This is a genomic window from Halobacillus trueperi (genome assembly GCF_003386945.1).
Classification (GTDB): Bacteria; Bacillota; Bacilli; order Bacillales; family Halobacillaceae; genus Halobacillus; species Halobacillus aidingensis.
Genome location: NZ_QUAE01000002.1, coordinates 113,763 through 171,433 on the forward strand (window position 1 = coordinate 113,763; position 57,671 = coordinate 171,433).

The following is a 57,671-nucleotide window of genomic DNA, read 5'->3' on the forward strand; positions in this document are numbered from 1 at the left end:
ATCATAGGTCAGGATGGTGATATCCGGATGAAAAGCGGATGTCTGGGTTCCTTCCAAATAAAAAGATGCCTGATGGTGGTAATGATTGATGATTTTCGCTTTTGCCCGCTGCGCCGCCTGTAATAGTTTTTCATTCAGTTCTGTAATTGACTGCTTCATATAGAGGACATTGTACATCGCGACCGCTGCCTGAGGGGTCTGCACCGAATACTCAAATTTTAAGTCGCGCTGCATCAGACTGAGCGGGGGCGGTGTCCGCTCTCCTCCGACCTTTTCAATAAAGGCTTCGTTCAGTTCCATTTCCTGTGCTAAGTAGCTGACCATCAGGTTGGCATTTAAACCTCCGAACGGTTCACCGGCGTGCGTTTCTTTTCCGTAACATAAAAAGCCCGGCAGCGTCTTTCCAATGGAACCTGTGTATAAATAATAAGCAGGATCGCCGGGATATTTGCTGAACATCGGTTCGCCATTCAGAGCCGCTTTATATTCAAGGTCCTCCTTATCCCGAATCTCGGCAAGGGCTGGAAGAGCAGCCAGCATACCTTCCGAGTTCACTTCTTCATCAGGGACAGCGACTAAAAGTAAATTCCCGTCAAATTCCCCTGCCATCGCTTTTTCCAAAAGAGATAAGTGGACGGTAAGACCTGCTTTCATATCCATCGTTCCTCGCCCGAAGAGCCAATTCCCTGACTCCAGATCTCGGGCTGCTTCTTTCGGCAGATCTTCTACATTCTTATGTAGCTCTTGAGTGAGCTCACGCGGATAGAAAGCAAGATTCTGATAGGAACCGTAATCTTCAATCCCCACAACATCGACGTGGGAAATCAATACGAGCGTCTCCTTGGCCTCGTCTTTTTTTACTAAAGCTGTCAGTAATTGACGCCCATCGTCCAGCGGATGCAAGTTGAGGTGGCCCGGCCGTTTTTTATAATAATCGCGATCTTCCAAAATATAATATAAGTATTCGATGATTGCGATTTCTTCATTACTGTTCGTTATGCTGGGATATTCTACCAAAGAACATAAGAGATCGGTCAACTGCTCTTTCGTCTGCCAAACTGTCATGGGGTCACACTCCTTATTGACTTTTGCTGGATTATCAAACACAATCAAACTCATAAGCTACTTGGAAGAGGTGAACGTCACGATGAAAACCCTTATTTACGCTCATCGAGGAGCGAGTAAGCTCGCTCCGGAAAATACGATGCCTGCTTTTGAACTGGCGCGTGCAGCCGGAGCTGACGGAATCGAGACCGATGTGCAGCTTACCAAAGACCAAATCCCCGTCCTCATCCATGATGAAAATCTGAGACGCACCACCAACGGCACAGGGTTCGTACAAGACTATACATATGCTCAGTTGCGTCTGCTTGATGCAGGAAGCTGGTTTTCTCCTAAATTTTCTGACACTTATATTGTAACACTGGACGAGTTTCTTCGCTGGTTTCGAGACCAGCCTATGTTCTTAAATGTCGAACTGAAAACGAACGTCATTGCCTACAAAAACATCGAACGGATTGTCTATGAATCTCTAAAGAGATACCACGTTCTTGAGCGGACGGTTATTTCCAGCTTCAATGTCGATTCTCTCAAACGCATGAAAGAAATCAACCCCTCAATTCAGACGGCATTTTTGACATCGACGAAAATGCGGAACCTCCCTCAATACGCGAAATCCGAAGGGTGTGATGCCTTGCATGTGAAACACCGCCTGCTGGATAAAAAGCTCGTGAAACGCTGCCACAAACAAAATCTTGAACTCCGCATTTATACGGTCAACCGCCCTTCCATGATGAAAAAGTGTTACAGCCTGGGTGTAAACGGAATTTTCACAGATGTTCCTCATCAGGCCATCGAGTATCGTGATCTTTTTCGAAAACGGAAAAATCGATAATATGTTTTGGGTATTTGTTGGACTCATGCTTGTATGGACCATCATGCTCACGGACTTCCTTTTGGGGATTAGAAAAATTCCAAAGCTCGAACATACCGTTCCTTCTCAAACGTCCGAGCTCATCTCTGTGATCATCGCAGCTAAAGACGAAGAAGACTCTATTCACGAAACGTTGCACACCCTTGCGAACCAGAAAAACGTGGAAATTGAAATCATCGCTGTGAACGACCGCTCCAATGATCGAACGGGTGAAATCATCGATGAAGCAGCTGCCCTGCACTCTTCCATTCGAACCGTTCATATCAATCACCTGCCAGAAGGATGGCTTGGGAAAAATCATGCTCTGAAAAAAGGCGCCGAGCTTGCCGCTGGCGCTTATTTGCTTTTTACAGACGCAGACATTCAATTTGAAGAACAGACTCTCGCTAAGGCGTTGACACTCATGAAAGCAGAAGAACTCGATCACCTTACAGCAGCACCAGATCTGAAAGCCCGATCCTTTGCGTTACGCGGCTTAATTTCCTACTTCTTGTTTGGTTTCGGTTATTTAAAACGCCCATGGACAGCCAACCAGAAGAAGCCTAGAGGTGGGATGGGGATTGGAGCTTTCCAAATGATGAATAAATCCTGTTATCAAAAGATCGGGGGCCATGAGGCGGTGCGCTTTCGCCCTGATGATGATCTTGCCCTCGGGCAGAAGATTAAGGCGGCTGGATTCAGTCAAAAACTCGTAACAGCCAAGCAACTTCTTTCTGTCGAATGGTATCCTGACTTCAAGTCCGCTCTTCAGGGTTTTGAAAAAAATGCTTTTGCTGGATTGAATTATTCCATTTCCCTCTCCTTGTTTGCACTTCTCGGTGTCCTAATTTCGCAAGTGCTTCCGTTCATTTTCGTCTTCTTCGGTAGTCCTTCCGTTCAAATCATTAGCGCAATCAACATCCTTTTGTTATTTTGTTTATATGGTTTAACCACCCGTTCTTTCACGAACTATCCATGGTGGATGATTTTCGGTCTGCCGATTTTCGCTCTTTTGTTTGTTTTCATGCTTGCTAGAGCGCTTATCCTGACATGGATACGTGGAGGAATTGAATGGCGTGGCAACCAGTATTCGATCAAAGAATTGAAACAATTTTTCCGTAACTCGGAGGAGGATCATCGTTGAAACATAAATTATTTGAACCTTATACAGTAAAAGACGTCACGTTAAAAAACCGTATCGTCATGTCTCCGATGTGTATGTATTCATCGGACAATCAGGACGGCTATGCTCAGCCCTTTCACCTTACCCATTACGAAAGCCGCTCGGCTGGACAAGTCGGACTGATCATTACAGAAGCGACCGCCGTTTTACCTGAAGGTCGTATTTCACATGAAGACCTTGGCATTTGGAGCGATGAACACATCGAAGGATTACAAAAAATCAATGAAGGTATTCACCGCCACGGGGCTAAAGCTGGCATTCAACTGGCCCATGCCGGGCGTAAAGCCAACTTACGGGATGAAATTTTCGCCCCGAGTGCTGAAGCTTTCAGTGCATCCATGAAGGTGCCGACAGAAATGACGAATGAAGACATCCAACGTACAGTGGAAGCTTTCCGCGAGGGGACTCGCCGATCTAAAGAAGCCGGTTTTGATGTGATTGAACTTCACGCAGCCCACGGGTATTTGATCAACCAATTCCTCTCCCCTCTTACGAACAAGCGGGACGATGAATATGGAGGCACCCGTGAAAACCGTTACCGCTTCCTGCGTGAAGCGATCGAGGCCGTTAAGCATGAATGGAATGGACCATTGTTCGTCAGAATCTCCGGAGAAGAATATCATGAAGATGGAAACACGATGGACGACTTTATATACTTTGCCCGTGAGATGAAGTCTCAAGGTGTAGATCTCATTGACGTCAGCTCAGGTGGTGTCGTACCTGCTGCGATCGATCCTTACCCGGGATACCAGGTCACGTACTCCGAACAAATCAAACAAGGCGCCGGTATCGACACGGGGGCTGTCGGTTTGATCACAAGTGGAAATCAAGCGGAAGAAATTTTGCAAAATGAACGGGCCGACTTGATTTTCCTGGCCCGGGCTCTCTTGAGAAACCCTTACTGGCCAAAAGAAGCAGCTGATGAACTCGGCTACTCATTAGAAGGGCCAAGACAATACACACGTGCTTGGTAAACACCATTGAACTGCCGGAAACGCATCCGGCAGTTTTTTTATGGCTTTTCAAGTGTGTTCTCCCCCTTCTGGTGGTATCATGATAAGTGTAGGAGAGTGTTGGCAATGGAACTATTTTTTTTAGGTACGGGATCTGGTGTCCCATCAAAAGAAAGAAATGTCTCCTCCCTTGTCCTCCGCCTTCTTGAAGAGCGTGGAACGACATGGGTCTTTGACTGTGGAGAAGGCACACAACAGCAAATATTGAATACAAACATACGTCCGCGACGAATTGAAGTGATTTTTATCACCCACCTTCATGGGGATCACATATACGGACTGCCCGGATTATTGAGCAGCCGTTCTTTCCAAGGTGGTGAAACCCCTGTAACCGTTTACGGGCCGCGCGGTTTAAAAGATTACATTGATATCAGTCTCGAATTGAGCGGAACTCACCTTCGCTATCCCCTTTACATTGAAGAAGTGGAAGAAGGAGAGCTTTTCGAAGACGAACAGTTCATCGTTGAAGCCGTCAAACTTGAACATGGACTTGAAAGCTATGGCTATATCCTTAAGGAAAAAGATCAACTTGGTGAACTACAGCCAGAAAAACTAAAGGCGCTGGGGGTCAAACCTGGACCTATCTATCAAAAGATTAAAAACCAACCACGGACGGTCCTGGAAGATGGAAGAGTTATTCGTAGGGAAGACGTCATTGGACCTGCTAAAAAGGGAAGAAAAGTCGCTATTTTGGGAGACACACGTTACCTTCCTCACCTTGAAGAGGTTTTGAAAGACAGCGATGTTCTCGTCCACGAAGCGACATTTGCTGGCGATGAAGAAAAGATGGCTTATGATTATTTTCATTCCACCGTCAAACAAGCCGCCACCCTTGCCGAAAAAGCGAATGTTGGCGAATTGATTCTTAATCATGTTTCTTCCAGGTACCAGGGTGATTCGGTGGAGGAGCTTCTGGAGGAAGCACAGAATATATTCCCGAACACCACCATCGCATACGATTTTTATCAACACCCCATTAAACGAATTTAACTAAGGAGGAGCTGTATGCACCCAACGGTGAAGCTACAAAAATCATGGTTCAAAGAGGGACATACGAAGAGCTATGCTTTCCGTAAAGAACAGCTTTTAAAAATGAAGAAGATGCTGACGACCTTTGAAAAACCGATCCTCAATGCTTTGAAATTCGATATGAATAAATCGGAATACGAAGCGTACGCATCAGAAATCGCTTTTTTGAAAAGTGAAATCGATCACCATGTGAAACAGTTAAAAACATGGATGCAGCCAACTAAAGTGAAGACACCACTCACCCATACAGGCTCAAAAAACTTCATTCGAAAAGAGCCCTATGGCACTGTACTGGTGATCGCTCCGTGGAACTACCCCGTCCAACTCGCCCTCGCTCCGGTGATCGGTGCGATTGCGGCAGGAAATACGGTCATCATTAAACCATCTGAACTTACACCGACGGTTTCGTGGGTACTGAAAAAAATGATTGAACAATACTTCCCCCCTCACTTTATTGCCGTGATTGAAGGCGATAAAGAGGTGACACAGAAGCTGCTTGAACAACCGCTTGATTATATTTTCTTCACCGGGAGCGTTCCGGTCGGAAAAATCATTATGGAAAAAGCGAGCAAACAGCTCATCCCTGTGACGCTGGAACTTGGTGGGAAAAGCCCGACGATCGTTCACAAAGATGCAAATATCGATCTTGCCGCCAAACGCATCGTCTGGGGCAAATTCACCAATGCAGGACAAACGTGTATTGCGCCTGATTACCTTTATGTCCACCATGAAGTAAAAGCGGATTTGATCCGTGCCATGAAGAAGTACATTCAGCAGTTTTACGGAGAGAATCCTTTGGACAATGAAGAGTACACCAAAATCGTAAACCAAACGCACTTTGAACGAGTATCTGCTTACCTCGATTCCGGAACGGTCGTCGTCGGTGGTTCTTTGGATGAATCCAAACACAAAATCGCGCCTACCATTCTCGATCAGGTGTCCTGGGAAGATCAAGTCATGAAAGATGAAATTTTCGGGCCTGTGCTGCCAGTCTTGACTTACCATGCACTCGATGAAGCCATTGATAAAATCAACAGCCGTCCAAAGCCTCTTGCCCTGTATTACTTTGGAGAAAACGAAGTCGAACAGCAGCGCATCCTCAACTCGATTTCTTTCGGCGGCGGATGCATCAACGATACCCTTTACCATATCATCAATCCACACCTTCCATTTGGCGGTGTCGGTGAGAGTGGCATGGGCAGCTACCATGGCAAGCGAAGCTTTGATACCTTCACGCACGAGAAAAGCATTACAAAACAAACGACCCGTTTCGATCAGAACTTCCGCTATCCCGGATCCCAGCTCGGCATGGCCGTGCTGAAAAAATTCTTCGGATAGTAAAAAGCGAGCATTGCGCTCGCTTTTTTCACGCGTTCCAGACTTCTTGCGCGCGTTCCAGACTTCTTGCGCGCGTTCCAGACTTCTTGCGCGCGTTCCAGACTTCTTGCGCGCGTTCCAGACTTCTTGCGCGCGTTCCAGACTTCTTGCGCGCGTTCCAGACTTCTTGCGCGCGTTCCAGACTTCTTGCGCGCGAAAAAGGACAGCGGCCGGGCCGCTGTCCTTTTTCTCTAGTCTTGTTGCTTTTTCAATGCTTCCTGTAACGATACATTCTTCAACTTTCGTTTAGATAGCCCGAGAGAGAGCCAATACGTAAGCATGATAACAATGAACCCAATCACGACCATCCACCACGCAACATCTGTCGGCATAAGAAAACCGGTCTCTTGAACGAGTGTGTTCATCGTTTGCTGCAAGCTCAAACTCGCGAGCGGGATTGAAACAAAGTAAGCGATCAGTACGATAGGGGTATACACACTCAAGACAAGTTTAGAGACTTCCTTGTCATGATAGCCCATCACTTTAAACAACGAAATCGAAGGTGAATTTTCCTCAACAATCAAGTTGGTGAGCAAAGTAAGAACAATCACTCCAATTAATACAGCAAACACGGCCATTCCGGCCACAGAAGCTCTAGTTGCGCCTGTCGTCGATTCAAAGCTGTCTATCGCCTTCTGCTTATCTTCTACCATATAAACATTTTCGCTATTTTCCGGAGACTTGTTTTGCCAGGTCCCTGTATAGGCTTCATCAGGGAAACCAAGGAAATCGTTCAATTTCTCGCGAGGAAGATACAGGTTATTCCCAATATACAGGTCGGCTACTGCAGCGACCTCCACCTGCATCGTATCCGAGTTCAAAGAGTTTTCGAGGTTAATTTCATCCCCTTCCCCTATCCCAAGTACGGCAGCTAGAGGAGCACTGATAATCGCTCCTTCTGAAAACTCGGATTGCAGACTTTCCCCTTCCGCACTCAATTGAATAAATTCGTTCTCTTTTTCCATACCGTATGCCGTAATTTTCACGTCTTCATCCACGACACCAAGTTCGTTCATTGTAAAAGGGCTTTGTTCTTCCTCCGTTTCTTCTGTCATCAACGATTGATAGTGGACAGCATAGTCGTATTTCAAAATTTCCTTATACGTCGTTTCTACGAGCTGGTCCATGCTATTAAACGTAATCAATCCAAACAATAATAAAACGGTAGAGAACATTACCCCGATAAAAATATAGACACTTCTCGCTTTGTTTCTCACCAATAACCTCAACCGGAACCTGCGAATAAAACCTCCTTTTTGCAAAAGTGGAAGTTTTTCAAGCCAGGATTTTTTCCCACTGGAGACCTCTTTAGGCCTCAGTAGTGTCAGTGGTTCTGTTCGTAACGTCCGACTGATGACGAAGGTCGTGAGTAAGATCAAAAGCAATAAAGGAAGGACAAATCCTATAACAAGAACAAAAGGATCCCAGTCAAACATGGAGAGGGCCGGTAAGTTAAAGTAGTTTGCATAAAGGTTCGAGAGCGGTACAGAAAGACCTGCACCCGCAGTTAAGCCACCGACGGTTCCTCCCAATCCAATGACCCAGGCATACCCTAAATAATGACGGACCAATTCTTTCTTACGGTAACCAAGGGCCATGAGCGTGCCGATTTCTTTTCTCTGCATTTCCATCCGTCGCTTCATGAGCATCAATACCATGGCAATCGAGAGGGCAAGAATGAACAGTGGTAATGTCGTGGTCATACCTTTGGCGCCTTCGATTTCTGTTTCCACAAAACCGATGCGAGGGTTATCGTCTGAATGGACGAATTGCAAAAGAGCAGTATCTTCACTTACCGCTTCCCTAAACCCATTAGGAACATCTCCATCTCCTGTCCATCCTAGAATTTCCGTCTGTCCATTTGGCCCGGAAAAACTTGTTCGGGAAACGACCGCGATCCCAAATTTTTCAGCATCCGCTAACAAATCTGTCATTTGCTCGATCATATAAATATAATCAGGTAAATAGACGAAGCCTGTAATTTCAAACTCACCATCACCGGTTGTAATGGTATCGCCCAGCTGATACTGATGTTTCTCCGCATACACTTTGGATACAGCCAGTTCTTGATCGCCTGTTGGTGCTTTCCCTTCAGCGATATAAGGGATATTAACAGATTCCGTAGTCGTAAACACACGTAACGTTGAATCATCCACCTCAAAATCAGCATACTTACGTTTCTCTAAAGTCACATTGTACTCATCTTCCCATAAAGAGAGCTGTTCATCTGTAACACTCCCACCAGCTACAAAATGAAAGCTTTCCTGTTTATAGTCCTCCGAAAATGTTTCATTTCTTGATTCCAGTGTCGTGATGGCCATGGATAAGGATACATAAAGCATAACAGCAAGTAAAAGAAGAACGGCCACCCCGGCATATTGAAATTTCTTTTCTTTCAAAGTCCTGTACACAGATTTCTTTAAAATCATGACCATGTCACCTTCTCTGGTTGAACAGGATTTTCGTTTTCATAGGAATCAACAATTTCACCGCTTTTCATTCGGATAACAGAATGAGCCATCTCACCGATTCCCTGGTTATGGGTGATAATTAAAACCGTCGTTCCGTACTGCTCATTGACGAACTTCAACAACTTCAAGATATTTTTCCCTGTCTCTTCATCGAGGGCACCTGTCGGTTCATCACAAAGTAAAATCTGCGGGTTCTTAATCAGTGCTCTCGCAATCGCGACACGCTGCTGTTCACCCCCGCTCAGTTGAGAAGGGAATTTATTTTTCTTATCCCACATTCCTACTTTTTCTAACGTATCTTTCATATCAAGCGGCTGCTGGCTCAATTCCCGCCCCACTTCAACATTTTCTTCGACGGTCAGTGTTGGAATTAAATTATACTGTTGAAAAATGAACCCTACGAAATTCCGTCGGTAATCCGTAAGTTGGCGATCCTTCAATTGATCAAGAACCGTGTCTCCTACTTTGATTGATCCTGAATCGTAACGGTCGATTCCCCCAATAACATTGAGCAGCGTGGATTTCCCTGACCCTGAAGGGCCAAGAATCGTTACGATTTTTTTATCTGGTACTTCTAATGACGCCTGGCGCAGCGCCTGAACTGTCACTTCTCCGCTCTGATACGCTTTATTGACTTGATTTGCGAAGATTGCCATATCATCATCTCCAATTAAAAGTTTTGTAATAAAATACATCATTTATTTCATTTTTAGTGTACCTCAATAAAAAGAGAAGTCAATAACTTTTTGAAATATTTATATGTATATATTTCATTATTTATCATCCTGTTCACTATTTTTATTGCAGATAATGGCTTGTGGAAGACTCGATTTCGAGACTTTTCGGGGTTCGTTTGTCGTGTTGAGCGTCAGGGGTGGCTGGGAAGCTACTCGCTTTCCTGTGGGGGAGTGGCAAGCTTCCTCGGACTTCGTCCTGCGGGATCTCGCCTATCTCCTTTCTCCCACGGGAGTCTCGCAGCTTCCCAACCACCCTTTTCCATGAAGGTGAGAAACGAACTCCTTTACTGTGGGAGGGTGCCTTCCACTATCCTGGTGTTATAAGCATAAAGCGCTCTATAACAAGCTTTTCGTATGCAGAATAGCGTCCTTAGGAGTTCATTCTCCTCCAATTACCATGGGCATAAAAGCTACTTATTCCGGAAGTGGTTTCAAGATACTTTTATGGCAAAAGGGCGGAGGGGAATGGCGAGACTCCTACCTTAAGTGTGCAGGCGCCTCGATCAGCGGCGTATGGACTGGACTGAGCTGGCGGAGATAAAGGAAACACGAAGAACGGAGTGATTCGATGTTGACTTATCGTACAGAAGCGAGGGAAGTCTCACTAGCCGCTAGGCGCCGGAACCGGATAACTAAGAGGAAAAAAGTGCTTGGTGAGACCCCGCAGAGCGAAGCTTGAGGAGGCTCACCGCGCTCCCGCGGAAAGCGAGCCATTCCCCGCAGCCCCCATCCACTCAACAAATGTCTCGAAACTGAGTCTTCCACAAACGGGAGCTTTAACGAAAGAAAACCCAGGCAAGCGCAAGGCTTTGCCTGGGTTCTCTATTAGAAAGATGGAAGGTTGTCCAAGTTGTTGGATTGAATGCCATCTGGTTCACTGCGCAGATGGTCTTCTCCATCTTTGCCTCGAATGAGGTTCACGTGTTCCAGTTCACCACTGTGCGCCATTTCATGTGCTCGCTTATAATCGATCACTTGTCCTGACGACAGTTGCATTTCAACAATGCTACCTTGCCCGTTTTTTCTAACGGCGACAATTCGTTCTGGCATCATTCTCAACCTCCTCAAGAATTATTTTGTCCAAGAACCCAGATAATATGATCATCATTCCTGTGGAGATTATTGTATGTTTTAATAAAAAAGACAGCCAAAGAGGCTGCCTTTTCATCTTACATATCGTGAGAAGATTTTTGTTTTTGACGCGAATGCTGCCTGTTTTTCACTTTATGAGATCCTTGAGCCGGTTCCCCGTATGCTTGTTTCGGCCCTAGTGGTAAGTTCGGTTGTTCTTGCTGTTTTGGTCCCATGCGTCTACCCATCAAAATCCGCCTCCTTGATTATCTGCGTTTACGAGCTGCTTCAGGCCCCTCCAACGCGGTCGCACCCGGATAACTTAGGCGCTGATCACGGTCGGACTCCACTCTGCCGGATTTTTTCAACTTTTTCTCTTGTCGATCTCTACCCATTCTAGAACGCCTCCCTTCTCTTTTAGTATGGAAAAGAAAAGGGAGGCTATGCCTGGGAATCATTTTTTGAAATCGTCGAGAAAATCCTTTTGAAAGCTCGTATTCACCTGAGGGTTCGTAGGATTACTGAGGTTACGGAAAGGGTTTTTGCCGTATTTCTCAGTCAGATCATCAATCGTTTGATACAATTTTTCCTTGCTGGCATATTGTTCAAAATTAAAGAGATCAAGTTGTTGACTGACTTCTGATTTCTCCGCCAGGTCGCTCGCGGTAACGCCTAGCAGACGAACAGGCTGCTGATTCCAGTGGTCATCGAATAATTGCATCGCCACTTGAAAAAGATCTTCAGACGAATGGATGAATTCCTGCAGCTGCCGACTACGAGTCACTGTTTTACGATCATGATAACGAATCGTCAACTGCACATTTCTCGCAAGAACCTTTTTATTTTTCATCCGACCTTCCACTTTATTGGAAAGTCTGCGAATGACCGTTTGTACCTCCGTGTCATCCGTCGTATCCTGGGGAAGCGTTGTTGATGTGCCGATACTTTTAAATTCATGAACAGCCTCAGGGTCAACAGGCCGATCATCCATTCCATTCGCTCTATTTTTTAGTCGCTCTCCATTGATTCCAAGAACACCCTTCAACTCAAGGACAGGGTGTTTGGCTAAATCCCCAATGGTTTCTATGCCGACTTTCCTTAATTTCTCTGCTGTTTTCGACCCGACTCCGTACATTTCTTCTATCGGTAAAGGCCATAATTTTGTTTCAAGATCTCTTTTCCGTAAGATCGTGATTCCCATAGGCTTTTTCATATCAGAAGCCATTTTTGCCAAAAATTTATTTGGAGCTACCCCGATACTGCATGGAAGATCGAGTTCTTCATTAATCCGCTGCTGGATACGTTCGGCTATTTCTGGAGGAGAACCTTGGTCCGCGCAGTCGGTAATATCCATATAACCCTCGTCTATGGAAACCGGCTGAACGAGCGGCGTCACATCAGCTAGAATTTTGAACATCTCTTTGGACGCTGTACGGTACCGTTCAAACGTCGGTCCCATGACAATGAGTTCAGGGCACAACCGTCTAGCCTCTCCTAAAGGCATCGTCGTTTTAACCCCGTACTTGCGGGCTTCATAACTGCTTGTGACAATAATCCCGCGTCTTTCTTCAGGGTTTCCTGCGATGGCAAGCGGCTTTCCTTTTAATGATGGATCAAAGGCTGCTTCCACAGACGCATAGAAACTGTTCATATCGACATGAAAAATGACGCGTCCTTTTTTTGGATACCATTTGGACTGCATAACGTTCTTCCTCCATTGGAACATTTGTTCTCTATTATATCATGATATGCCTCGTTATTGTTCATCTACGCTTCATTTATTGTTTGTCTAATACATAAAACTCATAATCATGTTATTGAACTAACTGGCAGGATTGTGGAAGACTCAGTTTTGAGATGTTTTCGGGGTTCGTTGCCATGTTGAGCGTCAGGAGTGGCTTGGAAGCAACTCGCTTTCCTGTGGGGGAGCGCCGAGCTTCCTCGGACTTCGTCCTGCGGGATCTCGCCTATCTCCTTTCTCCCACGGGAGTCTCGCAGCTTCCCAACCACCCCATTCCATGGATGTGAGAAACGAACCCACATACACAGTAGGAGCATCTTCCAAAACAACAGCTTTCTAGTTGAAAAGGGTTCTAAAGCAAGCTTCAGAATACATGTGTCCAGTTTCAAGAGTGAATCCATTAACTTTTATAAACCTCGAAAGCTGCTTATTTTGGGAGTAGTTTCGAGACACTTATATGGTAAAGGGGCGGAGGGAAACGGTGAGACTCCTATGGGACGTGTGGGACAGGTGAGACCCCGCAGAGCGAAGCTCGAGGAGGCTCACCGCCCGCCCCATGGAAAGCGAACCTTTTCCCGCAGCCCCTAAACGCACACAAAAGTCTCGAAACTGAGTCTTCAAGAAAAGGGAGCTTATGTGGAAGACTGTAATTTAGATCATAAAAAAAGACTCCCTGAAAATTCAGGGAGTCTTGGCTTGTTATTGTGCGACTTCTTCCACGATCGCTGTTACGAACTCTGTGATTTTCTCAAGTTCGCTTACTGGCATGCGCTCGTTGGTTGTATGAATCTCTTCGTAACCTACACTCAAGTTGACTGTAGGTACGCCGTGGCCTGCGATGACGTTGGCATCACTTCCACCGCCACTTGTCAGCAGTTCACTTTCGCGGCCGATGCGTTTCGCAGCAGAACGTGCGACTTCAACGACCTGGTCTCCGGCTTGCTGTTTGTAGCCAGGGTACATGACTTCCACATCGAGTTCGACTTCGCCACCCATTTCCTCCGCTGTTTCTTGGAACGCTCGCTTCATCTTCTCCACTTGCGCTTCCATTTTTTCAGGGTCTAAGGAACGGGCTTCGGCTAGGACTTCTACGTGGTCACAAACGATATTCGTTTTTTGACCACCTTCGAAGCGTCCGATGTTCGCTGTCGTTTCGTCATCGATACGTCCAAGCGGCATTTTAGCAATCGCGCGGGAAGCCAGTGTGATTGCCGAAATTCCTTTTTCAGGGGCAACTCCTGCATGAGCTGTCTTCCCTTTGACGATCGCATTGATTTTTGCCTGGGTAGGAGCAGCTACAATAATATTTCCGACTTGACCATCACTATCGAGTGCATACCCGTATTTCGCTTTGAGCATGGAAGCATCAAGAGCTTTCGCGCCGACAAGGCCGCTTTCTTCTCCTACGGTGATGACGAACTGCAGGTCTCCATGCTCGATATTTTGTTCCTGAAGAGAACGGATCGCTTCAAGAATGGCAGCGACGCCTGCTTTGTCATCCGCTCCAAGGATTGTCGTACCATCTGTTACGATATACCCGTCTTCTACAGAAGGTTTAACGCCGTTCCCTGGGACCACTGTATCCATGTGGGAAGTGAAATAAATCGGCTCTGCGTCCTTTTTAGAACCTTCTAAATTGCAGATCAGGTTGTTTGCCCCGTGACCAGTAATCGAGGCAGCATCATCTTCAAGCACTTCCAAACCTAAGTCCTCGAATTTCTTTTTTAATACTTTAGCGATCTCAGCTTCCTGCGTTGTTTCTGAGTCGATTTGTACCAACTCGAAGAACTCTTCCAGCAAGCGTTCTTTGTTAATGGCTACCATATATGTCTTCCTCCTTCATATGTAAACACATTCCTCTTAGTACGTTAGCGGAACTGGAGGACGGTGTCAATTATAGAGGGATGTTGCCGTGCTTTTTATACGGGCGTTCTTCGTGTTTATTCTTCAGCATATCCAGAGCTTTGATCAGTGTTGACCGTGTTTCTCTTGGATCAATGACATCATCGATCATCCCGAGTCCTGCGGCTACGTATGGATTTGCGAATCGTTCTCTGTATTCATTGATTTTATTTTGCCGCGTTTCTTCTGGTGTATCACTTTCTCTGATTTCTTTGGCAAAAATGATATTTGCCGCGCCTTCAGGACCCATCACGGCAATTTCCGCATTTGGCCAGGCATAGACGAGATCGGCCCCGATCGATTTACTGTTCAAAGCGACATAGGCTCCACCATAAGCCTTTCTCGTAATGACCGTCAGTTTCGGAACGGTGGCTTCGGAATATGCGTATAAAATTTTGGCTCCGTGGCGGATGATTCCCCCATGTTCCTGTTTGATGCCCGGGAAGAATCCGGTCACATCTTCAAATGTAATGAGAGGGATATTAAAAGAATCACACGTACGAATGAAACGGGCAGCTTTATCACTAGAGTCGATATCAAGGCCACCAGCCATATATTTCGGCTGATTACAAACAAGTCCCACGGTCTTCCCTTGCAGACGCGCAAATCCGACGACGATATTTTTAGCAAAGTCCTTATGAATTTCGAAAAAGGAGTCCTCATCAACGAACTCATCGATAACGATCCGTACATCATAAGGACGGATCGGATCGAAAGGAATTTTATCCGTAATGTCAGCTCTGAAGTCATCATCAAACTCCACTTCAACTTCAGGGGTTAGTTCTTCATTGTTTTGCGGCAGGTAACTAACAAGATCCCGGACCGCATCCAGAGCAGAAGCTTCATCAGAGGTTTTCAAGTGAGCATTCCCGCTCAAGGAATTATGAACACCAGCGCCACCAAGGTCCTCTGCAGAAATTTGCTCACCAGTCACTGTTTCAATGACTTTCGGGCCGGTAATAAACATTTGCGATGTTTTTTCTACCATGATGACGAAATCAGTGATTGCTGGAGAATAGACAGCTCCGCCGGCGCAAGGACCCATAATGACCGATATTTGCGGAATGACCCCAGAATAAATGGAGTTGCGGTAAAAGACTTGTCCATACCCATCCAAGGAAGATACACCTTCCTGGATGCGTGCCCCTCCAGAATCGTTCAAGCCAATAAAAGGGGTTCCATTTTTCGCAGCAAGATCCATGACAGCGGCAATCTTTTTCGCATGCATTTCCCCTAAGGCTCCACCGTAAACCGTGAAGTCCTGAGCGAACAAATACACATCACGCCCATGAATTTTACCAAAACCTGTCACGACCCCTTCACCCGGCGCTGACTTGCCGTCCATCCCAAAGGCATCATGACGATGTTCAATAAATGGATTCAGCTCAATGAAAGACTCCTCATCCAACAGGTGTTCGATGCGTTCCCTCGCTGTCCATTTCCCTTTATCATGCTGCTTGTCAATCCGTTCATCTCCGCCTCCTAATTCAACTTGGCGGCGCTTATCATATAATTCATTGATTTTATCAAAAATGTCCATCGTTATTCCTCCTCTCCATGCTGACATAGTTCAAACAGGACACCATTCGCTGCTTTCGGATGCAAAAAGGCGATCCGGCTGTCATGAGCGCCTCGTTTCGGCTGTTCATGTATAAGACGTACGCCTTGTTCTTTATACTGCTCCAAACGTTTTGTGAGATCGTCCACTTCCAATGCGATATGGTGGACACCTTCTCCTTTTTTCGTCAAAAACGATTGGATCGGGGAGTCATCACTCAGAGGCTCTAATAACTCGAACATCGTTTCACCGATTTTAAGAAAAGCCACGCGGACTTGTTCTGATTCCACGACTTCTACAGCTTCAAGCTCTAAGTGAAGGTTATGCTGGTAAAATGGTAAGGCTGCATCAATGCTTTCCACAGCGATTCCGATATGGGCGATGCGTTTCGGTGCTTCTATCGTTTCCTTATTAAGAAGCTGCTTGATATATACAGCGATTGCATCTGTCGGTGACCCGCTGGTAAAGATTTTGTTGACCCCTTTTTCCTCAAGAAAAGGAATATCTTCTGCAGGTATGACACCGCCCCCGACGACTGGAATATCCGATGCTCCCTGCTCTTCCAGTGCTTGGACCACTTTAGGAAACAATGATTTGTGAGCACCGGAAAGAGAGGAAAGTCCGACGACATCCACGTCTTCCTGAATGGCCGCTCTGGCAATTTGCACAGCCGACTGCCGCAGGCCTGTATAGATGACTTCCATTCCATGGTCTCTGAGTGCCTGAGCGATAATTAAAGCTCCTCTGTCATGTCCATCTAACCCTGGTTTCGCTATAAGTACACGTATTGGTTTCATCCTCATCATCCCTTCCTACATTCCGGTATATTCTCCAAATTCCTCTCTTAAAACGTTCGCGATTTCCCCGACTGTGGCATAAACTTTAACCGCCGCCACAATATGAGGCATGACATTCTCCGTTCCTTGCGCCGCTTCCCTAAGATTCTTAAGGCACTGGTCGACAGATTCCTGATCGCGGGAAGATCTCACTTCCTGTGTTTTCTGGATTTGTGCTTGTTCGAGCGCTTCATCCACGCGTAACAAGTCTGCATGTATCTCTTCTTCAAGTTTGTATTCATTCATGCCGACGACGATGTCCTCATTCGATTCGATTCGTTTTTGAGCATCATAAGCAGCTTTATGAATTTCCCGCTGCATATACCCTTCCTCAACGGCCTGGACCGCTCCTCCGAATTCTTTGATGCGATCCAAGTAAGCATTGGCTTCTTTTTCGATCTGATCTGTAAGCGACTCTACGTAGTAAGAACCAGCCAGTGGATCGATTGTGTCCGCCACGCCACTTTCATTGGCTATGATCTGCTGAGTACGTAAAGCAATGCGTGCCGAATCTTCGGTAGGCAGAGCCAGAGCTTCATCACGGGAATTGGTATGCAGGCTTTGCGTTCCTCCCATGACAGCAGCAAGTGCTTGTAATGTGACACGCACAATATTGTTATCCGGCTGCTGAGCCGTCAGCGTACTTCCGCCTGTTTGTGTATGGAAACGGAGCTTCCAGCTTTTCGGGTTTTCTGCTCCATAATGTTCTTTCATGATTTTTGCCCACATGCGGCGAGCTGCCCGGAACTTGGCTGCTTCCTCAAAAAATTGATTGTGAGCATTGAAGAAGAAGGCAAGCCTTGGCGCAAACTGGTCGACTTCGAGTCCAGCTTCAATCGCCGCATCTACATAAGCCATGCCGTTCGCAATCGTAAAGGCGACTTCCTGCACAGCCGTAGAACCTGCTTCCCGGATGTGATAGCCGGAGATGCTGATGGTATTGAATTTCGGTAAATGTTCCTGACAGTACCCGAAAATATCTGTGATCAGCCTCATGGAAGGTTTCGGTGGATAGATATACGTACCTCGAGCGATATATTCTTTCAAAATGTCATTTTGAATCGTCCCTGTCAGTTTTTCAGGAGCCACTCCCTGTTTTTCTCCAACAGCGATGTACATCGCAAGCAGAATACTGGCCGGTGCGTTAATCGTCATTGATGTACTAACTTTATCGAGTGGAATCTGATCGAATAACTGCTCCATGTCCTTCAACGAATCAATGGCGACACCGACTTTCCCTACTTCCCCATCTGCCATCGGATCATCAGAGTCATAACCGATTTGTGTCGGCAGATCGAAAGCGACCGATAAACCGGTCTGCCCTTGTTTCAATAAATAGCGGAATCTTTCATTCGTTTCTTCCGCCGATCCGAATCCTGCATATTGACGCATCGTCCAATAGCGGCTTCGATACATGGTCGGCTGAATCCCTCTTGTATAAGGATATTGGCCTGGAAAGCCGATCTCCTCTATGTAGTCCTCATCCATCTGTTCCGGCGTGTATAATCGTTCGACCGGAATTTCGGAACTTGTATGAAACGCTTTTTTCCGTTCCGGAAAACGCTCCGTCGTTTTTTCTACATCTTTTTCCCATTTTTGCTTCGGGTGTTGGTCACTTGATGATGTGTTCATAAGAAAGGCCTCCTTATTCAGTCCATTCACACTACTAGCATACCAGAAATGAAGCGCTTACCTATCTAAAAATTACTATCATTCACAATTTTATTGTAAATGATTTCACGCCCTTGTCCAATTTCTCTTTTTTAGGTAGAATGTCAGTAGGATTGACTGAGAAGGAGGTTACACACCTTGGCTACAAAAAAACGTTCAAAACGCGAACGCCGTATGAAAGTCGTGATCTATGTCATGATTCTGTCTATGCTTCTATCTAGTGCATTGGCTGGCGCGAGTTTCTTCTTATAATAAATGAATGAAAAAAGCCGAAGAGATGGAACTTCCATCTCTTCGGCTTTCTTAGTTTCTAGAGTTGTTTCTGTAATTGGTTTTCTTCCCAGAAGCGATATAAATCAGGCATTTCCTTTTTACTATCTACAATCAAAACATCCGCCTCAGCAGGAACCATGTCAAATAGAGCCTCGACATCTTTGTTATTCATCCGGATACAACCAGCCGAGACTGATTTACCTATGGAATCCGGCTGATTGGTTCCATGAATGCCATAAATCCTACCGTCTGTCCCTCTGGCATCAAAACCGATCCACCTGCTCCCAAGTGGGTTCTTTGGATCACCGCCCGGAATATCTTTTTTACGATAGTACGGATCTTTGGCTTTCACTTTAACATTGAACTGCCCCTCCGGCGTCAAGTCCTTCGTCTTCCCTATGGCCGCAGGTGCCTTGAAGAGAACTTTGTCGCTTTGGTAGAGCACAACCTCATGGGTCGCTTTGTTTACAATAATAACGGGCTCAGCCGGTGTGTGAGGAGGAAGTAAAGGGTTTAATAAACTGAAAAGTAAAAGGAAGCTGTACAACTTAATCATCCTCTTTTACTAAGAGTTTCCCCTCACGTTCTCCCCCTATACATCACTCTTTTTGAACGATCGCTTAATGATCAGATAGTCCTCTATTTCATTTAATAAGTGGAAAAGGCTCGCTCTTACTTCGAACTCTTCCCGCGTTTCCGGCAGTCGGTCTTCCCGGAAGTCCTCTTTCATCTCTTTTAACATCCTCAAATAGATGACAGCTGTATTCCCGGGATGAACAGCATCGGCTAAATCATCGAAGAACTCAGCCATGCGAATGCCGTGGATGTCTGAAGACGATATACGGCTTACAAGAGGAAGCATACGCTCCAAGAGTTCAAACTGTTTGGTCCGCATATGAAAATAGTGATAAAAATGATTGTGGGAACGCAACAAATGATTTTCTACGTCTCGATAAGAGAGAGATTTGGCTTTTTCCAGAAGATTAGCGGTCTCCGTTAACTCCTTACCTGTCCAATCATTATCTCCATTCCGTAGAAATTGAGCAATTTCTCTCAAAATAATGGAAAAGTTGCTTTCCACCTGCTTTCGATACTGATTCAACTTCTTCTCCAGACTAGGCATATATAAATTCAGCAGTAAGGCTGTTCCAATCCCCACTGTTATTAACACCACTTCATTCCATATAATACTCCAGCCGATATCCCCTGAACCGTAGAGGTGAAGGATGATGACTGAGCTGGTTACGATTCCAGGTGTGATTTTAAACCACACCGTCGCAGGAATAAAGGCAAATAACATCAGTCCGATCGAAATGGGGTTGTATCCCAATAACTCAAAAAAAGCGAATGAAAATCCCATCGCTAATAAACAAGCGGAAAAGCGATGCCACGCACTTAAAAATGAGCGTTTTCTCGTAATTTGGATACAGAGAATGGTCAAGATCCCTGCTGATGCGAAATTCTCCAGCTGAAGCATCTGAGCAATCCATATGGCAAATGGTGTTCCCAATGCTGTTTTAATTGTCCGATATCCTATTTTCAATGCTGTGTTCACCTCCGTTCTTTCTTTATAACACTGACCTAAGAAAATCAAGCGTTTCATTATGTAAGGACCGTGCGTTACGTAAAAAAGGATCTTTGCTTTAAAAACAAAGATCCTGGGCTTATTGTATTCTTATACTTCTTCGCAATACTCTTCAAAACTGCGTTGAAGTTTTCCGATAACTTCCATCGGCTCAAATCCTTCAATGTCGTGACGCTCAACCATCGTCTGGATTTTACCGTCCTTCAAAAGTGCAAAAGATGGAGAGGAAGGCGGGTATCCTTCAAAATATTCGCGAGCACGATCTGTCGCTTCACGATCCTGCCCAGCAAAAACAGTAACAAGTTGATTTGGGCGCTTATCGTAGTGAATCGCATGAGCAGCCGCAGGACGGGCAATACCGCCTGCACAACCACATACAGAGTTGATCATCACAAGGGTTGTACCTTCTTTATTTAGTGCCTGATCGACTTCTTCAGGTGTCGTCAGTTCCGTATATCCTGCTTGTGTAATTTCTTCACGTGCTTTTGAAACAACGTCGTTCATAAAAATATTAAAATCCATTTAACATGGCCCCTTTATAGAAATGCTATGAACATTTTACCAAGATATCTGACATCTTTCAATTGAATTGTCTAATCGTTGATTTCGAGATGCTTGAAAAAGCATAGGAACGTTTGGGAAGGGATCGCTTTCCAAACGCCCCTTACCATATAGGATTCTCGAAATCGCAAAAGTCTTCTATCCATAAGAGTAGTTCCACAGACATTATACCTTCTATAAAAGTTTCGGAACTAATCACCTATGAGAGAAAAAGCCTTGATGAAGAAGATGATAAAAAGCTGTCCTCCATGATAGGGGACAGCTTCTTTGCATTAGTATACAGATGTGTTGTCTTCTGACATTTTCTCTAAGATCTCTTTCACGCGAGCAAGGAAGTTACCGGCCACTAGACCGTCAAGAACCCTGTGGTCTAAGGATAGACATAGGTTGACCATGTCACGCGCTCCGAACATGCCATTCTGATAAACCGGCTTTTTCACAATGGATTCTACTTGTAAAATAGCAGCCTGAGGATGGTTGATGACACCCATGGACTGTACGGAACCAAAAGAGCCTGTGTTATTGACGGTGAAGGTACCGCCTTCCATATCTTTCGATGTCAGCTTGCCTTGACGTGCTTTGTTGGCAAGATCTGTAATGTCTTTTGCGATTCCTTTAATGCTCTTTTCATCAGCATCTTTGATAACAGGAACGAACAATTGGTCGTCTTTAGCCACGGCGATGTTCAAGTTGATGGCTTTGCGCTGAATGATCTTATCTCCTGCCCACATACTGTTCAACTGCGGATATTCTTTCAATGCTTGAGCGACAGCTTTTACAAAGAATGCGAAATAGGTCAGGCTGAAGCCTTCCTGCTGTTTGAACTGGTTTTTCTTAGCATTACGAAGTTCAACCAAATTCGTGACATCTACTTCAACCATCATCCATGCATGTGGAATCTCTGTCTTAGACTTCACCATGTTCGCTGCAATGGCTTTACGGACACCTGTGACAGGAATCTCGATGTCTCCTTCACCGGCTTGTACATTCGGCGTCTGTGGCGAAGAGCCTGGCGTTGGAGCAGCTTTCTGCTCTGCTTGTGCAGGCTGCTCCGCAGGTGCTTCTGCTTTTTCTTCTCCAACTTTTGGAATATCTCCGCTCGCAATGATTTTCTCAATATCTTTACGTGTAATTCTTCCACCGCGACCGGAACCATCGACTTGATTCAAATCAATATCATGTTCCTGTGCAAGCGTCATGACCGCTGGAGAATACCGCTTTTTATTGCCTTTGTCCTGTTTTTTCTCAGGCTTCGTGGAAGCTGCAGATGGTTTTTCTTCAGCGACCGGCGTTTCCTGTGCAGGCGCTTGTTTATTTTCTTCTGATGAAGGCTCTTCGGCAGACCCTGCTCCCTCTACTTCGATGTAGCACATGAGTTCACCGACTTCAATGGTATCTCCTTCAGATGCGACGAGCTCTTTGATCACGCCGGAAAAAGAAGATGGGACTTCTGCGTTCACTTTATCTGTCATGACTTCTGCAATGGGATCATATTTATTCACCTGATCTCCAGGCTGGACAAGCCATGTACTGATCGTTCCTTCTGTGACACTTTCACCAAGCTGAGGCATATTGATTTTTTCTAAACCCACAGGAAATCTCCTCCTTCAATTAAAATTCCGCGAGATCTCTCATCGCTTTTTCTACTTTATCTGGATTCATCATGAAGTGCTTCTCCATCGTCGGAGCATAAGGCATCGAAGGGATGTCTGGACCTGCGAGTCGCTGAACGGGAGCATCCAGGTCGAACAGGCAATTCTCACTGATAATTGCGGACACCTCTGAGATGATTCCACCTTCTTTATTGTCCTCAGTTACAAGCAGGACTTTACCCGTTTTGGATGCAGCTTCGATGATTCCTTCTTTATCCAGAGGATACACTGTACGCAAATCGAGAATATGTGCATCAATGCCCTCTTCAGCCAACTTCTCTGCTGCTTGCAAGGCAAAATGGACGCATAGGCCGTAGGTAATAACCGTAATGTCCGAACCTTCGCGCTTTACGTCTGCTTTACCGATGGGAAGGGTATAATCCTCATCCGGCACTTCGCCTTTAATGAGACGGTAGGCACGTTTATGTTCAAAGAAAAGGACCGGATCATTGTCACGGATCGACGCTTTTAACAAACCTTTAACATCATAAGGCGTCGATGGCATCACAATTTTCAATCCGGGCTGATTCGCGAAAACCGCTTCAACGGACTGGGAATGGTAAAGGGCTCCGTGGACACCGCCGCCATAAGGGGCGCGGATTGTAATCGGAGCACTCCAGTCGTTATTGGAACGGTATCGGATTTTAGCGGCTTCTGAAATAATCTGGTTGACCGCCGGCATGATAAAGTCAGCGAACTGCATCTCAGCTACTGGACGCATGCCATACATAGCTGCACCGATTCCAACACCAGCGATTGCGGATTCAGCTAGTGGTGTATCAAGAACTCTGTCTTCACCAAATTCATCATAAAGACCGTCAGTCGCGCGGAATACGCCTCCACGTTTTCCAACATCTTCACCAAGGACGAACACTTTTTCATCCCGCTTCATTTCTTCTTTCAAAGCTTGAGTGACGGCTTGAATATAAGATATAACTGCCATTATTGCTCCCCCTCCTTACTCTTCGTACACATATTTCATTGCTGATTCCGCTTCCGCATAAGCCGCATTCTCGGCATAGTCAGTCGCTTCATTGACGATTTCACTGATTTCGTCATTCATTTCCTTTTCCTTCTCATCTGTCAGAACACCTGTGTCACGCAAATACTGAGCGAAAGTGACGATCGAATCCTTTTTCTTCGCTTCATCCACTTCTTCTCGCTCCCGGTACGTACGGTCATCATCATCACTGGAGTGGGGAGTGAGGCGGTAGGATACAGTCTCAATCAGTGTTGGTCCTTCTCCTTTACGCCCACGATCCGCTGCCTCTTTCACCGCTTCATAAACAGCTAACGGATCATTACCGTCCACTGTGAAACCAGGCATGCCATAACCGATAGCACGGTCAGAAACTTTTTCACAGGCCAACTGTTTCGATACTGGAACAGAAATGGCATATTTATTGTTTTCGACCATAAAAATAACGGGAAGTTTGTGTACACCTGCAAAGTTCGCACCTTCGTGGAAATCTCCCTGGTTGGAAGAACCTTCACCGAATGTTACGAGAGAAACAAAGTCTTTCTTCTCCATCTTCCCAGCCAGAGCGATTCCCACTGCATGTGGCACTTGTGTAGTAACGGGTGAAGAACCGGTAACAATTCGGTTTTTCTTTTGACCGAAGTGACCCGGCATTTGGCGTCCGCCCGAGTTTGGATCTTCTGCTTTAGCAAAACCGGAGAGCATTAAGTCCTGAGCGGTCATGCCGAATGACAGAACGACACCCATATCACGGTAGTAAGGCAGAGCATAATCTTTTTCTCGATCAAGAGCATAGGAAGCCCCTACTTGGGCAGCTTCCTGACCTTGACAGGAGATGACGAATGGGATTTTACCTGCGCGGTTTAGCAACCACATTCGTTCATCGATTCTTCTTGCTAACAACATCGTGCGAAACATGTCCAACACTTGATCATCACTTAAGCCTAAAGCTTTATGGCGATTTTCAGCCATGAGGATCCCTCCTTCAGTTTTATCCATGGATTTGGTTGCCGTCGACGGCCATAGCCGCTTCCCCGATCGCTTCCGAGAGCGTTGGGTGTGGGTGAATCGTTTCAGCGATTTCCCATGGGGTCGCATCAAGAACTTGAGCCAGAGCTGCTTCTGAAATCATGTCCGTTACATGTGGCCCGATCATATGCACGCCTAATAGATCATCGCTTTCTTTATCTGCTACGATCTTAACGAAACCATCTGTTTCTCCATGAACGAGTGCTTTCCCGATCGCTTGGAATGGGAACTTGCCTACTTTCACATCAAACCCTTTTTCTTTTGCCGCTTTTTCCGTCAAACCGACACTTGAAACTTCAGGATTGGAGTATATACAGGATGGCACTTGATCCTGGTTCATCGGATGTGGATTTTGGTCAGCCATATGTTCAACAGCGATCATCCCTTCATGAGAAGCTACGTGGGCCAGCTGCATGCCTCCGATAACATCACCGATTGCGTAAATGTGGCTTTCCTTCGTCTGATAAACATCATTCGTTTGAATAATCCCGTTTTCGACTTGAATATCTGTGTTTTCAAGACCGATATTGTCGACGTTCGCTGATCTACCGACAGAAACCAACATGCGTTCCGCTTCGTAAGTAACCGTCTCGCCGTTCACTTCTGCATCAACTTTTACACCACTTTCTTTCTCGATCGTATCAGGAAGAACCTTGGCGCTCGTAACAATATCGACGCCTTTCTTTTTCATCTGCTTCAACATTTCCCTGGAAATATCTTCGTCTTCTGTAGGAAGAATGTGTGGCAAATATTCAAGAACCGTCACTTTCACACCGAAGTCTGCAAGCATAGATGCCCATTCGATTCCAATGACCCCTCCACCGACGATGATGATCGATTCTGGTAGTTCTTCCATATGAAGAGCTTCATCAGAACTCATGACAACTTCACCATCGATTTCAAGTCCCGGCAATGATTTAGGACGGGAACCTGTCGCCACTAACACATTTTTAGGGATCAACATTTCGTTTTCTTCCCCATTGTTCATCTCCACAGAAATCGTTCCAGCTGTCGGTGAAAAAATGGAAGGACCTAAAATCCGGCCAAAACCTTCAAAGACATCGATTTTCCCTTTTTTCATCAATCCTTGAACACCTTTATGTAGTGTGTCTACAATCGATTGTTTCCGTTCTTGGACTTTCGTGAAATTCAAGGTTGGGTTTTCTGTTGAAATACCATACCGATCGGCTTCTTTCGTCTGTTTAAATACTTCAGCACTTCGAAGCAAAGCTTTCGAAGGGATGCACCCTCTGTGTAAGCATGTCCCACCAAGTTCTCTTTTTTCTACAATCGCTGTTTTCAGGCCTAATTTTGAAGCTCGGATGGCGGCCACGTAACCGCCTGTGCCACCTCCGAGAATGACCAAATCGTATTCTTGTGCCACCTTGGACTCTCCTTCCTATTCTTGAAAGTTAGGATATTGTTTTGGAACTTCTTCTTTATTGAGGACACGTAACGTCCCCTCATTCAATGCTTCCAGCTCATTTTCACCAGGATAGACGAGGACATCTGCAATCCAATGGACACGTTTTGAAATTTCTTCTACGAACGCTTTTCCATAAGCAAGACCACCTGTGAGCGCAATCGCATCCACTTTGCCTTCCATCACGGCACTCATACTTCCGATTTCTTTGGCAATTTGGTAAGCCATAGCTTCAAAGACAACTTTTGCTTTTCGGTCACCATTAGCAACCATCTCTTCGACTTCACGGGCATCGTTTGTATCCAAGTAAGCCATAAGGCCCCCTTGCCCTACCAACTTCTTCATCACTTCATCGCGATAATATTGGCCGGAGAAGCATAAGGAAACAAGGTCACCAGCAGGAACGGTACCTGCCCGCTCTGGTGAAAACGGTCCGTCTCCATGTAAACCATTGTTGACGTCAATGACTCGGCCGCCAACGTGGGCACCCACTGTAATTCCACCGCCCATATGAGTGACGATCAAGCGGGCATCCTTATAGGACAGATGGAGATCTGCTGCCGCTCTTCTCGCGACAGCTTTCTGATTCAAGGCATGGAAAATACTTTTTCTTGGTATTTCAGGTACACCAGAAACACGGGCTAATTCATGGAGTTCGTCCACCACGACCGGGTCGACGATATAAGCACCAATGTTCAACCCTTGAGCAATTTCATTGGCAATGATCCCACCAAGATTTGACGCATGTTCTCCATTGTATCCATTTTTCAAATCTTCAAGCATTGCCTCATTAACCTCATATGTCCCACCTTCGATTGGACGCAGCAATCCGCCTCTCCCGCACACGGCACTCAATTTGCTGATGTTGATGCCTTCACGGTCAAGCTCGTCGAGAATGACACGTTTACGGAATTCATATTGATCAATGATTCGCTTGTATGAACTGATTTCCTCCGCCGTATGACGGATGGTTTTTTCAAAAACGACTTCCTGATCATCAAAGACTCCGATCTTCGTAGATGTGGAGCCTGGGTTGATGACCAGAATACGATGTGTTTGCAATTACGAAACCCCCGTTAACCGTTCTGTCTTCTGCTTAAGATGTGTTGACCATTTTGAAGGAACTGACTGCGGGACCTGCGCATACGTTCAATCCGTTCTTCTGCCATACGGTCTGCAGCTACATATGTTGGAATATTATCACGGCGTGAAATTTCAAATACGCGTGATACGTTGTCATAAATCGTTTCTACGCGCTTCATCGCACGATCTTTATTATATCCGTGAAGCTCATCTGCTACGTTGATGACGCCTCCAGCATTGATTACATAGTCCGGCGTATAGACAATGCCTTTTTCATGGAGAATATCGCCATGTTTCGTTTCTTTCAACTGGTTATTCGCCGCACCAGCAACGACTTTCGCTTTTAGTTGAGGAATTGTTTCATCATTAATCGTTGCACCAAGAGCACAAGGAGCGTAAATGTCACAATCCACACTGTAGATATCGTCAGGATCAACCGCTTTTGCACCAAATTCTTCTACGGCACGCTGAACCGCTTCTTTGTTGATATCTGTAACAACAAGATTGGCTCCTTCTTCGTGAAGATGACGACAAAGGGTAAAGGCCACATTCCCGACCCCCTGGACAGCTACCGTCTTCCCTTCTAAGGAATCCGTGCCGAATCCTTCTTTCGCCGCCGCTTTCATACCACGGTACACTCCGTATGCAGTCACTGGTGACGGGTTTCCTGAAGAGCCGAATGCAGGGGAGATTCCTGTCACATAATCCGTTTCCTCATGGATCAGATCCATGTCCTGAACGGTTGTGCCTACATCTTCTGCAGTAATGTAGCGACCATTCAGACCTTGGATATAACGACCGAAAGCACGGAACATCTCTTCATTTTTATCTTTTTTAGGGTCACCGATGATAACCGTTTTTCCTCCACCAAGGTTGAGGCCGGCTGCAGCATTTTTGTATGTCATTCCTTTTGCCAGACGCAGGGCATCTTCCACTGCATCGTCTTCAGAAGCGTATGTCCACATACGTGTGCCTCCGAGAGCAGGTCCAAGCGTTGTATCATGAATGGCGATGATTGCCTTTAGACCTGATTGTTCATCTTGACAGAATAACAATTGCTCGTAATCATATTCTTGCATATAGCTGAAAATTTTCATTGTGAATCCTCCTATTGTTGACTGGCTCGTAAAGCTAAAGCCAGTGAATAAATTTTACTTTGAGCATCATCCGCTCGAGAAGTCAATACGATCGGAGCTTTAGCGCCGCTGATCACGCCCGCCACTTTTCCATTGGCGAAATATATGAATGACTTGTACAAGGCATTGGCCACTTCAATGGATGGCACAACAAGTATGTCCGCCTGCCCCGCTACTTCTGATACAATTCCTTTTTGTTCTGCTGCTTTTGGATCAACCGCATTGTCAAAGGCAAGAGGACCATCCACGATACAGCCCTTCAGTTGCCCGCGCCTGTTCATTTGCGTAAGCATCGCAGCATCTTGAGTGGCTGTCATGGAAGGGTTCACTACTTCTACTGCTGCCAGCGGAGCTACCTTCGGGTTCTTCCAGCCTGCCCGTGTAGCTACTTCCACGGCATTATTGATGATTTGAGCTTTTTCCTCCAGACTTGGCGCAATATTCATCGCTGCGTCTGTGAGGTAAATCAGTTTATCCCTGCCTGGAATTTCAAACAAAGCCACGTGGGACAGTACCGAACCTTTCCTGAGCCCGTATTCTTTATCCAGGACTGCTTTCAATAAAGATTTTGTATCGATATGGCCTTTCATGACAACATGAGCTTCACCGGAGTGGACGGCTTTCACAGCGACTTGTGCACTATCCTTTTCACTTGCATGAATCACTTCAATGCCTTCCTGTGATAAATCCAACCCAACAGCTTTTGACTTGTTTTCAATCTCTGTTTGATCTCCTACAAGAAAGAAATCAGCCAGGTTGGATGCCCGGGCCATTTTAACTGCTTTCAATACTTCATCATCTGCCGCTTGAGCAACAGAGACCGTTTTCAGTGAACGACGGTCAATTTGATCGACTAGTTCATCTAACTTTTTCATGCGTCACCTCTTCCCCTCTTCTATACATGCAATATTCATGCCAACTTCTATAAACACCAGAATAGGTTCACCTGGAGGTTTGCACCTCTGCAAAAGTCTGCACTATGAAAAATTTTGCATGCTGTTTTTGTCTAGTTGATATTTTTCTAATTTATAATATAAATTCCGAATGGAGATACCTAAAGCTTTGGCTGTCTTCGTTTTATTAAAATCATGAGACCGGTAAGCGTCGGCAAGCAAACTCTTTTCATATTCATCTACAGCCTGCTGCAAGGTTTCTCCCAGCCATGGCGCATTTTCAGTAGGTCGGCCTGATTCCGTCGTCGCCTTTTTCAGCCGAGGAAGGTGCTCCACCTTTATCGTATCTTCCATATTCTCCATATAAATCATCGCTCGGCCGATAATGTTTTCTAACTCTCTTACATTTCCCGGCCAATCATATTCTTTCAACATACGAAAAGCCTCCTCATCGACTGAGGTTACATGCCTTCCATAGTCTTCATTCAGCTTTTGAATCAAATGGTCGGTCAAAAGCTGGACATCTTCGATTCTTTCACGAAGGGGAGGAATGTAAATCGGAAGCCGGTTCAGACGATAATAAAGATCTTCACGGAAATTCTTGTTCATAATCGCTTTCTCCAAATTGACATTGGTGGCAGCAATTACGCGGACATCCACATGGACAGGCTTCGTACCTCCGACCCTGATGATTTCATTCTCTTGTAGCACCCGCAGCAATTTTGCCTGCATCGGCAATGTCAGTTCACCGATTTCATCAAGAAAAATACTTCCGTGGTTTGCTTCTTCAAACAGCCCTTTCTTACCGCCTCGTTTCGCTCCTGAAAAAGCACCATCTTCGTATCCAAACAATTCGCTTTCCAGTAAGGATTCAGCTATGGCCGCACAATTGACACGGATAAACTTATTATGGCGCCGCTTGCTCTCGTTATGAATCGCATGGGCGAAAAGTTCTTTCCCGGTTCCCGATTCCCCTCTCAACAAGACGGAAGCAGGCGTGCGCGCACCGACTTTCGCTTGTTCCAGAGCCAAGGTCATTTCCTGGGAATCTCCGATGATATCATCAAACGTGTACTTCGCTTCCAAGCTGCGAATGATTTGTCTCGCTCTTTTAAGTTCACTCGTCAACGCTTGAATTTCCGAAACGTCATGAAGGACCCCGACACTCCCCTTCAACTTTCCATCCACGATAACAGGGGCGACATTAACGAGGACATCTTTTTTCGAAGGTCCTACCTTCATACGCACCCCCCGGACAGGCCTTCTTGTGCGAAGGACTTTCATGTGCATACTTTCTCCTTCAGATATATCGACCGTTGCGGGCTTTCCAACGATTTCTTCTTCAGAGAGTCCGGTAATCCTCGTATATGCAGGATTAATCATTAAACCGCTTCCATTTTCATCGACAACCGAAATCGCCTCATCCGAAGAATGAATGATGGCCTCAAGCATCGTTTTCACTTCTTTAAGATCTGTGATTTCCTCAGCAAGATTGACTACTTCCGTAATATCTTTGAAAACAGCAAAAGCACCGATCACCCTTTGATTTTGCCCGATCATCGGAATTCTTGTGGTCACCACTTTCTTCCCGTTTCCTAAGGCAAGCTTCTGATTCACTTCTTCTTCGCGGGAGGCGAGGACTTGAGGAAGCCTCGAATCCGGAATGATTTCATTTATGGGTTCTCCAATCATAGATGACCGCCCCATACCTACAATGCGCTCCGCACTTCGGTTGATAAATGAAACTTTCCCTTCCTCATCTATAACAATCATCCCATCATGAATACTGTTCAAAATCAGGTGCTGATTTTCCGTCTGCTGTTTCAATTTTTGCACAAGCGATTCCTTTTCTTCCAATAATTCTGCGGTCACATAAGCTACCGAGCCTGGAATGACAACCGTCGAGCGTTTTCTGGTTTCACGGATTTCATTAAACACATGTTCTTCCCCTGTGGCTTCGATCACGATATCAATTTCTCTATGTATCCAATCCTGCCAGCGGCGGTCTGTAGAAATCCCGTAACTCTCAGCAAGCGCTATCCCCGGGGCATTTGGGTCGATGTCCGTAACCGCAATCACTAACATACGGTCCATTTTCTTCAACAATTTCAACAGGGCAGTTCCACCTTTCCCTGCTCCGACAATCAACACACGTTTCATTTCACCACACCCTGCAACTTTTTGCGTAACTTTATCGTACCCTAATCTGCATGTTTTAGCAAGTACGTCTATAGTTCCAACCTGCCCTGCCATTTGATATACTTATTCATGGATTGAATTAAAGGAGTTACGAGTATGCGATTAATTGCTTTACTTTTATTAGTCACCCCCGGTGTGATCGCCGTTTATGGAATAAAATTGATTCGAGATGCTCTTTTCGGAGAATTTCACACCATCTTTTTTCACATTGCCATCCAGGGGCTTGTTGGCATTCTATTTGTAGTTGGAGGATTGGCCTTCATTGGTGGCTTTATCCTCCACAGGGACAGAAAGCGCAACTTGACCAAAGGACGGTTCAAACAAAAGGATTAGGCCATAGGTGAAAACAACAACTATGATGAAGGAGTTTTGCTCTGTGACAGAGTTTGAAATGTTTAGAAAGCAATATCCTTTCGATTTGCTTTCTGAGGAAGAGTTTGAAGAAGTGTTTGGTAAAGCCATGGTCAGAGAATTTTCAAAAAACGAATTCATCATCCATGAAGACCAGGAAGATGATACGATCGATATCCACTTCATGGTCTCCGGGCTTGCTAAAAACATCATGCACCGGTCGAACGGCCGGCAATTATCGGTAAGGTTCTATTACCCCGGAGACCTGGTAGGTGTGATGATCCTCCTCACAAGTGGTGAAATGCGCTTTTCTGTTCAGGCTTTAGAACCAATCAAAACCATTTGTTTTGAACGTGAATCCTTCTTGAAAGTGATGTCAAACAACAATCACTTTTCGAAAGTCGTGATGGATGGCATCAGCCACTTGATGAAAAGCTTATACGATGAAGTAAAATATAAGAGCTCTACGACAGATGAACAGGATGATCGTGAACTTTACAAAAAACGTGCAGACGCTTATATGGAACCGCCTACGTTCATACACCCTGAAGCCTCGATCGAAAAAGCTGCCCGTATGTTGCAACAGCAAAAGATTGAAGCTCTGATTGTAAGCGATGATCAGCAATCTATGCTCGGAATGATTGGATATGGGGAAATACTGAGAGCTTACTTTGAGAACGATCACAAAAATCCAGTCAAAGCATATATGGCTGAAGAGGCCTATGAAATTAATGAGCAGGAATTTATCTATGATGCTTTGAGTTACTTGAAGCACCATCCTACAGAAATCATCCCTGTTCTTCATAAGGACAAGGTCGTCGGAATTTTAAGACAGTCCTCGTTTTTCACAATTAAAAATTCCGTTTACTTCGACCTGACTTATAAAATTTCAAATGCTATTACTATTGAAGAAATCAAACCGTTGTCACCGATTCATAATGAACGCTTCCAAAAATTCGTGGCGAGCTTGATTAAAGATCATATGTTCGCTTATGACATCGCGGAATTGATGACGAACTACAACGATCGTATTCACAAACAAGTCGTGCAAATTGCCGAAGACGAAATGATCCGTGAAGGGTATGGAGCTCCACCGATCAATTACTGTTTCCTGGTCATGGGCAGTGAAGGACGGAAAGAACAGGCCTTTTCCACCGACCAGGATAATGCCATCATCCTTGCCGATTATGACAACAGTAAGCATAAAGCGAAAATCGAAAAATATTTCGAAATCTTCACCAATAAAATCAATGATATGTTGAACGAATGTGGTTTTCCTTACTGTACAGGCGGCATTATGGCCAAGGAACCGAAATGGCGTCAGCAGATGAGCGATTGGCATGGGAGTATCGATCAGTGGATCAACAAAATGGATGCAGAAGAAATCCGGGATTTCACCATTTTCATGGACTTCCGTCCGATTACTGGCGATTATTCCCTTGCTTATGATCTAAAGAAATATGTAACAAAACGTGTTCAGAAATCATTGAATCTGCATCAGTTGCTTATGAAAGATACACTTCGGTTCCGTGTCCCTGTCCAGCCATTCGGAAGAATTTCAGGAATCGGAAAAAAACGAACGCTCAACTTGAAAAAGTCAGCGATTATGCAAATTGTCAATGCGATCCGTATTTACAGTATGAAATATGGAATCGAAGAGATTAATACCGTAAATAGGCTTGAAGCACTAGCTGAACAAGAACGTTTCCACCCCCGGGATGTGGAAAACGCGAAAACAGCCTTACACCGTCTCATGTTGTTTCGGTTGAAAGCCAACCTTCAACAGTTGGATGACGAAGAACCATTAAGCAATGATTTAAAACTTGGACCTATGAAAAAAGAGGAACGTCGATCACTTAGAGAAGCGCTCATTATCGCCAAACGCCTTCAGCAGGTGCTGGAATTGAGCTATAACCGAAATCGGGTGGTCTAATGCTTCCAGTTGACTTACAAATTATTAAGTATTTGCTTTTTGAGAAACCGATGTACTATTTCAAGATTAAACCTTATTTGAAATGGCACACATACCATGAATTAGAAAAGCAGCTGACCATTTTCAATAAGAAGGAAAGTTTTCACCAGAAGCAATTAAAGGACTTGGACTTTACCATCTTTGACCTTGAGACAACCGGATTCTTACCAGAGATCGGACATGAGATCATATCCATAGGTGCAATAAGGCTCCAAGGTCTGCATGCCTGCCGAATGGAGAAGTTCCATCAGGTGATCCGACCCATTCGCCCTGTCAACAAACAGACGCTGCGTTTAACAGGATTATCCCGGGACCGCCTCAATAATGCCAGCCCTTTCATTGAAGGTTTTCAAAATTTCATGGATTTCAGTGAAGGATCTGTTCTTGTAGCCCACCCCGCAAAATTTGATATGCGGTTCTTAAAGGCCATGTTAAAAAGGTGGAAGCTTCCTGATTATGAACCACACGTGATCGACTCTCAGCTTATGGCGCAGTGGCTCCTGCCGAATGTAAGGCACCAGCTTGACCCTTTGCTAAAGTATGTAGGCATTGATAAAAGGGAACGACACCACGCATTGAATGATGCCATTATGACGGCAGAGCTATTTCGATATTTGCTTTCAAAAACGATTGACTATGACGTTCACACATTAGAACAATTGAATGAAGTGTTATCTCAACAGAAAAAAACGAAGCAGTGAGGATCACTGCTTCGTTTTTCTGTCTTTTCACAAACGCTTCCGATTGCGGGATACTCAGTTTCGAGACTTTTTTGATTAGCTGGGGGCTACGGGGAATGGCTCGCTTTCCGCGGGAGCGCGGTAAGCGAGCCATTCCCCGTAGCCCCTTTGCCATATACGTATCTCGAAACAACTTCTGGAATAAGTTGTTTTACTCACAAGGAAAGTGGAGCAATTTGAGCTTCCAGCCTGCTATTCTGGAAGAAAAAGCTTGCTATAGAGCGCTTTATTACTATAGTCCTGGAATTGTGAAAAACACTCACCCTCGGCAAAGGGGTTCGTTTTACACATACATCGAATGGGGTGGTTGGGAAGCTGCGAGACTCCCGTGGGAGAAGGAGATAGGCGAGATCCCGCAGGACGGAGTCCGAGGAAGCTCGGCGCTCCCCCACTGGAAAGCGAGTAGCTTCCCAACCACCCCTGACGCACAACACGGCATACGAACCCTCAAACATGTGGAAATCGAGTCTTACACAATCCTGCCATATACTATAATAATTTCCCTCACCATTAAAAGTTAATAGGGCTATTCGAAGAACGTTCGATACAGAGATTGGACGGCTTTGCCTAAACCTGCGGACTTGACACCGAACATCATTGAAACTTCAGATGACCCCTGGTTAATCATTTCAATATTGACCTCTGCCTCGCGGAAAGCTGCTGCTGCGCGGCTGGCGATACCGATCGTCTGGTTCATTCCTTCCCCTACGATCATAATCATGGCCATTTCCCTTTCGATCAAGACCGTATCCACTTCTAACTCTTCTTTAATCCGCCTCACGACCTTTTCCTCTTTTTCAGGTGGAAGATGATGTTCACGAATGACAACGGACATGTCATCGATTCCAGACGGAGCATGTTCGAAGGATACTTCTTCATCTTCTAAAATTTGAAGTAACCTACGACCGAAGCCGATCTCACGGTTCATTAAGTATTTACTCACATATAAGTTCAAAAATCCGTCATCACTTGCAATACCAACAACGTGACTTTCCCTTTCAGGTAGATCAGCCACAATCATCGTACCAGGTGCCGCAGGATTGTTGGTATTTTTGATGCATACAGGAATCTTTTCTTTAAATGCAGGAATAAGAGCTTCGTCATGAAAGACTGAAAAACCTGCATAGGAAAGCTCACGCATCTCACGATATGTTAAGGAGGTCAACTGTTTGGGTTGATCTACGTACATGGGATTAACGCAATAGACGGAATCGACATCGGTGAAGTTTTCATACAAATCCGCCTTTAATCCTGCCGCAACAATCGACCCGGTAATATCTGATCCTCCACGGGAGAATGTTACTAATTCACCTTCAGGCGTATAGCCAAAAAATCCAGGAATAACAAGGATTTCATTACGATGTCTCAAGCTATACAATTTCTCAAAACTTTCTTCTAAAACCAATGCTCCACCAGGTTGGTCTCGCACGAGAATTCCCGCCTCTTTTGGATTTACATAAGATGCATCAGACCCTGCCTTCTGCAAATAAGCACTTAAAATATGAGCAGAGCCATCTTCTCCACAAGCTTTCAAGGCATCAAGAGCATGCTCAGATCCATCTTTCACCAATTCGATCGCTTCATCGATTTTATCTCTTACTTGTTCCGCAACATGTAAGGAGAGATCGAGCTCTTCTGTCATCGATTGAAAGCGATCGATAATTTTTTTATAAACGGACTCATCCATTTGGTGCATTTGAATGGATGTCCCTAGAGCAATGAGGAGATCCGTCACTTTTTCATCTTCGCTATGACGTTTTCCTGGAGCGGACACGACAACTACGCGTCGGTCTTCATCTAAATCAATAATGTTTTTCACTTTTTTTAATTGTCCGGCATCTGCAAGAGAACTGCCTCCGAATTTTACGACTTTCATTTATACAACACCCCATTAGTGAACGAAAGTAATTAATAATTAAGAATTGTATCACAAAAGAGGTGTACAATTGAACAAATTTTAGAAAAAAAAAAAACGAACAGCGAAATTTGACGGAAACATGGGAATTTTTACATTTATTCTATAAATTTGTTACATCTTTTGGCATTTTCAGATATGATGGATGATAAGAGGAAGGGTGGTTCTATGGTTTTAAAAAGGGATGGATTTGGTGGATCCAGGTATTATCCCGAAAATAGTGAATTATCCATACTATGTACATACGAGGATCAAGGAAACACCTTTGTAATCATTCAATACCTGGACCTCCCTTTCAGTTACCGGTTGATCAACAGAGACGGATTATTTTTATTAGAGGAAGAGCTCTCTAATTTTTTGTACAACCAAATTGATGAAATTGACGAAGGCATATATGAAGATATTAACCTTGCCAAAGAAATTACTGAATTGATGACAACATAAAAATAAAAGCACGAAAGATGTTTTTACATCTCTCGTGCTTTTTCTTTTAACTAGCTTTATGTTCTAAACGCAAGCGGTCCGCCACCATGGCGATGAACTCACTGTTTGTCGGTTTTGCTTTCGTGTTGGAGATCGTGTATCCAAACAGGGAGGAAATGGCATCGATATTTCCTCGATTCCAGGCGACTTCAATCGCATGCCTGATGGCACGCTCCACTCGGGATGCCGTCGTGTTATATTTTGTTGCAATATCAGGATAAAGGACTTTTGTAATCGAGCCTAGAAGTTCAAGATCATGGTAGACCATCGTAATGGCTTCCCTTAAGTACTGATAACCTTTAATGTGTGCAGGTACTCCCACTTCATGGATAATGTGAGTAATACTTGTATCAAGATCAGGTTTTCTCGATTTGGTTGATGTGTAACTGTTCCCTAATGCACGATTGATCGGGTCACCCGCATGTTTAATTTGACGTACTTGCTCACCAAGATGGTCGAGGTCGAATGGTTTCATCATAAAGTAAGCTGCCCCAAGTTCAACCGCTTTCTTCGTGACTTCTTCCTGACCGAACGCCGTCAGCATAATGACTTCCGGATGCTTGTCCATGTCTTTCAATTTGTTCAAGACAGCAAGACCGTCTAAATGCGGCATGATGATATCCAGAATCAACACATCTGGTTTCTTCTCCTCAACCATTTGAAGACAATCTTTTCCATTATAAGACGTACCAACGACATCGATATCTGATGCATCCTCAAAATATTCCTCAAGTAGCTTTACAAGCTCACGGTTATCATCAGCCAAACAGACTCGAATCTTTTCCATTTATTTTTCCTCCTTACAAAATAGTCCTTCTTTTTTCCGTAATACACATATTCGACACCCAGGAATTTAACCCTCTTTTATTATAACAAAAAAATTTCAATATTTGAGATTATCTTGAAAATGCTTTAAAATACTCACGCATTCGCACAAATTCGACATTCACTTGTATCATTTGTCGAAATTTGTCGATTAAATAGTAATGGATTACATAAAAAAAAGAAGAGCCGTAGGAAGGCTCTTCTAACTTGCTTTTTGTTTCTTGATATTATCTTCGTATAATTCTATTCCGGCCTCTTGTAGCATCCATTCAATGTGTACACCATACCCGCTTGTCGGGTCATTGACGAACACATGAGTGACTGCACCAATGATTTTTCCATTTTGAATGATTGGGCTTCCACTCATTCCCTGAACAATACCACCTGTTTTATCAAGTAGTTCAGGGTCTGTGATTTTGACAATCATTCCTTTTGTTACCGCCGATTTTTTCGGCATGTTACTGACGATTTCTACATCAAAGGTCTGCATTTCTTCACCATCTAACACAGTCATGATCTGTGCAGGTCCTTCTTCGACTTCTTCTGCAAATCCGACAGGGACTCCTTTAGGATACGTCTCATTCTTCATATCCCCATCCAATTCCCCAAAAATGCCGAATGGTGTGTTTTTGGTAATCGTTCCTAAACGATCATCTCGTAAAGAAAATTTTGCTTTTTTCTCTCCAGGAATTCCCTGGCTTCCTTTTTCAATAGATGTTACGTGGGAACGAACAATCGTCCCTTCATGAATTTCGATTGGTTTCTTCGTATCCATATCGGAAATCACATGGCCAAGTGCGCCATATTTCTTTGTTTCTGGATCATAAAACGTCATCGTCCCAATACCAGCAGCTGAATCACGGATATAGAGACCAATTTGATATTCCTTCTCCTGGGCGTTAAAAACAGGGGTTAATGAGGTGGAAATTATCTCTTTCCCTCGCTTGATCTTTAGTTCAATGGGTTTCTCCGCTTCGCCGGACTCTTTGACGATGGAGGACAGCTTTTCCATACTATTGAGTTCTTGACCATTGCCTTCAAGGAGAATGTCACCAACGAGGACATCCGCTTCCTCCCCCGGTGATTTCTTCGTCTCCCTTTCACCATTGACTAAATGGTGTCCGACGACTAGAACTCCTTTTGTATGCAATTCGACCCCCACCGACTGGCCGCCAGGAATCAAACGGATGTCACGCATTTGAGTGACATCTGTTTTCTTGAGCGGAACTCCGGCGAACTCATAAAAAACTTGGTGATCATCAGTGGATGAAAAAGCAGTCAACGCTTCTGTATCTTCAAAATCAGAAAAGACTTCTGAATCATTGGATGCACTGATTTTTACATCGGTAGGGATGGACAGATAATCATGAACAGGGGCTATCAAAGGTAAAATGAGCATGAACAGCAGGAGAACGGAACCACATATATATTTAAATGTCTGTTGATCTTTCACGGGTTCACACTCCTTATCACTCCAGTACCAACTAAATGGCTTACTTATAATGTGGTCTTCCACAGGGATTTTTAAACGAGCATAATCACAGTAATTATAGTACCCTTTCCCTTGTGTAGAAACATTCTCCAACGTATATGTAAAGATTGGAATATAGAATGGAATTTTGAGGAGACTATAGGATAAATAAAAAAAGCGTATGGATGTAACATCCATACGCTTATCCTTTGTTCATTCAACGTTTCTTATGTTTATCAGCCATGAGAAGCAGTTCACGCGCATGTTCAACCGTTGTTTCTGTTAGTTCTGCGCCTGTAATCATTCTGGATATTTCATCTGCTTTCTCATCATATGTCAATTCTTTTGCTGCTGTATGAGTTCGATCATTATCCACTCTTTTTTCAATTCTCACGTGAGTATCGGCCATAGCAGCTACTTGTGGGAGGTGTGAGATACACAAGACTTGTGACCCTTCCGATATTCCGTAGATTTTTTCAGCAATCGCTTGAGCTACTCGACCGCTGACGCCCGTATCTACCTCGTCGAAAATCACACTCGTAACGCCTTGGTGTCGTGAAAAGATGCGCTTCAAAGCGAGCATAATCCGCGACATTTCTCCTCCCGATGCAACTTTATGTAATTCTTTTAGTGGTTCTCCTGGATTTGTGGTAATTAGGAATTTAACGATGTCTATACCATTTGGGAGCAATTGTACGGGGTGCCCGTCAAGTTCAGGATCGGATTCCCGTCCTTCTTTCAAGTTGATATCGACAGCAAAAGACGCTTTTTCTAAATACAAATCCCTTAATTCTTCATGGATGTATTCTGATAAAGTCGCTGCTGAACTCGTCCTAATGTCATGAAGGGCTTTCGCCTCCAGCACAGCATCCTGACCCAGCTCATGAATTTCACTTTCCATCTTATTCAAGTGAGAATCCTTATTTTTAATCTCATCAATCTCTTCCTCAATCCTCGAAGCGTATTGAAGCATGTCATCGACCGTTGCCCCATACTTCTTCTTCAAACGGTTCAACTCGTTTAACCGTGATTCGATTTGATTTAAACGCTCAGGATCAAACTCAAGCGCTGCCATCTGATTGCTTAATTGGAAGGTCAACTCTTCGATGATATAGTAAGAGTTCGACATTTCTTCTGAAAGTTTGGCCAGTTCCTCGTCCACGTCTGCCGTACTCTCTAGAGAGGTCATAGCATGACTCAGCCAGTCCAGGCCTTTTTGTTCGCCATATAAGGAATAATAAGCATCATGGATTCCTTGATAAATCTTTTCGTAATTCATCAGCTTTTTACGCTCTTCTGAGAGTTCATCGTCTTCTAGTGGCTGCATTTCAGCTTCTTGGAGTTCTCGCAGCTGAAACTCAAGCAAATCCAATCGCTGCGCCATTTCTTGTTCATTTTCGCTCAGTTCCTTGTAGCGTTTCTTCAAGACACGGTATTTGTCATATACCCGATGGTATTCTTCCAATGAAGATTTCATATCGTCATCTGAAAAAATATCGAGGAGTTCGATATGACGGTCTGGATCCATCAGCGATTGTGTTTCATGCTGACTATGGATATCGATTAAGGAATGACCGAATTCTTTCATAATTCCAAGTGTGACCAACTTCCCGTTCACTCGGCAAATACTCTTTCCTTGATGGGTAATAGTCCGTTGTAGAACCACCATTCCATCTTCCTCAATATCGACGCCAAACTCGTTTCCAACTTTATGAATAGGATGATCGTTTCCTACGGTGAACAATCCTTCAATTTCGGCTTTTTTTGTTCCATGGCGCACGAACTCGACAGACCCTCGTCCACCAGATAGCAGTTGAATGGCATCGATAATGATCGATTTACCCGCACCTGTTTCTCCTGTGAGTACGGTGAGACCTTCTTTGAACGTAATTGAAATTCGATCAATGATTGCAAAATCACGAATAGACAATTCTGTTAGCATGAAACTTTCACCTCAGTTATAACATATTGAGCAGCTGCTCACTTATTGTTTCTGTTTGTTCTGCACTGCGGCAAATGATCAAACATGTATCATCCCCACAAATCGTACCCATGATTTCATCCCATTCCAAATTGTCGACGAGTGCCCCTACCGCATTCGCGTTTCCTGGCAGAGTTTTTAAAATGATGAAATGACCTGCCCGATCGATGCTGACAAACGCATCCATCATCAAACGTTTTAATTTTTCAAAAGGATTAAAACGCTGATCTGCCGGGAGGCTGTACTTATAACGCCCATCCATCATAGGTACTTTGACAAGGTGCAATTCTTTAATATCCCTTGAAACTGTAGCTTGAGTAACATTATAGCCCATACCCTTTAATCGATCGACTAACTCATCCTGGGTTTCAATGTCGTCATTCGTAATCAATTCCCTGATTTTGATATGACGTTGTCCTTTGTTCATGACCATCCTCCGTTTCCAGTCCTTCCATAAGAAAAGGGCTTTTCATAAGCCCTTTTACGTTCATTATGCGTTTTTACGGTGCGCTTCATGCGCTTCTTCAACGACCGCCTCAATATTGATTTCTTCTGAAATCCCGCCTTGTCCATCTCCATTCAAACGTAAATGGACAAGAAATTCGATATTCCCGTCTCCGCCTGTGATTGGCGAAAAAGTGAGTCCATGTACAGAATAGCCATGTTGAGTTGCAAAATCAAGAATATTTTCAATTACCTGTCTATGTATGGACGGGTCTTTGATAATTCCTTTTTTTCCTACCTGCTCACGTCCAGCTTCAAATTGAGGTTTGATCAAGGCAACGACATCGCCTTCTTTATCCAACAGCGTCGCTAGTACTGGAAGAATGATTCTTAACGAAATAAAGGAAACATCAATCGAAGCAAATTGTGGCTGGCCTTCCTTCAAATCTTCTTTTGTCACGTACCTGAAATTTGTTCTCTCCATGACAATGACTTGTTCATGGTTACGAAGGCCCCAATCCAACTGGTTATAACCGACATCGATCGCATAACTAAGCTTCACTCCATTTTGCAAACCGCAATCTGTGAAACCTCCGGTAGACGAGCCGATATCGATCATCACTTTATCCTTTACTGAAAGGTCAAAAAACTTTAAGGCCTTTTCAAGTTTCAACCCGCCCCTGCTTACATAAGGAATGGCTTTACCTTTGACTGTAAGCTCTGTGTCTTCTGCGATTTTTTGACCAGGTTTATCCAGGCGGACTTGATTATGAAAAACAAGCCCTGCCATAATGGTTCGCTTCGCCTTTTCGCGAGTTTCCACATACCCTTTTTCTACTAAAAATACATCTAATCTTACTTTTCTTCCCATATACTTAAGCCCTTTGCTGTTTATTCGGTATCATTTGTTTCAAATTTTGTACGATGTGATCGGTCGTTAACCCGATTTCTTCCCAAAGCTTTTGGACACTGCCATGTTCAATGAAACGATCTGGTACACCCATACGTTTGACCCATTGAGAGGAGTATTCATTTTCCTCTGCAAACTCTAAAACGCTTGAACCGAATCCACCTTGAAGGACACCTTCTTCTACAGTGAGGATCGGCATACCCGCTTTCATGATGTCATGAAGCATCGCATCGTCCAATGGTTTGATGAATCGCGCATTCACGACTTTCACTGAACGGCCATCGTTTTTCATTTTTTCACTAGCTTCAAGAGCCATGTCAATAGTCGTACCAAAGGTCAGGATAACGGCATCCGTTCCTTCTTTTAAGACTTCCCAGCTTCCGATTGGAATAATCTCGGGCTGTTCATCTGTTTGTACACCTTTCGCATTCCCTCTTGGATAACGAATGGCAAAAGGACCATCCTCATAGTGGGTAGCAGTATGAACAAGATGCTGCGCCTCATTTTCGTCTTTAGGCATAGAAATCACAAAATTCGGAACAGACCGTAGGAAAGCAATATCGAAAACACCCTGATGGGTCTCTCCATCCGCCCCTACTAATCCAGCTCGGTCGATGCCAAAAATAACGTTTAATTTCTGCCTGGCCACATCGTGGACGACCTGGTCATATCCCCTCTGTAAAAAGGTAGAATAGATAGCCAAAAACGGTTTCATTCCCTGTGTAGCTAAACCGGCTGACATTGTCGTTGCATGCTGTTCAGCTATTCCTACATCAAAAAGACGATCAGGGAACTCTTCACCGAATTTCTCTAATTTAGACCCGAGAATCATCGCTGGTGTTACGGCAACGATACGATCATCCTGCTTTGCTTCCTTACGCAATGCCTCACTGATAACAGAACTCCAAGCAGGAGGAGCACCCACGGGTTTAATTTTTTCACCTGACTCCATTTTGTATGGACCTACACCGTGCCATTTGTCCTTTACGTCGGTCTCTGCAGGATGATAGCCTTTTCCTTTTTGTGTCATTACATGGACGATGACAGGGCCGTCCGTCTTTTTGGCGTAATTCAAATTCTCGATAAGATCATTGAAGTCATGCCCATCTACTGGACCATAATACGTAAACCCAAGTTCTTCGAAGAACATCCCTGGTACTACAAAGTACTTCATGCTGTCCTTCAGCCGTTCTGCCGCCTGTGCAATTCTTCCTCCGACAGCAGGGATTTTCTTCAATACCCACTCAAGATCGTCTTTTACTCGGTGGTATTTCCCTGCGCTTCTCATCCTTCCCAGCGCCCCGTGAAGAGCCCCGACATTTTTAGCGATCGACATTTCATTGTCATTCAGGATAACGGTTACATTCTTCTTCTCGTGTCCGATGTGGTTCAAGGCCTCTAAAGCCATTCCACCTGTAAGTGCTCCATCACCGATGATCGGTAAAATCGAATGCTTTTCTTCTTTCAAGTCCCTCGCAATGGCCATTCCCATCGCTGCGGATAAAGAAGTGGAGCTGTGTCCTGTCTCCCATACATCATGTTCACTTTCGTCACGTTTCGGAAAGCCGCACAGCCCTTTATATTGGCGGAGCGTATCGAATTGACCTCCACGACCGGTCAAGATTTTATGGATATAAGATTGGTGGCCTACATCCCATAGAAAACGGTCTTCCGGGCTTTTATATACTTTATGAAGAGCGAGGGTAAGCTCAACGACCCCAAGGTTCGCTCCCAGGTGGCCTCCTGTCGTAGCCAGGTTTTCAATGAGGAACTGCCTCGTTTCATCTGCCAATTGCTCTAGTTGGTTGGTATTCATATCCTTCAGAATTGAAGGGTCTTTAATTTTACACAGATCCATTGAAGGACCCCCTTGTATTTATCTTGATTTTTTAGTGGACGACGGTGCACTTGTTACTATTCTTACTTTCAGCCGCTTTTCTAACCATGAAATGACCTTTGCAGCGAAGAAAATAATATCTGTGGACTTATTGATGGCAAAAAATTTACCAAGGGCTTTTCCACCGACAGTAAGTGCAGCTACAATACTTGTCAGGATCACAGATATGACAATTTGGACCGTTGATCCGTCACTATAGCCGAAGTTGTTGGCCAGTTGGATGACGACAACCGCAGACGCCGTACCACTAACTATACCAGATATATCCCCTATTACGTCATTACAGAAACTTGCGAATCGATCAGCGTTTCTGACAATGGCAATCGCTTCTTTTGCTCCGTTCACCTTTTCAGACGCCATCGCATGGAAAGGCTGCTCCTGAGCAGCTGTGGCTGCGATACCTAGCATGTCGAAGACGACACCCGTAAAGACGATAATGAATACAAGGACGAGGCCGATGATCCATACCACTCCACTTAAAACGGAAGAAGATATAACTGAAAAAATAGCCGCTAACACGAATGTGATAACGGCGATACTCAAACTGAATTTTAAAGATTTTTTTAATTTGTTATCCATATATACCCTCTATATCACTAAATTGACGTGTCTTATGTAAGGAAAGGAATGGTCATGATTCAAGTAAAAATTGCGGCTTAGGTCTAGTAGGTTTTCCCAGTCGAGTACCGAATGTCACCATTCTGGCGGTTCCCCTTTAAACTCGACTCAGCCCCGTCTCCGGCAGCTGGACTAGATTGCCACTTAGTCCGCACTATAATTCCTAAATCATGTCCTGGGAACAGTCTAGGGGATTTCCCCGACAGCCTTTAGCCGTTCCTTAGCCTCTTTTGCAGTTCTGATTTCATATAGTTTCTGCATCAGCACCTCAGTGGCCATCTGAAGCTGCGTGATGTTCACTGACTATAATCCCCTCAAGAACCACTCAAGGCAGGCTACGCTGCGCATTTAGATGTTACTCCATATGCTGCAGGTTCATACCCCATTTCATAACAGCACCTGGCTCAGATGCCATTACAATAATGGGCCTCCGCGGAAGCAGGGTCAACGCCCACATGCCTTTGTGGATCGCCCTGCGACCTTAACTCCCAGCATCGACCCAAGGCTGGGCGCCTCAAGCCAACACAAGGAACTTCATCGATGTGCCCTTCGGCGGATTTTTAGGCCCGCCTTCAGGAACGGAGGGCCGACTAGAATACTGCACCATTCCTTTTGTAATCATAATATATCACATTTTGTCACGTGGCTCAATCGAAATCATTCTGCTCAATGATCACGTGTGCTCAAATAGTGAATAAGCTCAGAAAGAGTGGTTCCCTCAACACCTGCATTTACCAGAGCCTGTTGAGCCTGTTGAACGTATTTATCCTTTTGCGCTATTGCTCCATCTAATCCAAGAAGCTGTGGGTAAGTACTTTTATGGTTGCCTTCATCACTGCCCGCAGGTTTCCCGATAACCTCAGAATCTCCTGTGACGTCTAGGATGTCATCTTGAATTTGAAAAACAAGCCCAAGTGCTTCAGCCATCTCGGTCATTTCTCCGAGGACCTTTTCTGAGGCTCCGCCTAAATACGCTCCAGCGAGGATAGAGAACCTCAACAATTGCCCTGTTTTATTCCTGTGAATGTTCTCAAGGGCTTCTAAAGAAATTTCAGTACCTTCACTCAGCATGTCCTGCATTTGTCCTTCAACCATGCCTCTCGCACCGCTGGCTTTCGTCAATTCACGAACTAAATAAACGCGTTCAGCATCACTTAATCCCGCATCCTCCGTAATCACCTGGGAACTTAGCGTCAATAATGCATCTCCTGCAAGAATCGCGGTTGCTTCATCGAAGCGCTTGTGATTCGTTGGTTTTCCTCGTCTTAAATCATCATCGTCCATGGCAGGGAGATCATCATGAATCAGGGAATAAGTATGAACCATCTCGAGTGCTGAGGCGACTCCCATCACTCTCTCTTCAGGAACACGAAAAGCTTGAGCTGTCGCCATTAATAGGATTGGGCGCAACCTTTTCCCTCCAGCGTGAATGGAATATAACATAGAGTCCTGAAGACGTCCTGAAACCGTATAGTCACGGACAAGCATTTCCAGTTGCTGATTAATTCGTTGTCTTTTTTCTTTAAGGTAGTCAGCTAAATGCACCGTTCAGTCTTCCTCCTGGACAGAGAACGGTTCCAACTCACCGTGTTCATTCATGATTTGTTGCATTTGAGTCTCAACATTTCCTAGTTTTTCACTACAAAGCTTGGACAGCTTCATTCCCTCCTGATAATACTGGATCGCTTTTTCCAAGGGAACTTCTCCTGTTTCCAACTTCTCTACAATTTCTTCAAGCTGTTTCATCGCTTCCTCAAAACTGATGGTTTCCTGCTTATCTGTCATTGTCATCCTCCTTTACATCCGTTACGTGACAATCAACGATTCCGTCTTGCATTTTCAAGGAGAGGGATTGGCCTTTTGTGATCTCCGAAGTACTTTTTATGACATCTCCAGATATGTCAAAGGGAACAGCGAAGCCTCGCTTCATAATGTCTAAAGGGTTGACTAAGGTCAGTTTATCGACATTTGCATAGAACCGTTCCTTTTTCTGCTGAATAAGGGCTTGAAACCGTTTCTGCAACTGGTTCGTCTGGCGCTCCAGAGACTCTGCGCCTTCTTTGATTTTTAACTCAGGCCCTTGCTGTCGTAACCTCCGAGCCATGTTCCCCCAATGAACATGACTCGTTTGATGAAGGTGCTTCATTTGAATGGCCATACGTTCTATGACCCTATCCAAGTCTTGCTCTTTTTGCTTCATCATCTGTTCAGGATACTTGAAAGCATATGACTTTTTTAAACGCTCCAATTGTTGCTTCGCTTCTGTTTTTTTCACTTCCATTGCCCTTTGAAGACGGTGATCCATCGCCTTGACTTGATCCCGTAACTCTACAATGGATGGAACAGCAACTTCAGCTGCTCCCGTCGGTGTTGCTGCTCTTACATCTGCCACAAAATCACTGATGGTCGTGTCCGTTTCATGACCCACGGCTGAGATAATAGGGATTTCAGATGCAGCAATCGCTCTTGCAACCACTTCTTCGTTGAATCCCCATAAATCTTCGATAGAGCCTCCGCCCCGACCAACAATCAAAACATCAACATCCATTTTTTCGTTCGCATACTGAATGGCATTGACTACAGAGGAAGCCGCCCGCTCCCCCTGGACGAGCACAGGCAGGACTGTGACTGGCACAATAGGATAGCGCCTTTTTATCGTTGTCATAATATCTCGAACAGCTGCCCCTGTAGGAGAAGTAATGACACCAATGTGTTTTGGGTATGTAGGAAGAGGCTTTTTACGTTCGAGAGAAAACAAGCCCTCTTTTTCCAATCTTTCCTTCAACTGTTCAAAAGCATAGTAAAGAGCTCCGATTCCGTCCGGTTGCATTTCTTTAATATACAGCTGATATTGACCCATAGGTTCATAAACATTGATTTCCCCTTTGACGAGGACGTTCATTCCATTCTCAGGCACAAACTTCAGGGAACGGTTATTTCCAGCAAACATGACGGACTGAATTCTGGCCTGGTCATCTTTTAAGGAGAGGTACATATGCCCACGGCTGTGGTGTTTGAAATTTGAAATTTCTCCCCTCAACCAAACCGTTTTCAAATGCGGATCCCCTGAAAGTTTACGCTTAATGTACTTCGTTAGTGCCGTAACGCTCAAGTACTGATCCTGCATACCCATCCTCCTTACTGATTATGAATTCGCTTGGCCGCTTTAATCGTATTATAGAGGAGCATGGTGATGGTCATCGGCCCTACACCTTTAGGCACTGGAGTAATATGGGAAGCTACTTCTTTCGCAGACTCAAAATCCACATCACCTGTCAGCTTACCATCCACACGGTTGACTCCAACGTCAATGACAACCGCTCCTTCTTTAATATCTTCGGCTGAGATTAAGGAAGGTTTACCTGCAGCAACGATAAGAATATCTGCCTGCTTCGTATGCGACTGCAAATGATTTGTACGGGAGTGGCAATGGGTTACTGTTGCGTTTTCGTTGAGCAACAGTTGACCTACTGGTTTCCCAACCAAGTTGCTACGGCCGATGATCACCACATGCTTTCCTTCAAGTGTGATGTCTGCACGTTTAAGCATGACGAGTATTCCATACGGTGTACATGGGAAAAAGGTGTCCTGGCCAGTCATCATTTTTCCGACATTTGCCGGGTGAAATCCATCCACGTCCTTTTCTGGATGAATGGCTTCAATGATTTTTTGGTCAGAAATATGGTCAGGCACTGGTAATTGAACAAGAATTCCGTGCACAGTAGGGTCCTGATTCAATTTTTCAATCAAGTCCAGCAGTTCCCGTTCAGAAGTTTCCACTGGTAATTCAATGAGATCAGAATCCATACCGATTTTCTCAGAAGCTCGCTGCTTTCCTTTTACATAAGACATCGAAGCAGGATCTTCACCCAATATGACGACGACCAACTTCGGACGGATATCTTTTGTATGCAGTGCACTCACTTCTTCTTTCATTTCTTGACGAAGATCTTCTGCCAGTTGTTTTCCATAAATCACTTCTGCTGACATGTCCCATTTCCCCCTTATTTGTTTAAACCATTTTGGATAATACGCCGTTTACAAACTTACCTGATTCATCTTCCCCGAAAATTTTCGCAAGCTCTATCGCCTCATTAATGGCTACTTGCGAAGGGACGTCTTCTTTGTATTTCATTTCATAGGCAGCCATTCGCAGGACGGTCTTTTCTACTTTGGCTAACCGTGGAAACGTCCAATTGTCGAGATTGTCAGAAATCCATTGATCCAACTCTTCTCGATTTTGCATGACTCCATGTACGAGGTCATATAAAAACTCGTCCACTTCCTGGCCTTCGATTACATGAGCAATGGCCTCATCGGTTTCAATATCACTCGTAATCGTTTGAAAAAGCGCCTGGAAAGCTTTCTCACGTGCTGTGCGTCGTTTCATCTTCATTCTCCTTTAAGGTAATATCCGTTAGAATAATAACATTTTAGCTTGATAAAAGCCATTGTAATCAGGTGATCTCAAAATTTTGCTGCTCTTCAAACGAAAGAGCAGGAGGAAAACAAAAAAATCAGAAAGGGAGCGGCCCCCTTTCTGATTACTCTCACAATTCTTCTACTTCTACTTCTTCCTCTTTACCTGTTTCCATTTGTACACCGACAATGTGGACATTGATTTCATTAATATCAAGTGCTGTCATGTTTCTAAGCGCTTGCCTTGTGTTGTCCTGAATCTTTTGTGCTGTGTCAGGTATGGAAATCCCATAGTCCATGACTACATAAGCATCAATTAAAATGCCATTCTCAGTGAGCTCCACCTTCACGCCTTTTCCGTGGTTCTTCTTACCCAAGCGCTCAGCTACGCCAGATGCGAAATTGCCTCTCATTGAAGCAACTCCAGCTACTTCAGAAACAGCGATTCCAGCGATCACTTCGATGACTTCAGGAGCAATCTCGATGTTACCTAATGTCGATCCATCTGTCACATTCAACAATTGCTTATCACTCACAATGACCACTCCTTTTTATGATTCATCCTTCATTATAGTATATTTCTCTAAAAACTTTGTGTTAAAGTCTCCGCCAACAAATACTTCATGTTCCATCATGCGTTGGTGGAACGGGATCGTCGTATGAACACCTTCAATCACAAATTCATCAAGGGCTCGCTTCATCCTGCGAATCGCTTCATCTCTATCACGACCATACGTAATCAACTTAGCGACCATAGAATCATAATAAGGCGGAATCATGTAGCCAGGATAGGCAGCTGAATCGACTCTTACACCAAGGCCTCCTGGAGGTAGGTACATATCGATTTTTCCAGCTGAAGGCATAAAGTTTTTGTGAGGGTTTTCCGCATTGATCCTGCATTCAATGGACCAACCTTCGAATTCAATTTCTTCCTGCTTGAAGGAAAGTTCATTATTATCTGCAATCAACAACATTTCTTTGATCAAGTCTACACCTGTAACCATTTCTGTAACGGGGTGTTCAACTTGGATTCTTGTGTTCATTTCCATAAAGTAGAAAGAATCATCTTCTTTGTCGTAGATAAACTCAACGGTACCCGCACCTGAATAGTTAACGGCAAGAGCAGCTTTTACTGCTGCATCTCCCATTTTCGCACGCATAGCTTCTGAAATAGCTGGAGACGGTGTCTCTTCAATCAGCTTTTGAAGGCGGCGTTGAATGGTACAATCCCTTTCACCAAGGTGAACAGCGTTGCCGTGGTTATCGGCAAGGACCTGAATTTCGACGTGGCGGAAATCTTCAATGAATTTTTCGATATAGACACCAGGATTTCCGAAAGCAGTCTCTGCTTCCTGCTGGGTCATGCGAATTCCTTTTTTCAAGTCTTCCTCATTGCGGGCTACACGGATCCCTTTTCCGCCCCCGCCTGCTGTCGCCTTAATAATGACAGGGTAACCGATCTCTTCAGCAACTTTTAACCCATCTTCTTCGTCTTTGATGATGCCTGCTGAGCCAGGAACAACTGGTACACCTGCTTCTCTCATCGTTTCACGAGCAACGTCCTTCGTCCCCATCTTTTGGATGGCGTAGGAGGAAGGTCCAATGAAAGTGATGTTACACTCTTCACACATCTCTGCGAACTCTGCATTTTCAGAAAGGAACCCGTATCCTGGATGGATCGCATCTGTCTCCGTCAATGTGGCTAGGCTCATAATGTTCGTATAGTTCAAATAACTATCTTTACTAAGCGTCGGACCGACACAATACGCTTCATCAGCCATCTGAACGTGCAATGCTTCTTTGTCAGCTTCAGAATAAACCGCGACCGTTTCAATCCCCACCTCTTTACAAGCGCGGATGATCCGGACTGCGATTTCTCCTCTGTTTGCTATCAGAACTTTTTTAATCAACGTCTCAAACCCCCGTTTACTTGGACTTCACGCGGAACAACGGCTGTCCATATTCCACTAGTTCACCGTCTTTAACGAGAATCTCAACGATCTCCCCAGATACTTCCGCTTCAATCTCATTAAATAATTTCATCGCTTCAACGATACAGACAACGGAATCTTCTTTGACTGTGTCTCCTACTTTCACATACACATCCTCTTCAGGAGAAGGTGATGCGTAGAAAGTTCCGACCATCGGTGATTTCACCTCTGCATCGTAATCGGCGTTCCCTTGAGCTTTAGGAGCTTCTTTCTCAGCTGTGTCTTCTTTAGCCTCTTGTTTAGGCGCTTGCTCAACAGCTTCTTGTTTAGGCTCTGTTTTTGGTGGAGCTTGTACTGGTTGTTGGACTTGTACAGGTTGAGAAACAACCTCTCCCTGTGGCTTTTTCATGTGGACTTTAGTTCCGTTTGCTTCATAAGAAAACTCATCGATATTGGATTGATCAATCAACTTAATGATTTCTCTGATTTCTTGTACCTTTAGCATTTGTGGCACCCCTCTTATGTAAAGTTACTTTTTATAAACTGGTACTAATACCTCTTCATATTCTATTATACATTACCACCTCCCTGCAACTCGCGACAAGAAGAACCCCCAGTAATATTCTGACAACTATTCCACAATAGTTCCCTTTTCTTGAAGACTCAGTTTCGAGATAACCGGGGTTTGTTTGCTTTTTTTGAGCGTCAGGGGTGGCTGAGAAGCTACTCGCTTTCCTGTGGGGGAGCGCAGAGCTTCCTCGGGCTGCGCCCTGTGGGATCTCGCCTGTCTCCTTCTCCCACGGGAGTCTCGCAGCTTCCCAACCACCCCATTCCATATGGAACAGAAACGAACCCCTATGCCAAGATGAGGGGGGGTCACACCATACTCAGAAGTAGGCATAAGGAGCTTTATATCAGACTTTCGGGCTTTGAATGACTACTGTAGAGAGTATGATATTATCCATTTAGCTTGAGTACACAAGCAGCGTTTCCAGACATAGTTTAGAGACACTTACATGGCAAAGGGGCGAAGGGGAATGGCGAGACTCCTGCGGGAAGAGAGGGCTAGGTGAGACCCCACAGGACGGAGTCCGAGGAGGCTCAAGAAGACAGAAGAAGTTCGATTAAGTTCGGCACGTCCTGTGCCAACATCGAACGACCCCACATCGTGTGGGGCCCCGCGGAAAGCGAGTTATTCCCCGCAGCCCCCATCCACTCAATAAAATTCTCGAAACTGAGTCTTCAAGAATCCTGCCAGATAGCTTAATAACAAATGTAGGAAAACCATAAAAAAGCCTCACTCCTTTTTTAAGGAGTGAGGCTTTTGTTTCATTTTCAGCCTGCTGGCTGAAATTGGACTTGGACTTCTTTTTGCCCGAATTCATCAGAGACCATTTGAATGATGTTGTTCGTTTCTGTCTTCGATAACTCATCCGCTTTTACTGTAACGTGGACGACGTCATCTTCCGCTCTTACTAGTACATCATCATAGGATGCACTTGCACGGATTGTATTTTCGATGATGGATTCTTTGGATTGGTTTGCTTTGATTGTTTCCATTTTTTCTAAAGCTTCATTTTTCTCTTCTGTACTAAAGTCACTGGAGGCAACGATTTCGGATAGCTGTTCTTGCATTTGATCCCGTTGATTTTGCATATCCAGACGGATTGCTGAGAAAAGTTCATCTGTAGAAATTTGCGAAATGACCGTACCATCACCTGTGGTTTCCACACCCTCTTCTCCTGCTGCATCTTCTGTAATTTCTGCCCATTCGTCTTCCTGGATGAAGGCCATTTCACCATTGTCCGGGGATGTCATGTAATATACACTTAGAACAATCAAGAGACTCAACATTGTCAACAACCAAACTGTTTGTTTTTTAACCAAAGTAACCCCTCCTTATTGTTTAGGCAAAACAGAAATCCTGTGAGTCGGGACATCCAAAACTCTAGAGACAGCCTCCACCACCCACGCTTTCACCTGCATTTGATCGACCCCCTCGGCTGTTACGAAAACCCCGCTTACGTCCGGCTTAGATGTTTGCGTTAGCAGCGGAACTTCTCGATCGCCTTGGCGGACGAGAACTAGCTGCTGTTCTCTCGAATAATCCTCAATTTCACGTTCCCCTCCGTTCTTATCATTTTCCTTGGTGGTTTGTTTTCCGACGATTAAATTTTTATCGTACACCTTTTTATGTGTCGATGACAGATTGATCATAATGTCCACAGCGCTCACCCCTTGAATGTTTTCAAGAAGAGGCTTGAGCTGTTTTTCGTATTCTTTTTCCAACTGTGAAATAGAGTCCGTCATTTCAGGAGTTTGTGCAGCCGCTGCGCCCTCTCCTGATTGACTCTGGACATTTCCTTCATCAAGAGCTGGTGAAGGAGGGTCGTTCGGCTGAAACCAATTGCTTGTTAAAATAATCAACACTCCAATAATGCCAATGGCGATCAAATACTTCGTTTTATTCAGCTTTCTCCCCTCTTTGTTTGATAGAGGTTCCGTCAGCTTGTTCCACCATTTATTCATCCTCATCCTCCCAGCGGATAATGATTTGTTCTTTTTTCAAGTCAAGATAGTCAGCGACCCATTTTAATAATTCTGGATCTTGCTTTTCTTCTTCTGTATCCCCTTCATCCATGACAGAGATCTCTACATCTTCGACCGACTGGGTCAGTTCATTACGAGAAAGTGTGAGAGTCAGCTTGTCCAGCGTTTCCAAACTGTAAGGTTGTTGATGGAAGCTCATTTCCACATCGACGAGAACCAGGTTTTGCTCTTCCTTTAATGGTGTTTCAATTTCAGCTGCAAGAGCCTGGGTAACTTGTTCTAATTTATATGCATCTTGTCCGGCGAGTATTTCATTTTTCTTGGATTCTACATTTTCCTCGAAAACTTCTGCGTCCAATTGTTGCTGCATCGTCTGATCTGCACGTTGGACAAGGCGATCAGGATCAATATTTAAAATTTGTAAAAGCGGCCCCATAAAGATCAGTAGTAGCAAAATAGACATGACCAGCCGGGCGTACTTCTTCATTACGCCAGACGGGAGAAGGGCATCAGCTACCATCGCTAATAAGAGAAACAGAACAATTTTTGTGATCCACTCAATGAGATATTCCATGTTCACCACCCTATCTGACCATCATCGTAATGTTACTTGCCGCCACCATGATGACGATGACAAGAAAGAACATCATGGAAACCATTAGTAGTGCTGCGAATATATAAAAAATGTGCCTGCTGACGACATCCATCGCCTGGATGATCGGCCCGTCTCCCAGCGGCTGAAGAAGAGCTGCTGCAATTTTATAGATCAGCGCTATGGCTAACACTTTAATAGCAGGAAATACTGCGATTCCTAGTAATATGACGACACCCGCAATTCCTAGTGTGTTTTTTAGTACAAGGGAAGCCCCAAGGATTGTATCGGTGGCATCCGTAAACAATCTCCCGACCACGGGTACAAAATTTCCTGTGACAAAGCGAGCCGTTTTCATCGTAATGCCATCTTGCACCGCGGTCACCGTCCCCTGGACAGATATCACTCCAAGAAATATGGTTAAAAACACACCCATGATCGCCATGCCAGTTTTCCTCAGAAGTTCAGCCAGTTGATCCACTTTATACGTCTCATTCAAACTTCCCACAATCAGCAAGAGAGCGGAGGATGCAAACAATGGGATGAGTAAGTATTTAACCAGCAGGCCACTGGATTGGACGAGTGCAATGATAATAGGGTGAAAAAAGGAAATCGACATCAAGTGACTGAATGAAGCCATGATTCCTAGAAGAAGAGGAATCAATCCGATCATGAAGCTGCTCATCCGTTCAATGGCCCCTAGTGTATATTCAATAACTTGCCGGAAACTCTCAAGTGCAAGTGTCAATAAAACAAGGTAAACCACCATGTAGGCAATCTTACTTACTACAGAATTTTCGAATGCTGACTGCACCGAATGAAGCAAAGTACTGAATAATGTTAAAAACAATAAGGAAGCAAGCAACTTTCCGTTTAAGAGAAGCTCATGGAAAAAGAACTCCAGAATCCCAGAAAACCAATCCGATGATTCAACTGAACTTTCACTTTGAATAAATTCACGAAAATTATTCGTATGAAAGCTGGGTAGATAATCTCCATACTGCTGATTCAATTGATTCCAATTTTCCTCCAACTCTTCTGTGGAGACATGGTCGAGCATAGAAATATCAGAATCTGCAGGGGAGGGAGATGCAGCAACGACGATTGGAGAGCTCAAGCAACCGATAACAATTAGGCAACACAACAATATCCGTTTCATGGCATCCCTCCCGAGTTTCCTATGCCCCTGGAATAAAATCCAGAATGGTCTCAATGACAGCTGTAACAATCGGTATGGCAAGCATCAATATAAACAATTTCCCTGCTAATTCCACTTTAGAAGCCAAGGAATTGAGTCCAGCATCTCGGATAAGCTGAGCTCCAAATTCTGCAATATAGGCTATGCCGATAATTTTCAGGATCGTCTTGAAATACACAGGCTCAACCTGAGCCTTTTCTGCCATGTAAGACAACAGTGCAAAGATATGCCTGACCTGATCAAGAATGGTTAAGAACAGGATGATGACTGTAAATAAAAGGAGAAGAAAAGCGACCGAAGATTTGTGTTCCTTTAAGAGTAAAATCAATAGGGCCGCAACTAATCCTAATGAGACAATTTGAATGATATCCATGGGTTACCCCTGATAAAGAAATACAGACTTAATTTCTTGAAACAGATCGGCGAGCCTGTGAAGGACGATGAATAATACAATGATGAAACCTGTCAACGTCACAGCCTGTGCAATCTCTTCTTTTCCCATCTGTTTCAGGATGCTATGGATCATCGCGACAATAATACCTACACCAGCGATTTGGAATAATATCGTTGCATCTTGGAGCACAATGCCTCTTCCCCCTTTTGTAAAATCCATGATTACCTTACGAAACGAGCTAAATGATTAAAATGATGACGAGCAGCCCGCTTAATATCCCCATCCCTTTCGCCATCTTCTGATATTGATCACCGACTTCCAGGGCATCATGAAGTTCGCGGTCCAGGTGATGGATGGTAAGTTGAATTTGTTTTTGCTGCTGCTCCAGGTCGTGCTGTCCAAGCGTCCTCCCAAACTGCATCAGTATTTCAAATTCGTTTTTCGACATTGCGTTCAGCGACCAGTGTTTCTTTAACTCCTTGGACCATAAGGAATAGAAGTCATCCCAGACTCCATTTTCGTTCAGGATCCCTCCAAAGAACTGGTTTATAGGTTTCGGTAAATGTGTAGATAAATTCTCACACACTTCCAAAAGCGAAGACTGTCCATAGACCATCTCTGCTTCTATCATCTGTAATGCATTTTTCCATTGGCGAATATGACCTGGGCGCTTCTTGAAACGGGAAGCCATATCAAACCCTGCCCAGGTCGTAACGGTCAATACGATGACGGCCCCGATCCATTGCATCCGATCCCCTCCCCTTGCCATGCCCCAGTACTACTCCCGTGTGATCAAGTACTGTCCAATTTCTTTCTCTTTGAGATGACATTCGATCCAGGACAACATAACGTTGAAATACTTCCTCCTCCATCAACTGTTTTGCTGATGGACGCTTCTTTACACCCGAAAAACTTTGACCATGAATGCTGCAAATGACCTCTACCCCTGTATAAGTCGCCTCCCGGACAGCTTCCGCATCTTTTTGTCCACCAATTTCATCTACAATTAATACTTCTGGTGACATGGAACGGATCATCATCATCATGCCTTCTGCTTTAGGACAAGCATCCATCACATCTGTGCGGAACCCGACATCCAGCTGAGGAACCCCCCTCATGCTTGCTGCAATTTCAGAACGCTCGTCCACAATGGCGACCTTTGCTGCTCGATACCCCTCTTGATTGGATCCAATGTAACGCCCCAATTCCCGAAGAAGTGTTGTTTTCCCTGAATGCGGAGGCCCGATGACCATCGTACTCATCCATCGCCCGGATTGATAAAGGTACGGAATGAGAGGTTCAATATTTCCGGAAGTAGCTCTTGCCACCCTGATGTTCATAAAGGATATGTGCTTTAACGTTTCCACATGATCTTGATGGGTGTTCGTCTTTCCTGCTAAACCTACCCTGTGACCACCCTCAATCGTAATAAAGCCTTCTTTCAACTCTTCCTTGAAACGATAGAGTGAGAACTGGCTGATCTGGTTCAGGACGAAAGAGAGGTGATCAACAGTCATGACTGCCGTATCAATGGAATCATGACGATTATTTTCAAGAATCTCTATCGGACGACCAATCCTTAAACGGATCTCCTGCACACTCTTCCACTGGACCTCACTTTTTAAGAGATGTTGGATAGAGGGCGGGAACAAACGTAAAATCTCCT

The 57,671-nt window shown here is 44.6% G+C and carries 56 protein-coding genes (2 of these 56 cut by a window edge); 10 read left to right on the plus strand and 46 right to left on the minus strand.

All coding sequences use genetic code 11. The features are described from left to right. Nucleotides 1-1,065, minus strand: partial view of a M20/M25/M40 family metallo-hydrolase gene (locus DYE48_RS03165; protein WP_115822393.1) — the 5' portion only. It extends 561 nt beyond the left edge of the window; the window shows 1,065 of its 1,626 coding nt (coding positions 1-1,065); it begins with the start codon at nucleotides 1,063-1,065; its stop codon lies beyond the left edge, outside the window. Nucleotides 1,066-1,147: 82 nt separating this feature from the next. Between DYE48_RS03165 and DYE48_RS03170 the strand changes: the two genes are divergently transcribed. The 5 genes from DYE48_RS03170 to DYE48_RS03190 all read left to right on the plus strand — a co-directional run bounded on the left by DYE48_RS03170 (nucleotide 1,148) and on the right by DYE48_RS03190 (nucleotide 6,475). Continuing rightward, on the plus strand, nucleotides 1,148-1,894 hold the full coding sequence (locus DYE48_RS03170) for a glycerophosphodiester phosphodiesterase (RefSeq protein WP_115822628.1): 747 nt from the start codon (nucleotides 1,148-1,150) through the stop codon (nucleotides 1,892-1,894). A 1-nt stretch (nucleotide 1,895) separates the two neighbouring features. Further along, on the plus strand, nucleotides 1,896-3,056 hold the full coding sequence (locus tag DYE48_RS03175) for a glycosyltransferase family 2 protein (RefSeq protein WP_167449434.1): 1,161 nt from the start codon (nucleotides 1,896-1,898) through the stop codon (nucleotides 3,054-3,056). Next, the gene (gene namA / locus DYE48_RS03180; protein WP_115822395.1) at nucleotides 3,053-4,069 is read left to right on the plus strand and encodes an NADPH dehydrogenase NamA; all 1,017 of its coding nucleotides are present in this window, start codon (nucleotides 3,053-3,055) and stop codon (nucleotides 4,067-4,069) included. The genes DYE48_RS03175 and namA overlap by 4 nt, the downstream gene beginning before the upstream one ends. Before the next feature lie 105 nt (nucleotides 4,070-4,174). Continuing rightward, nucleotides 4,175-5,098, plus strand: a complete 924-nt coding sequence (gene rnz, locus DYE48_RS03185) for a ribonuclease Z (RefSeq protein ID WP_115822396.1) — start codon at nucleotides 4,175-4,177, stop codon at nucleotides 5,096-5,098. A 15-nt stretch (nucleotides 5,099-5,113) separates the two neighbouring features. Further along, nucleotides 5,114-6,475, plus strand: a complete 1,362-nt coding sequence (locus tag DYE48_RS03190; RefSeq protein WP_115822397.1) for an aldehyde dehydrogenase — start codon at nucleotides 5,114-5,116, stop codon at nucleotides 6,473-6,475. Between the two features lie 230 nt (nucleotides 6,476-6,705). Here DYE48_RS03190 and DYE48_RS03195 read toward each other — a convergent pair whose 3' ends face one another. The 10 genes from DYE48_RS03195 to DYE48_RS03245 form a co-directional block, all read right to left on the minus strand. Then, entirely contained in the window at nucleotides 6,706-8,943 is a 2,238-nt protein-coding gene (locus tag DYE48_RS03195; RefSeq protein ID WP_167449435.1) for an ABC transporter permease, read from the minus strand. Further along, nucleotides 8,940-9,641: an ABC transporter ATP-binding protein gene (locus DYE48_RS03200; RefSeq protein ID WP_115822399.1), complete on the minus strand. Its 702-nt coding sequence runs from the start codon at nucleotides 9,639-9,641 to the stop codon at nucleotides 8,940-8,942. Before DYE48_RS03200 ends, DYE48_RS03195 begins: the two co-directional genes overlap by 4 nt. Nucleotides 9,642-10,547: 906 nt before the next feature. Beyond that, entirely contained in the window at nucleotides 10,548-10,772 is a 225-nt protein-coding gene (locus DYE48_RS03205; protein WP_115822629.1) for a DUF3892 domain-containing protein, read from the minus strand. Between the two features lie 119 nt (nucleotides 10,773-10,891). Continuing rightward, nucleotides 10,892-11,041, minus strand: coding sequence for a small acid-soluble spore protein P (locus tag DYE48_RS03210; RefSeq protein WP_089651800.1), 150 nt, complete (start codon nucleotides 11,039-11,041; stop codon nucleotides 10,892-10,894). Between the two features lie 18 nt (nucleotides 11,042-11,059). Continuing rightward, nucleotides 11,060-11,188, minus strand: coding sequence for a YpzI family protein (locus DYE48_RS03215; protein ID WP_115822401.1), 129 nt, complete (start codon nucleotides 11,186-11,188; stop codon nucleotides 11,060-11,062). Nucleotides 11,189-11,247: 59 nt separating this feature from the next. Next, complete coding sequence (locus DYE48_RS03220; protein WP_115822402.1) at nucleotides 11,248-12,495, minus strand: DNA polymerase IV; 1,248 nt, start codon at nucleotides 12,493-12,495, stop codon at nucleotides 11,248-11,250. 738 nt (nucleotides 12,496-13,233) lie between these two features. Further along, entirely contained in the window at nucleotides 13,234-14,358 is a 1,125-nt protein-coding gene (locus DYE48_RS03230; RefSeq protein ID WP_115822404.1) for a M20/M25/M40 family metallo-hydrolase, read from the minus strand. A gap of 70 nt (nucleotides 14,359-14,428) precedes the next feature. Then, the gene (locus DYE48_RS03235) at nucleotides 14,429-15,976 is read right to left on the minus strand and encodes an acyl-CoA carboxylase subunit beta (RefSeq protein WP_115822405.1); all 1,548 of its coding nucleotides are present in this window, start codon (nucleotides 15,974-15,976) and stop codon (nucleotides 14,429-14,431) included. 2 nt (nucleotides 15,977-15,978) lie between these two features. Continuing rightward, nucleotides 15,979-16,791 carry a methylmalonyl-CoA epimerase gene (mce, locus tag DYE48_RS03240; RefSeq protein WP_115822630.1) on the minus strand — a complete coding sequence of 271 codons (813 nt, stop codon included), beginning with the start codon at nucleotides 16,789-16,791 and terminating at the stop codon, nucleotides 15,979-15,981. 15 nt (nucleotides 16,792-16,806) lie between these two features. After that, nucleotides 16,807-18,462 (minus strand): acyl-CoA mutase large subunit family protein, encoded by a 1,656-nt coding sequence (locus tag DYE48_RS03245; protein ID WP_115822406.1) that lies wholly within the window; start codon nucleotides 18,460-18,462, stop codon nucleotides 16,807-16,809. 177 nt (nucleotides 18,463-18,639) lie between these two features. On the opposite strand from DYE48_RS03245, the gene prli42 reads away from it, so the two are divergent. Continuing rightward, nucleotides 18,640-18,753 carry a stressosome-associated protein Prli42 gene (gene prli42, locus DYE48_RS21090; RefSeq protein WP_226590761.1) on the plus strand — a complete coding sequence of 38 codons (114 nt, stop codon included), beginning with the start codon at nucleotides 18,640-18,642 and terminating at the stop codon, nucleotides 18,751-18,753. A 58-nt stretch (nucleotides 18,754-18,811) separates the two neighbouring features. Here the strand turns inward: prli42 and DYE48_RS03250 are convergent, their stop codons facing one another. The 11 genes from DYE48_RS03250 to DYE48_RS03300 form a co-directional block, all read right to left on the minus strand. Continuing rightward, a complete protein-coding gene (locus DYE48_RS03250) occupies nucleotides 18,812-19,330 on the minus strand; it encodes a L,D-transpeptidase (RefSeq protein WP_089651793.1) in 519 nt (172 codons plus the stop codon). A gap of 36 nt (nucleotides 19,331-19,366) precedes the next feature. Next, nucleotides 19,367-20,317, minus strand: a complete 951-nt coding sequence (locus DYE48_RS03255) for an aromatic acid exporter family protein (protein WP_115822407.1) — start codon at nucleotides 20,315-20,317, stop codon at nucleotides 19,367-19,369. Between the two features lie 132 nt (nucleotides 20,318-20,449). Continuing rightward, complete coding sequence (locus DYE48_RS03260) at nucleotides 20,450-20,881, minus strand: BrxA/BrxB family bacilliredoxin (protein ID WP_115822408.1); 432 nt, start codon at nucleotides 20,879-20,881, stop codon at nucleotides 20,450-20,452. A gap of 311 nt (nucleotides 20,882-21,192) precedes the next feature. Further along, complete coding sequence (locus DYE48_RS03265; RefSeq protein ID WP_115822409.1) at nucleotides 21,193-22,512, minus strand: dihydrolipoamide acetyltransferase family protein; 1,320 nt, start codon at nucleotides 22,510-22,512, stop codon at nucleotides 21,193-21,195. A 19-nt stretch (nucleotides 22,513-22,531) separates the two neighbouring features. After that, on the minus strand, nucleotides 22,532-23,515 hold the full coding sequence (locus DYE48_RS03270) for an alpha-ketoacid dehydrogenase subunit beta (RefSeq protein ID WP_089651789.1): 984 nt from the start codon (nucleotides 23,513-23,515) through the stop codon (nucleotides 22,532-22,534). 15 nt (nucleotides 23,516-23,530) lie between these two features. After that, a complete protein-coding gene (locus tag DYE48_RS03275) occupies nucleotides 23,531-24,523 on the minus strand; it encodes a thiamine pyrophosphate-dependent dehydrogenase E1 component subunit alpha (protein WP_115822410.1) in 993 nt (330 codons plus the stop codon). 19 nt (nucleotides 24,524-24,542) lie between these two features. Further along, nucleotides 24,543-25,964 carry a dihydrolipoyl dehydrogenase gene (lpdA, locus tag DYE48_RS03280; protein WP_115822411.1) on the minus strand — a complete coding sequence of 474 codons (1,422 nt, stop codon included), beginning with the start codon at nucleotides 25,962-25,964 and terminating at the stop codon, nucleotides 24,543-24,545. Between the two features lie 15 nt (nucleotides 25,965-25,979). Next, on the minus strand, nucleotides 25,980-27,065 hold the full coding sequence (buk, locus tag DYE48_RS03285) for a butyrate kinase (protein WP_115822412.1): 1,086 nt from the start codon (nucleotides 27,063-27,065) through the stop codon (nucleotides 25,980-25,982). A 14-nt stretch (nucleotides 27,066-27,079) separates the two neighbouring features. After that, nucleotides 27,080-28,183 carry a branched-chain amino acid dehydrogenase gene (gene bcd, locus DYE48_RS03290; protein WP_115822413.1) on the minus strand — a complete coding sequence of 368 codons (1,104 nt, stop codon included), beginning with the start codon at nucleotides 28,181-28,183 and terminating at the stop codon, nucleotides 27,080-27,082. An 11-nt stretch (nucleotides 28,184-28,194) separates the two neighbouring features. Continuing rightward, entirely contained in the window at nucleotides 28,195-29,097 is a 903-nt protein-coding gene (gene yqiS, locus DYE48_RS03295; RefSeq protein ID WP_115822414.1) for a phosphate butyryltransferase, read from the minus strand. 102 nt (nucleotides 29,098-29,199) lie between these two features. Continuing rightward, complete coding sequence (locus DYE48_RS03300; protein WP_089651783.1) at nucleotides 29,200-31,275, minus strand: sigma 54-interacting transcriptional regulator; 2,076 nt, start codon at nucleotides 31,273-31,275, stop codon at nucleotides 29,200-29,202. Nucleotides 31,276-31,410: 135 nt separating this feature from the next. Here DYE48_RS03300 and DYE48_RS03305 point away from each other — a divergent pair, with 135 nt between their 5' ends. Genes DYE48_RS03305 through DYE48_RS03315 form a run of 3 tightly spaced genes read left to right on the plus strand, consistent with a single transcriptional unit; the run spans nucleotide 31,411 to nucleotide 34,338 of the window. Further along, nucleotides 31,411-31,647, plus strand: coding sequence for a DUF2627 domain-containing protein (locus DYE48_RS03305; protein WP_089651782.1), 237 nt, complete (start codon nucleotides 31,411-31,413; stop codon nucleotides 31,645-31,647). A gap of 43 nt (nucleotides 31,648-31,690) precedes the next feature. Next, complete coding sequence (locus DYE48_RS03310) at nucleotides 31,691-33,598, plus strand: DUF294 nucleotidyltransferase-like domain-containing protein (RefSeq protein ID WP_115822415.1); 1,908 nt, start codon at nucleotides 31,691-31,693, stop codon at nucleotides 33,596-33,598. Beyond that, on the plus strand, nucleotides 33,598-34,338 hold the full coding sequence (locus DYE48_RS03315) for a 3'-5' exonuclease (RefSeq protein WP_089651781.1): 741 nt from the start codon (nucleotides 33,598-33,600) through the stop codon (nucleotides 34,336-34,338). The genes DYE48_RS03310 and DYE48_RS03315 overlap by 1 nt, the downstream gene beginning before the upstream one ends. A 565-nt stretch (nucleotides 34,339-34,903) precedes the next feature. Here DYE48_RS03315 and DYE48_RS03325 read toward each other — a convergent pair. Then, a complete protein-coding gene (locus tag DYE48_RS03325) occupies nucleotides 34,904-36,253 on the minus strand; it encodes an aspartate kinase (RefSeq protein ID WP_115822417.1) in 1,350 nt (449 codons plus the stop codon). Nucleotides 36,254-36,460: 207 nt separating this feature from the next. Here DYE48_RS03325 and DYE48_RS03330 point away from each other — a divergent pair, with 207 nt between their 5' ends. Beyond that, nucleotides 36,461-36,736, plus strand: coding sequence for a hypothetical protein (locus DYE48_RS03330; RefSeq protein ID WP_115822418.1), 276 nt, complete (start codon nucleotides 36,461-36,463; stop codon nucleotides 36,734-36,736). A 46-nt stretch (nucleotides 36,737-36,782) separates the two neighbouring features. On the opposite strand, the gene spo0A is transcribed toward DYE48_RS03330, so the two are convergent. The 23 genes from spo0A to spoIIIAA all read right to left on the minus strand — a co-directional run. Continuing rightward, nucleotides 36,783-37,562: a sporulation transcription factor Spo0A gene (spo0A, locus tag DYE48_RS03335; RefSeq protein WP_089651778.1), complete on the minus strand. Its 780-nt coding sequence runs from the start codon at nucleotides 37,560-37,562 to the stop codon at nucleotides 36,783-36,785. A gap of 240 nt (nucleotides 37,563-37,802) precedes the next feature. After that, a complete protein-coding gene (gene spoIVB, locus DYE48_RS03340) occupies nucleotides 37,803-39,053 on the minus strand; it encodes a SpoIVB peptidase (RefSeq protein ID WP_115822631.1) in 1,251 nt (416 codons plus the stop codon). Nucleotides 39,054-39,288: 235 nt separating this feature from the next. Further along, nucleotides 39,289-41,013: a DNA repair protein RecN gene (recN, locus tag DYE48_RS03345; RefSeq protein WP_115822419.1), complete on the minus strand. Its 1,725-nt coding sequence runs from the start codon at nucleotides 41,011-41,013 to the stop codon at nucleotides 39,289-39,291. A 16-nt stretch (nucleotides 41,014-41,029) separates the two neighbouring features. Then, nucleotides 41,030-41,479: a transcriptional regulator AhrC/ArgR gene (ahrC, locus tag DYE48_RS03350; protein ID WP_089651776.1), complete on the minus strand. Its 450-nt coding sequence runs from the start codon at nucleotides 41,477-41,479 to the stop codon at nucleotides 41,030-41,032. Nucleotides 41,480-41,542: 63 nt separating this feature from the next. Continuing rightward, a complete protein-coding gene (locus DYE48_RS03355) occupies nucleotides 41,543-42,367 on the minus strand; it encodes a TlyA family RNA methyltransferase (protein WP_115822420.1) in 825 nt (274 codons plus the stop codon). A 4-nt stretch (nucleotides 42,368-42,371) separates the two neighbouring features. Beyond that, complete coding sequence (gene dxs, locus DYE48_RS03360; protein WP_115822421.1) at nucleotides 42,372-44,264, minus strand: 1-deoxy-D-xylulose-5-phosphate synthase; 1,893 nt, start codon at nucleotides 44,262-44,264, stop codon at nucleotides 42,372-42,374. A gap of 18 nt (nucleotides 44,265-44,282) precedes the next feature. Beyond that, complete coding sequence (locus tag DYE48_RS03365; protein ID WP_089651773.1) at nucleotides 44,283-44,882, minus strand: hypothetical protein; 600 nt, start codon at nucleotides 44,880-44,882, stop codon at nucleotides 44,283-44,285. A 705-nt stretch (nucleotides 44,883-45,587) separates the two neighbouring features. Then, a complete protein-coding gene (locus DYE48_RS03370) occupies nucleotides 45,588-46,466 on the minus strand; it encodes a polyprenyl synthetase family protein (protein ID WP_244199363.1) in 879 nt (292 codons plus the stop codon). A 3-nt stretch (nucleotides 46,467-46,469) separates the two neighbouring features. Next, on the minus strand, nucleotides 46,470-46,712 hold the full coding sequence (locus DYE48_RS03375) for an exodeoxyribonuclease VII small subunit (protein WP_425269282.1): 243 nt from the start codon (nucleotides 46,710-46,712) through the stop codon (nucleotides 46,470-46,472). Then, nucleotides 46,696-48,048 (minus strand): exodeoxyribonuclease VII large subunit, encoded by a 1,353-nt coding sequence (gene xseA, locus DYE48_RS03380; RefSeq protein WP_115822422.1) that lies wholly within the window; start codon nucleotides 48,046-48,048, stop codon nucleotides 46,696-46,698. Before xseA ends, DYE48_RS03375 begins: the two co-directional genes overlap by 17 nt. Before the next feature lie 11 nt (nucleotides 48,049-48,059). After that, nucleotides 48,060-48,911 (minus strand): bifunctional methylenetetrahydrofolate dehydrogenase/methenyltetrahydrofolate cyclohydrolase FolD, encoded by an 852-nt coding sequence (gene folD / locus DYE48_RS03385; protein ID WP_115822423.1) that lies wholly within the window; start codon nucleotides 48,909-48,911, stop codon nucleotides 48,060-48,062. 22 nt (nucleotides 48,912-48,933) lie between these two features. Then, nucleotides 48,934-49,311, minus strand: a complete 378-nt coding sequence (gene nusB, locus DYE48_RS03390; RefSeq protein ID WP_115822424.1) for a transcription antitermination factor NusB — start codon at nucleotides 49,309-49,311, stop codon at nucleotides 48,934-48,936. A 160-nt stretch (nucleotides 49,312-49,471) separates the two neighbouring features. Further along, entirely contained in the window at nucleotides 49,472-49,876 is a 405-nt protein-coding gene (locus tag DYE48_RS03395) for an Asp23/Gls24 family envelope stress response protein (protein WP_115822425.1), read from the minus strand. A 15-nt stretch (nucleotides 49,877-49,891) separates the two neighbouring features. Next, nucleotides 49,892-51,250 (minus strand): acetyl-CoA carboxylase biotin carboxylase subunit, encoded by a 1,359-nt coding sequence (accC, locus tag DYE48_RS03400; RefSeq protein WP_115822426.1) that lies wholly within the window; start codon nucleotides 51,248-51,250, stop codon nucleotides 49,892-49,894. Nucleotides 51,251-51,266: 16 nt separating this feature from the next. Next, the gene (accB, locus tag DYE48_RS03405) at nucleotides 51,267-51,776 is read right to left on the minus strand and encodes an acetyl-CoA carboxylase biotin carboxyl carrier protein (RefSeq protein ID WP_089651766.1); all 510 of its coding nucleotides are present in this window, start codon (nucleotides 51,774-51,776) and stop codon (nucleotides 51,267-51,269) included. Between the two features lie 830 nt (nucleotides 51,777-52,606). Beyond that, a complete protein-coding gene (locus DYE48_RS03415) occupies nucleotides 52,607-53,158 on the minus strand; it encodes a SpoIIIAH-like family protein (RefSeq protein ID WP_089651764.1) in 552 nt (183 codons plus the stop codon). Nucleotides 53,159-53,170: 12 nt separating this feature from the next. Beyond that, nucleotides 53,171-53,800, minus strand: coding sequence for a stage III sporulation protein AG (gene spoIIIAG, locus DYE48_RS03420; protein WP_115822428.1), 630 nt, complete (start codon nucleotides 53,798-53,800; stop codon nucleotides 53,171-53,173). Next, nucleotides 53,793-54,395 carry a stage III sporulation protein AF gene (gene spoIIIAF, locus DYE48_RS03425; protein WP_115822429.1) on the minus strand — a complete coding sequence of 201 codons (603 nt, stop codon included), beginning with the start codon at nucleotides 54,393-54,395 and terminating at the stop codon, nucleotides 53,793-53,795. The genes spoIIIAG and spoIIIAF overlap by 8 nt, the downstream gene beginning before the upstream one ends. Nucleotides 54,396-54,405: 10 nt before the next feature. Continuing rightward, on the minus strand, nucleotides 54,406-55,572 hold the full coding sequence (gene spoIIIAE / locus DYE48_RS03430) for a stage III sporulation protein AE (protein ID WP_115822430.1): 1,167 nt from the start codon (nucleotides 55,570-55,572) through the stop codon (nucleotides 54,406-54,408). 19 nt (nucleotides 55,573-55,591) lie between these two features. Next, nucleotides 55,592-55,984 carry a stage III sporulation protein AD gene (spoIIIAD, locus tag DYE48_RS03435; RefSeq protein ID WP_089651760.1) on the minus strand — a complete coding sequence of 131 codons (393 nt, stop codon included), beginning with the start codon at nucleotides 55,982-55,984 and terminating at the stop codon, nucleotides 55,592-55,594. Nucleotides 55,985-55,987: 3 nt separating this feature from the next. Continuing rightward, nucleotides 55,988-56,194: a stage III sporulation protein AC gene (spoIIIAC, locus tag DYE48_RS03440; protein WP_089651759.1), complete on the minus strand. Its 207-nt coding sequence runs from the start codon at nucleotides 56,192-56,194 to the stop codon at nucleotides 55,988-55,990. Between the two features lie 49 nt (nucleotides 56,195-56,243). Beyond that, on the minus strand, nucleotides 56,244-56,753 hold the full coding sequence (gene spoIIIAB / locus DYE48_RS03445) for a stage III sporulation protein SpoIIIAB (protein ID WP_115822431.1): 510 nt from the start codon (nucleotides 56,751-56,753) through the stop codon (nucleotides 56,244-56,246). Further along, nucleotides 56,698-57,671: the 3' portion of a stage III sporulation protein AA gene (gene spoIIIAA, locus DYE48_RS03450; RefSeq protein ID WP_115822432.1), read on the minus strand. The gene runs 4 nt beyond the window's last position; only the last 974 of its 978 coding nucleotides appear in the window; its start codon lies off the right edge, out of view; the stop codon is at nucleotides 56,698-56,700. The genes spoIIIAB and spoIIIAA overlap by 56 nt, the downstream gene beginning before the upstream one ends.

Excerpts from the sequence above, each read along its gene's own strand:
- DYE48_RS03365 (WP_089651773.1), bottom strand. The coding sequence starts at position 44,882 with ATGGATAACAAATTAAAAAAATCTTTAAAATTCAGTTTGAGTATCGCC.
- DYE48_RS03260 (WP_115822408.1), bottom strand. The coding sequence starts at position 20,881 with ATGGATTTTAATATTTTTATGAACGACGTTGTTTCAAAAGCACGTGAA.
- DYE48_RS03275 (WP_115822410.1), bottom strand. The coding sequence starts at position 24,523 with ATGGCTGAAAATCGCCATAAAGCTTTAGGCTTAAGTGATGATCAAGTG.
- recN (WP_115822419.1), bottom strand. The coding sequence starts at position 41,013 with ATGCTAACAGAATTGTCTATTCGTGATTTTGCAATCATTGATCGAATT.
- spoIIIAF (WP_115822429.1), bottom strand. The coding sequence starts at position 54,395 with ATGGAATATCTCATTGAGTGGATCACAAAAATTGTTCTGTTTCTCTTA.
- DYE48_RS03200 (WP_115822399.1), bottom strand. The coding sequence starts at position 9,641 with ATGGCAATCTTCGCAAATCAAGTCAATAAAGCGTATCAGAGCGGAGAA.
- DYE48_RS03375 (WP_425269282.1), bottom strand. The coding sequence starts at position 46,712 with ATGACAATGACAGATAAGCAGGAAACCATCAGTTTTGAGGAAGCGATG.
- DYE48_RS03330 (WP_115822418.1), top strand. The coding sequence starts at position 36,461 with ATGGTTTTAAAAAGGGATGGATTTGGTGGATCCAGGTATTATCCCGAA.
- DYE48_RS03190 (WP_115822397.1), top strand. The coding sequence starts at position 5,114 with ATGCACCCAACGGTGAAGCTACAAAAATCATGGTTCAAAGAGGGACAT.
- nusB (WP_115822424.1), bottom strand. The coding sequence starts at position 49,311 with ATGAAACGACGCACAGCACGTGAGAAAGCTTTCCAGGCGCTTTTTCAA.
- spoIIIAG (WP_115822428.1), bottom strand. The coding sequence starts at position 53,800 with ATGAATAAATGGTGGAACAAGCTGACGGAACCTCTATCAAACAAAGAG.
- bcd (WP_115822413.1), bottom strand. The coding sequence starts at position 28,183 with ATGAAAATTTTCAGCTATATGCAAGAATATGATTACGAGCAATTGTTA.
- mce (WP_115822630.1), bottom strand. The coding sequence starts at position 16,791 with ATGAAACCAATACGTGTACTTATAGCGAAACCAGGGTTAGATGGACAT.
- DYE48_RS03235 (WP_115822405.1), bottom strand. The coding sequence starts at position 15,976 with ATGGACATTTTTGATAAAATCAATGAATTATATGATAAGCGCCGCCAA.
- DYE48_RS03205 (WP_115822629.1), bottom strand. The coding sequence starts at position 10,772 with ATGCCAGAACGAATTGTCGCCGTTAGAAAAAACGGGCAAGGTAGCATT.
- spo0A (WP_089651778.1), bottom strand. The coding sequence starts at position 37,562 with ATGGAAAAGATTCGAGTCTGTTTGGCTGATGATAACCGTGAGCTTGTA.
- xseA (WP_115822422.1), bottom strand. The coding sequence starts at position 48,048 with ATGCAGGATCAGTACTTGAGCGTTACGGCACTAACGAAGTACATTAAG.
- DYE48_RS03250 (WP_089651793.1), bottom strand. The coding sequence starts at position 19,330 with ATGATTAAGTTGTACAGCTTCCTTTTACTTTTCAGTTTATTAAACCCT.
- DYE48_RS03245 (WP_115822406.1), bottom strand. The coding sequence starts at position 18,462 with ATGAACACATCATCAAGTGACCAACACCCGAAGCAAAAATGGGAAAAA.
- DYE48_RS03170 (WP_115822628.1), top strand. The coding sequence starts at position 1,148 with ATGAAAACCCTTATTTACGCTCATCGAGGAGCGAGTAAGCTCGCTCCG.
- spoIIIAD (WP_089651760.1), bottom strand. The coding sequence starts at position 55,984 with ATGGATATCATTCAAATTGTCTCATTAGGATTAGTTGCGGCCCTATTG.
- DYE48_RS03215 (WP_115822401.1), bottom strand. The coding sequence starts at position 11,188 with ATGGGTAGAGATCGACAAGAGAAAAAGTTGAAAAAATCCGGCAGAGTG.
- DYE48_RS03315 (WP_089651781.1), top strand. The coding sequence starts at position 33,598 with ATGCTTCCAGTTGACTTACAAATTATTAAGTATTTGCTTTTTGAGAAA.
- DYE48_RS03220 (WP_115822402.1), bottom strand. The coding sequence starts at position 12,495 with ATGCAGTCCAAATGGTATCCAAAAAAAGGACGCGTCATTTTTCATGTC.
- DYE48_RS03230 (WP_115822404.1), bottom strand. The coding sequence starts at position 14,358 with ATGGTAGCCATTAACAAAGAACGCTTGCTGGAAGAGTTCTTCGAGTTG.
- DYE48_RS03305 (WP_089651782.1), top strand. The coding sequence starts at position 31,411 with ATGCGATTAATTGCTTTACTTTTATTAGTCACCCCCGGTGTGATCGCC.
- ahrC (WP_089651776.1), bottom strand. The coding sequence starts at position 41,479 with ATGAACAAAGGACAACGTCATATCAAAATCAGGGAATTGATTACGAAT.
- dxs (WP_115822421.1), bottom strand. The coding sequence starts at position 44,264 with ATGGATCTGTGTAAAATTAAAGACCCTTCAATTCTGAAGGATATGAAT.
- spoIIIAB (WP_115822431.1), bottom strand. The coding sequence starts at position 56,753 with ATGCAATGGATCGGGGCCGTCATCGTATTGACCGTTACGACCTGGGCA.
- accB (WP_089651766.1), bottom strand. The coding sequence starts at position 51,776 with ATGCTAAAGGTACAAGAAATCAGAGAAATCATTAAGTTGATTGATCAA.
- DYE48_RS03270 (WP_089651789.1), bottom strand. The coding sequence starts at position 23,515 with ATGGCAGTTATATCTTATATTCAAGCCGTCACTCAAGCTTTGAAAGAA.
- yqiS (WP_115822414.1), bottom strand. The coding sequence starts at position 29,097 with ATGAAAAAGTTAGATGAACTAGTCGATCAAATTGACCGTCGTTCACTG.
- DYE48_RS03300 (WP_089651783.1), bottom strand. The coding sequence starts at position 31,275 with ATGAAACGTGTGTTGATTGTCGGAGCAGGGAAAGGTGGAACTGCCCTG.
- DYE48_RS03175 (WP_167449434.1), top strand. The coding sequence starts at position 1,896 with ATGTTTTGGGTATTTGTTGGACTCATGCTTGTATGGACCATCATGCTC.
- DYE48_RS03355 (WP_115822420.1), bottom strand. The coding sequence starts at position 42,367 with ATGGGAAGAAAAGTAAGATTAGATGTATTTTTAGTAGAAAAAGGGTAT.
- folD (WP_115822423.1), bottom strand. The coding sequence starts at position 48,911 with ATGTCAGCAGAAGTGATTTATGGAAAACAACTGGCAGAAGATCTTCGT.
- rnz (WP_115822396.1), top strand. The coding sequence starts at position 4,175 with ATGGAACTATTTTTTTTAGGTACGGGATCTGGTGTCCCATCAAAAGAA.
- DYE48_RS03325 (WP_115822417.1), bottom strand. The coding sequence starts at position 36,253 with ATGAAAGTCGTAAAATTCGGAGGCAGTTCTCTTGCAGATGCCGGACAA.
- DYE48_RS03195 (WP_167449435.1), bottom strand. The coding sequence starts at position 8,943 with ATGATTTTAAAGAAATCTGTGTACAGGACTTTGAAAGAAAAGAAATTT.
- DYE48_RS03210 (WP_089651800.1), bottom strand. The coding sequence starts at position 11,041 with ATGGGTAGACGCATGGGACCAAAACAGCAAGAACAACCGAACTTACCA.
- spoIIIAE (WP_115822430.1), bottom strand. The coding sequence starts at position 55,572 with ATGAAACGGATATTGTTGTGTTGCCTAATTGTTATCGGTTGCTTGAGC.